Genomic DNA, 57,396 nt, shown 5'->3' on the forward strand with positions numbered 1-57,396 from the left:
GTCCACCAGGACGAGCGCCGCCCGCTGGTCGGCCGGCAGGGTTCCCAGGGCTTCGATGAGCTGCCGGTGGAGATCGTTGCGCTCGGCTGGCGCCGAAGCCGACTCGTGCGGCTCCAGCAGCTGCTCCAGGCGCTCGGTGTCGTCGACGGGAGAGGTCTTCCGGGAGGCGACCTTGCGGGCGCGGTCCAGGCAGGCGTTCACCGTGATCCTGTGCAGCCACGTCGTGACGGCCGACTGGCCCCGGAAGGTGTGGGCCGCCCGGTAGGCGGAGACGAGGGCGTCCTGCACCGCGTCAGCGGCCTCCTCGCGGTCTCCCAGCGTCCGCAGGGCGACGGCCCAGAGCCGATCGCGGTGCCGCCGCACGATCTCAGCGAAGGCGTCGGGGTCGCCCTCGACATGCCGGGCGAGGAGGTCCTGATCACTTGCACCGCTGTGCTCGGCGCGGTCCGCCATTGAACCCCCTTCCCCTCGGTCGGCTCTCAGCCCGTGAACTTCACTTCGGTGATGGCCTGCTTGTAGCCCGGGTTGCTGTAGTTGGCGGGGTCGTCACCGGAGTACGGCAGAGCCGTCAGCCAGACCAGGAGGTACCGGCTCTTCACCGGCTTGTCGACGGTCACCTTCGCGGAGGTGCTGCTCGTCGTGGCCGTGCCCAGCTTCTTCATGGCACTCAGCGGTGTGGACGAACCGAGGGTGTCGGTCGCGTACAGCTCCACCGTGGTGTGGTCGCCGCCGTACCGCAGTGAGAGCGTCGCGGCCGAGACTTCCTTCTCGGCCCCGAGGTCGTAGACGATGCCGACACCGGGCTTTATCACCATCTTCGGGCCGTCCAGGTAGCTGCTGGTGCGCCAGCCCGTGGATGGGTTGCCGTCGTAGGTCTCGGCGACGTCGGCGGGGTGCTGGGCGTCGCCCTTGGCGACGTACTCCTCGGCGTCCTTGATGGCGATCGGCTTCGGTGCCGGGCGGTTCTTGTTCTTGTCGCCGTCGTCGTTGTTCTGCGTCTGGCCCGGGTCGTCACTCTTGCCGCCCTGGTCCATGAGCGCGTCCGCCAGCTGCCAGCTGCCGAGGCCCAGCGCGGCGATCAGGAGCCCGGACACGGCCCACTTCAGGGCCTTGCCCGTGCGGCTCTGCAGCGGGGGCGGTGGGGTCGGGACCGGCTGGGTGGCACCGGGGCGTGGGGCCTGGCGGCCGTACGTGCCCTGCTGGTACGACGTGCGCTGGTACTCGGGCGGGGCGGTGAACGTCGGCTCCGGCGGACGGATACGGGGCATCTCGCCGATCGCCTTCACCAGCTCCTCCGGCGTGGTGCACGGCGACTCGTGCCGGGAGGCGGTGGCGCCGTCGTTGACGAGCGCGCGCATGGAGAGTTCGGAGAGGCCGCGGTGCACACCGGCACGCACCTGGTCGGGCGCGATCAGGCCGATGTCCTTCGGCAGGCCGGACAGCCCGTAGGCATCGCTCTCGTACGGCCAGCGCTGGGTGAGCGCCGCGTACAGCAGGGCGCCGATAGCCTCGGTGTCGGTGCGCTGCGGGGTGTCGGACGCGACGCCCCGCAGCGCGGCGTTCACCGCGAGCCCGCGGATGCGCCATTGGCCGGTCGAGGTACGCAGGACGGCGTTGGGGTTGAGCCGCAGATGGGCGAGACCCTCGCGATGGGCAGCGGCCATGGCGGAGGAGATCTGGCTGACCATCTGGTAGGCGTCGTACGGCTCCAGCGGCCCGGAGGCGAGGAGCGTGGTCAGTTCCGTCGCGTCCGGAAGCCACTCGTGGACGACGTAGACGAGGTCGTTCTCCTCCACCGCGTCCAGTACCTGGACGAAGCGTGGGTCGCCCAGCAGGGCGGAGGAGCGGGCGGCGGCCAGGACGGATCGAGCCCGTGAGTGGTCAGCGGGCAGGATGTGCACTCCGACGGCACGGCGGAGCTTCTCGTCCACGGCACGCCAACTGCTGAAACCGTCCAGACGGGTGACGCACTCCTCGAGGCGGTAGCGTCTGGCGAGTTTGTGACCACTGTGCAGTTCGGGCGGCGAGGTCTTCCCTGGACCGTCGGTCCGGGTGCTCTCCTGTACCTCGTCGCTGTCCGTGTCCCGCTCCCGGTTCTTGGCCACCCCGTCGGCCGTGGACTGGTCCGCCTGTGCGGTCAGCGACGTCTCGTCGCTGTTGTCTGCCACGTCGACGGCAGCCGTACTCCGTTCCGCCACCGTCGTTCCTGCCTCCCCATCCATTTGCGCGCCGCCCGGCATCCGTTGCGCGCCGTCCGACGCCGAAACCAATTGTGCCCACAGTCCGCCGCTATGCACGACACGCGGTGGCTGACGATGGTTGTGCGCCCACCCCCGACTCAGCGTCCCAGGCGTCCGCGGACCATGCCGACCAGCGAGTTGAGTTCCTCGATGCGCATGCGGCGGGCGGCGACGAAGAAGATCACGAGCAGCACGGCGCCACCGGCCAGCACCGCGGCGAGCGAGCCCACGGCGCCCTGGCCGAGCGTGCGGCCGATGCCGTAGCAGGCAGCGCCGCTGAGCAGGGCTGCCGGGATCGACGCGATGCACAGCCGGGCATACGTGCGCAGGACACGTGCGCCGTCGAGGTCCCCGCCCAGCCGCTTGCGCAGCCGGCGCCAGGCGACGCCGACACCGATCGCGTAGGCCAGGCCGTACGAGGCGGCCATGCCGACCACGGCCCAGCGCGACGGGATCACGAAGTAGCAGACCGCCGAGGCGCCAGCGTTGACCGCGGCCACGATGACCGTGTTGTAGAAGGGAGTTCGGGTGTCCTCGTAGGCGTAGAAGGCGCGCAGGACGACGTACTGCACGGAGTACGGAATCAGGCCGAGACCGAACGCCATCAGCATGAAGCCCATGTTGGTGGCCTCGCTGGTGCCGGAGGAGCCGAACATCAGCGTGCACATGGGGATGCCGAGCGAGAGGAAACCGAACGCGATCGGCACGATGGCGACCGCGGTGTTGCGCAGGCCCTGGGAGATGTCGTCGCGGACGGCACCGCCGTCGCCCTCGGCCGCCGAGCGCGACAGGCGCGGCAGCAGGGCGGCCATGAGGGAGACCGTGATGATGGCCTGCGGCAGGCCCCAGATCAGCTGTGCGTTGGCGTAGGCGGAGAAGCCGGTGCCGTCGACGGGCGAGGCCTTGCCCGCCGCGGTGGACAGCCAGACGACGATCATGGCGCCCGCCTGGTTGGCCAGGACGAACAGGACCGTCCATTTGGCGAGCGTGATGGCCTTGCCGAGGCCCTGGCCCTTCCAGTCGAAGCGCAGCCGCAGGCGGAAGCCCGTCTCGCGCAGGTAGGGGATCATCGCCAGGGCCTGGACCACGAGGCCGAGCAGGACGCCGATGCCGAGGAGGCGCTGGCCCTCCGGCGGGATGTTCGTGACCTTCATCCCGGAGTCGGCGGCGGTGCCGTAGACGTAGATGAACATGCCCAGCGTCACGATGATGACGATGTTGTTCAGGACCGGGGTCCACATCATCGCGCCGAACTTCCCCCGGGCGTTGAGGATCTGGCCCATCACCACGTGGACGCCCATGAAGAAGATCGATGGCAGGAAGTACTGGACGAAGGTGATGCCGACCTGATTCGCCGCGGGGTCGCTGGCGATCGAGGGGGACATCATGCGGATCAGGAGTGGCGCGGCGAAGATCGCGAGCGCGGTGAGTGCGCCGAGCGCCACCATGACGAGGGTCAGCAGGCGGTTGGCGTACGCCTCGCCGCCGTCCTCGTCGTCCTTCATGGCGCGGACGAGCTGCGGCACGAAGACGGAGTTGAGACCGCCGCCGACCGTGAGGATGTAGAGCATCGTCGGCAGCTGGTAGGCGACCTGGAAGGTGTCACCGAGGAAGCCGACGCCGATGGCCGAGACGATCAGTGCGGAGCGGATGAAGCCGGTGAGGCGGGAGACCATCGTGCCCGCCGCCATCACGGCGCTGGACTTCATCAGGCCCGCGGCGCGGCCGCCCTTCTTCGGAGCGGGCGAGGCGGCGGCCTCCGGGGCGGGTGTGTCGTCCGCCGCCGGCATCGCCGCGGTCTCGCCGGGGGCCGGGTACTGGCCCGCCGCGTACTGCCCCTGCGCCGCGTACTGCCCCTGCGCCATCTGGCCCGGGGCCGGGGACGGACCGGGGACCGACGGCGGCTCGTAGGACGGGTGGCCGCTGCCCTGCTGCTGGTCCCGGAAGAGATGCGCGAACGCGTCCGGCTCCTGGCGGGGCTCGCCCGCCTGGGAGACGAGGTCGTCCACGCCCACGAACTGGGTGGTCCGCGCGTCGTCGCCGTACGGCAGGTGCCTGGTCGGGCCCTCCGGCTCCGGGGCGGGCGTCTGGGCCCACACCCGCGGGTCGGGCGCGTACGGCGACTGCGGCGGCTGGGCGTACAGCTGCTGCTGCGGCTGATACGTGCCCGGAGGGGGCGGTGGGTGCGCGGCGCGGTCGTAGCGCGCCTCGGCGACCGGGTCCTGGGCGGAGAGGTCCTGCGCCCGGTAGGGATCCTGGGTGTAGGCGTCCTGGAGGTACATGTCCGCGGGCGGCTGCGGCGGCACCTGGCCGTGCTCGGGCGGCGAGCCCTCGGGCCCGCCCGACTCGGGGTAGCCCGAGCTGCCCACGCCACGGCCGTGGTCACCGTCGTACGGCGCGTTCATGGTTACCCCACCTCATCGTCCCGGGCCCACCGGCCACGACATCTCAACGGTCCACTCTCTCACCCGTGCCGGACGGGTCGGCGCTTTCCGCTGCGGTGTCCGGGGCCGGGTCACTCGGCTGCTGCGGGGCGTCTGCCCGGGAGCCGGCCTCGGACTCCTCCTTGAGACGGTCGCCGGGGGCTTCAGGGTTCTGTGGAGCGCCGGCCGGGTGGTCGACGTCGTCGTCGGCCTCCGCGGCGGCGTCCTCGGCGGCCTCGCGGGCGGCGGCGCGCTTGCGCTGGGTGTACATACGGAAGCCGGCGAGGACCAGGAGCAGGACGCCGCCGCCGATGACCAGCATCACGGTGGGCGTGACCTCGGTGACCCTTACGTCGAAAGTGACGGGCGCGCCGTACCTCTGGCCGTCCTCCGTGTACAGCTGGGCGACCACCTCCGCACGCCCGTTGGCGTTGGCGGACGTGGTGAACTTCACCGACTGGCTGTGCCCGCCGTTCACGGTGACCCGCTGCTCCTCGTAGGCGTCACCGCCGATCTTGAGTCGCGTCGGGTTCTTCGACGTGAGCCGCAGTTCCAGGTGCTCGACGCCCTGGACCAGGTTGTTCTGGACGGTGACCGGGATCGTAGCGCTGCGGCCGGAGAGCTTGGTCTCCGACTTCTCGATCAGCTTGACCCCGTCGATCAGCCCGTCGAGGTAGGACTCGACGTCGTCCCGGTACCCCACCGCGGCGACGCCCCGGCCCCGCCACGACGTGGACATCTCGCGGTTCATGGCCCGCCCGAAGGGGGTGACCACCCGGGACTCGTCGGTGAGGATCACCTTGAAGTTGTCGAGCTTGTCCTGCGTCCTCGCGATCTGCTCGAAGGCGGCCCGCGGCAGCTCCTGCTTGCGCAGCGAGGAGGGGTACGCGGAGGGGGGCGGCACCTTCCTGTTGGCCGACGGGTCCGGCTTGGCCTTGGCGGCGGCCGAGAGGTCCTGCGACTCGGACCAGTTCCCGCCCTGGAGGGCTCCCAGCGCCTCGGCCATCGCCTGCGCCTGGCTCACGGAGGGCGTGCGCTGCGGGGCGACGACGACGCTGCGCTGCTTGCCGGTCTGGAGGCCGAGCGTCAGGCTCTGGGCCAGGAAGCGCTGCACGGCGAGCGTGGACGCGGAGGCCTTCGTCAGGTTGCCCTGGAACGCCGTGGACATCCGGGCGTCCGCGACGACCGCCGTGGTGCCGCCGCCGATGGGCCGGGCAGCCGAGGGTGTGTACGACAGGTCGTCCTGGAGGCTGTCGCTGCGAGCGATCACCTTGTCGGCGCCCGCGGACGTCGCGACCTTCATGATCGACGGGTCGACGGCGCCGTCCACGGGCCACGCGAAGTCCTTGGACGGTTTCACGTGGAGGACCGTCTGCACCGTGTTGTCGACGGCGTCCGTGGCCTCCTTGAGGTGGCTCAGCGAGCCCGTGACGGCCGTGCCGTTGTGGGCGAGGGAGGCCAGGTCCGGATCGCCGAACGGCAGGGCGACGACCTCCTTGCCCGCCACCGCCTGCTGGAGCTCGGAGAGCCACTGCTTGGCGACCGCCTGGTTCCTGCCGGGGGTGGTGTCGCCGTCCTCGCCTCTGACCTGGTAGGTCCTCGTCATCGCGTCGACGGAAGCCAGCAGGTCCGGGTCGATCACCCAGGTGATGTCGAGGCCCTTGCCCAGCGACACCATCTGGTCGAGGCGGCCGCCCGGGGAGATCTCCTCGGCGAGGTCGTCGTTGCTGAAGACCGGCGTCTGCTGCTCGTTCGACCCCGTCTCGGCCGTCATGTGGACGTCGGAGACGAGCGGCCACAGGAACGTGGTCTTCGTCTTGGTGCCGGCCTCCTCCGGTTGCCACGGCAGGAACGTGCGCTGGACGCCGAGAACCTGGTCCCAGGGCTGCGCGGCGGTCTCCCCGGAGAGCGCGACGGCCAGCTGGTAGACGCCGTCCTGGCCGAGGTCCAGCTCGTCGGCCGGCACGGAGATGTTGAAGGGCTCCGCCACACCGGGGGTGAGCTTGGGGAACTTCTCGGTGTACCTGCCGCCGACGGCCTCGCCGGCGGGGCCCTGGACGGCGTCGCTCTTCTTGGCGAGGCTGTCGATGGCGGAACGGGTGTCGAGCGAGGGCCCCACCCGCAGATCGACGTGGGCGTCGGTGACCGGCTGCTTGCCGTTGTTGGTCACAGTGCCCGTCACGGTCACCGTGTCCCCCTCGGTGGGGGCGCTGGGGCTGAGTGAGTCGACAGCGACGGACACCGAGCCGTTCGTACCGGAGGCAGCCTGCGGGGACTCCTGCCCGGCCGCGTCCGCCGGCGTCGCGGCGGGCAACTGGAGGAGTCCGGCCAGCAGGGGCGCACCGGCGAGCAGTGCCCCGGTGCGCCGCAGCCACCGGCGGGCAGGTGAGGCACTGGTCCCCTGGAAGTCTGCCGCCTCGGCCACGCGCTCGCCCGTCCCTCGTCGTCAGTGGTCGTCGGAATGTGCGTCCACGCATGGTAACGATGCGCGCTGAGGGGAAGTGCCGCGGTCCGTTCCACAAGATCGCGGACCGGCGGTGAGCTGTCCGGTATGTGGCTGTATGCCGGAGCGCGGTTGTCTCCATCCCAAGAGCATCTCTTGTGGGCGTATTGACGGACGTGTCTGCATGCCTAATAAGGGGAGCTCGGGGGCGCCCGAGCCACGTACCCTCTTCTGTTGTGCCGAACGCCAACGAAGAAACGCCCAGTGCCCTGAGTCAGGTGCAGCACCGCGCGGTGACTGAACTGCTGCGGATCGCTCCTGTCGCCGACGACCTCGCCCGCCGCTTCCAGGAGGCCGGGTTCTCACTCGCCCTGGTCGGCGGATCGGTCCGGGACGCGCTGCTGGGCCGGCTCGGCAACGATCTGGACTTCACGACCGACGCCCGCCCCCAGGACGTACTCAAGATCGTGCGCCCGTGGGCGGACGCCGTCTGGGAGGTCGGAATCGCCTTCGGTACGGTCGGAGCGCAGAAGGATGCCCGCGTCGGGGACGCTGATCGACGCTTTCAGATCGAGGTGACCACCTATCGGTCGGAGGCGTACGACCGGACCTCGCGCAAGCCCGAGGTGTCGTACGGAGACTCCATCGACGAGGATCTGGTCCGCCGTGACTTCACGGTGAACGCGATGGCCGTCGCGCTACCGGAGAAGGAATTCATCGATCCGCACGGCGGGCTCGAGGACCTCGCGTCGCGTGTGCTGCGCACTCCTGGCACCCCGGAGGAGTCCTTCTCCGACGATCCGCTCCGGATGATGCGGGCCGCGCGCTTCGCGGCTCAGCTCGACTTCGAGGTCGCTCCCGAGGTCGTTGCGGCGATGAAGGAGATGGCTGGACGTATCGAGATCGTCTCCGCCGAGCGGGTGCGGGATGAGCTGAACAAGCTGATCCTTTCGCCGTACCCGCGCAAGGGCCTGTCGCTGCTCGTCGAGACGGGCCTCGCCGACCGGGTGCTGCCCGAGCTGCCGGCCCTGCGCCTGGAGCGTGACGAGCACCACCGGCACAAGGATGTCTACGACCACACGCTGATCGTCCTGGAACAGGCGATGGCGCTGGAGGACGACGGTCCCGACCTGACCCTCCGCCTGGCGGCCCTGCTGCACGACATCGGCAAGCCCCGTACCCGCCGCTTCGAGAAGGACGGACGGGTCTCGTTCCACCACCACGAGGTGGTCGGGGCGAAGATGACCAAGAAGCGCATGACGGCGCTGAAGTACTCCAACGAGCTGGTGAAGGACGTCTCACGTCTGGTCGAACTCCACCTGCGGTTCCACGGCTATGGCACCGGCGAGTGGACGGACTCGGCGGTCCGCCGCTACGTCCGTGACGCCGGTCCGCTCCTCGACCGTCTCCACAAGCTGACCCGCTCGGACTGCACCACGCGCAACAAGCGCAAGGCGGCAGCCCTGTCGCGCGCCTACGACGGTCTGGAGGAGCGGATCGCCAAGCTTCAGGAACAGGAGGAGCTGGACTCGATCCGTCCCGACCTCGACGGCAACCAGATCATGGAGATCCTCGGCGTCGGTCCCGGTCCGGTCATCGGCCGCGCGTACAAGCACATGCTGGAGCTGCGCCTGGAGAACGGGCCGATGGAGCACGACTCCGCGGTGGCCGCACTCAAGGAGTGGTGGGCCGAGCAGGAGGGCTGAGGCCGTGAAACGGGGTCATGTTTCACGTGAAACATGACCCCGGGAGACGAGCCGAGGGGCGGTGTTTCACGTGAAACACCGCCCCTCGCATGTCTGCCTTACTTCTTGTCCTTCAGGCAGAGCAGGAAGTCCTTGCCGTCGCCGCTCTCGGTGTACGTGTACTGGAAGTCCTTGGCCTCGGACTCGCACTTGCTCGACGCCAGGGTCTGCGTGAGGTACGCGCCCTCGATCTTGGCCAGCACCACGTACTGAGCCTTCGCATCGCTGCACTCGACGACTTCGAGGTCCGGGTTGTCGTCGTTGGTGCTGCCACGGTGCATGCAGTCGCCGACGGCCGCCGTCTTGGCGTCGTCCCGGCTGGTTATGTAGCCGCCGATGGCAATGCCGGCCACCGCGATGACGATGGCGATGTTCTTGATGGTCTTGAAGCTGAGCTTGCGGCCGGTCGGCTGCGGCGGAACCGGAGCGTAGGGACCCGCACCCTGGGACGGGAAGCCGGGCTGACCGGGCTGCTGGGGGTAGCCGCCCTGCGGCGGGTACGGGGCCTGGGGCTGACCCGCGGGCTGGCCCTGTGCGAACGGGTTGCCCTGGGGCGGCGGAGTAGTCACTTGGGGTCCCCCTAGAACATGGTTGAGTGACGCGAACATGTCGCGAGATAAGACCCACGTAAGTTATCGGTGTCCACTGACGCCGCAGTAGCCGAATGTGGCTCTGTGTCATTGATGTGACACTTACTGGCGTCCAAACCGGCCCATAGTCACAGCTACTGCCGCGTAGATAACGGCGATCGTGATCACCAGCGGCACGGATCGGCCGTCCGGCGGCAGCACCAGGGCGGCAACGGCGGCGGCGCCGACGAAAGCGACGTTGAAGAGGACGTCGTAGACCGAGAAGATCCGGCCACGGAAGCCGTCCTCGACGGAGGACTGGACGATCGTGTCGGTGGCGATCTTCGCGCCTTGGGTGGTCAGCCCCAGGACGAAGGCCGCGGCCAGCAGAGGGGCAGCGGCGAACGGCAGTCCGAGAGCAGGCTCCAGCAGCGCGGCGGCCCCCGCGCACACGACGATCCAGCGTCCCGGCCCGAGCCGTCCCGCGGCCCAGGGCGTCACCACGGCCGCGGCGAAGAAGCCGGCGCCGGAGACGCCCAACGCCAGGCCCAGCAGGGCGAGTCCGTCGTCCGTGGTCGTGGTGAGCGCGTACCGGCAGAGCATCAGCAGCATCACCAGCAGCGCGCCGTAGCAGAAGCGCATCAGTGCCATGGCCGCGAGCGCCCAGGTCGCTTGCCGGCGCTGCGGCGCGGCCAGGTGACGTACGCCCGCCGCCAGGTCGCGAGCGGTGCCCGTGAGAGCCGTCGCGATGTGCTCGCGCACCAATGTCCGGTCGGGGCCGAGGAGTTCCCGCGCCATGCTGAGCGATGCCACGGCGGCGCACAGATACAGCACGGCTCCCACGAGCACCACGGCGGCGTCGGAGTCCGCCACCACCAGGCGGACGACGAAGGCGAGCCCGCCGCCCGCGGTCGCCGCCAGTGTTCCGGCGGTCGGGGAGAGGGAGTTTGCGATGACGAGGCGCTCGGCGTCGACCACGCGGGGCAGAGCGGCGGACAGGCCGGCGAGGACGAAACGGTTGACGGCGGTGACGCACAGGGCGGAGACGTAGAAGAGCCAGTCCGGAGCGGGACTGAGTATCAGCAGGGCCGTGGCGGAAGCCAGCACCGCGCGCAGCAGGCTGCCGTACAGCAGGACCTGGCGGCGCTGCCAGCGGTCCAGCAGGACACCGGCGAAAGGGCCGACGAGGGAGTACGGGAGCAGCAGCACCGCCATGGCGGAGGCGACCCCGGCAGCCGAGGTCTGCTTCTCAGGCGAGAAGACCACATATGCGGCTAGCGCGACCTGGTAGACGCCGTCGGCGCCCTGGGAGAGCAGGCGCACGCCGAGCAGGCGCCTGAAGCCCTGGAAGCGCAACAGGACACGCAGGTCACGGACGACGGCCATGGGGCACAGCCTCACATACGGGAGAGGGTCCCCGGGTCGTACGACCCGGGGACCCTCACAGCCCTGGCAGGAGCGACTGGTTGCGGCGTCTCAGCGCTCGACGTCACCCTTGATGAACTTCTCGACGTTCTCGCGGGCCTCGTCGTCGTAGTACTGGACGGGCGGGGACTTCATGAAGTAGCTCGACGCGGAGAGCACGGGGCCGCCGATGCCGCGGTCCTTGGCGATCTTCGCGGCGCGCAGGGCGTCGATGATGACGCCGGCGGAGTTCGGGGAGTCCCAGACCTCCAGCTTGTACTCCAGGCTCAGCGGGACGTCACCGAAGGCGCGGCCTTCGAGGCGGACGTAGGCCCACTTGCGGTCGTCCAGCCAGGCGACGTAGTCGGACGGGCCGATGTGGACGTTGTCCGCACCCAGGTCGCGGTCGCGGATCTGCGAGGTGACGGCCTGCGTCTTGGAGATCTTCTTCGACTCGAGGCGGTCGCGCTCGAGCATGTTCTTGAAGTCCATGTTGCCGCCGACGTTCAGCTGCATCGTGCGGTCCAGGATGACGCCCCGGTCCTCGAACAGCTTTGCCATGACGCGGTGCGTGATGGTGGCGCCGACCTGGGACTTGATGTCGTCGCCGACGATCGGGACGCCCGCCTCGGTGAACTTGTCGGCCCACTCCTTGGTGCCGGCGATGAAGACCGGAAGGGCGTTGACGAAGGCGACCTTGGCGTCGATGGCGCACTGGGCGTAGAACTTCGCCGCGTCCTCGGAGCCGACGGGCAGGTAGCAGACGAGGACGTCGACCTGCTTGTCCTTGAGGACCTGGACGACGTCGACCGGCTCCTCGGCGGACTCCTCGATGGTCTCCCGGTAGTACTTGCCGAGGCCGTCGAGCGTGTGGCCGCGCTGGACCGTCACACCGGTGCTGGGTACGTCGCAGATCTTGATGGTGTTGTTCTCGGAGGCGCCGATGGCGTCCGCCAGGTCGAGGCCGACCTTCTTGGCGTCCACGTCGAACGCGGCGACGAACTCGACGTCGCGGACGTGGTAGTCGCCGAACTGGACGTGCATCAGGCCCGGCACCTTGGCCGCCGGGTCGGCGTCCTTGTAGTACTCGACTCCCTGCACCAGCGATGCGGCGCAGTTGCCCACACCGACGATGGCTACGCGAACCGAACCCATTCCGGTTGCTCCCTGTGTGTACGAGTGAGGCCCTTGGGCGGGCTCTCACGTGGCGGTGTCGCCGGGCGTATCCGGACGGGGGTCGTTCCCCGGCCGGGGCAGGCCGCCCGACGCTCCAGATGTGGTGTCACGCGAACCGGGCTCCCCCGGGGTGGAACCCTTCAGGTCCCGCCCCGCCCGCTCGCTCTCGATGAGCTCGTTCAGCCAGCGCACTTCGCGCTCCACGGACTCCATCCCGTGGCGCTGGAGCTCAAGCGTGTAGTCGTCGAGGCGCTCCCGGGTCCGGGCCAGGGAGAGGCGCATCTTCTCCAGGCGCTCCTCCAGCCGGCTGCGGCGGCCCTCCAGCACGCGCATGCGCACATCGCGTGAGGTTTGCCCGAAGAAGGCGAAACGGGCGGCGAATGTCTCGTCCTCGTACGCCTCGGGCCCGGTCTGGGAGAGCAGCTGCTCGAAGTGCTCCTTACCCTCCGCCGTCAACCGGTAGACGATCTTGGCGCGGCGGCCAGTGAGGGGAGCGGCCTCGGTGTCGTTCCCCGGCTCCTCGATCAGCCAGCCGTTGGCGACCAGCGTTTTGAGGCAGGGGTACAGCGTCCCGTAGCTGAACGCACGGAACACACCCAGTGAGGTATTGAGTCGTTTGCGCAGCTCATAGCCATGCATCGGAGATTCGCGGAGCAGGCCGAGTACGGCGAACTCGAGGATCCCGGAACGCCGGCTCATGGTCGCCTCCTCTCTGCCGCGGTACCTGATGTCTCGGGCCGATGTGTCGCGCTGATGTATCGACTCGATACATCATGACGATAGAACGGCCTTCCGGATGCGACAAGAGGGGGTGCGGTGAACGGGATCACATCACCGATTCATCGGACGCGAGTTGCCTGATTTGAGGTGAACTTCAGGCCTCGGCAGGTTTTGGCGGTGCGTAGTCTGTGCGCCATGCACATCACCGGGAACCAAGAGACGCCTGAGAGCGTCGTCGTCTTCGGTGTAGTACGGGTGCATGCGGGACCGATGAATGCGGAGCCGACCGCATCCGTACTTCGGGGGGACCGGAAACCAGCCGCCGTTTCCAGGCGCGCAGGGGTGCGCCTGCCCGAGGAGTAGTCGTTCGATGAGCGAGCACCGTCGCAAACCGCCGCAGCCGCAGGGAGGCGGACGTGCCGCGGCCCGACGCGGCCAGTCCGGTTCGTCCCCCGGTCGCCGCGCGGCCCCGCGAGGCGCCACCGGGTCTCCGTCCGACTCCTATGGGTCGGACTCCTACGGCTCGGGGGGTGAGGAGCGTCCGTACGGCGGCCGTGCCGAGGCCCGTCGTGCGGCGCAGAGAAGTACCGGAGGCGGCCGACGCAGAGCGGCCGAACCGGCCCGTGGCGGCCGGCGCGCCGCTCCCGGCGGGCCGGCCGGGCCCGGGCGAGGCAGAGGGCGCGCGGCTGCCTATTCCGACAAGAAGCGGCTGATCGACTATCCGCGGGCCGGCAAGTACGGCTGGCAGCGCTGGCTGCCGTCCTGGAAGCTCGTCTCCGGTCTGTGCATCGGCTTCTTCGGCAGCCTGGTGGCCGTGGCGGGCATCGGGTACGCCATGGTGGGCGTCCCCAACGAGGAGAACGCGGCAGCCCTGTCGCAGAACAACGTCTACTACTGGTCCAACGGCCAGCAGATGGTCGCGACGGGCAGCGGCCAGAACCGGCAGAACGTCACGATCGACCGGATCCCCAAGGCCATGCAGCAGGCGGTGATCTCGGCCGAGAACAAGAGCTTCTACCAGGACTCGGGTGTCGACCCGATGGGTATCGCCCGTGCGCTGGCGAACATGGCCCGGGGCGGTGACACGCAGGGTGGTTCGACGATCACCCAGCAGTTCGTCAAGAACACCTACCTGAGCCAGGACCAGACGCTCACCCGTAAGTTCAAGGAAATGTTCATCTCGATCAAGGTGGGCACCAAGCTCACCAAGGACGAGATCCTCCAGGGGTACCTGAACACCTCCTACTACGGCCGCGGCGCCTACGGCATCCAGGCCGCCGCCCAGACGTACTACGGCAAGGACGCGGTCAAGCTCGAGCCGAGCGAGTGCGCCTTCCTCGCCGCCCTGCTCAAGGGCCCCACGTACTACGACCCCGCGGGCAACGAGAGCCTCGACTCCTCGGCGAGTGCCCAGGCCAACGAGAAGCGGTCCAGGGAGCGCTGGGGCTGGATCCTCGAGCAGATGCACAACGACAACAAGCTCTCGGACGCCGAGTACCAGAAGGCGATCAAGAAGTACCCCATGCCCCAGGGCCGCAAGGCGACCAAGGGCATGAGCGGCCAGATCGGCTACCTGGCGGACACCGCCAAGAAGTACGTCCTGAACCACTCCAACATCACGGAGAAGCAGTTCGACCAGGGCGGCTACCAGATCAGGACGACCTTCGAGAAGTCCAAGGTCGAGGCGCTGGCCAAGGCCGTGAAGAAGGTCGAGAAGGAAAAACTGAACCCGGAGAAGCGTGAGCTGGACAAGCACGTCCAGTTCGGTGCGGCGTCGGTGAAGCCCAAGGACGGTGCGATCGTCGCGCTCTACGGTGGCGCGGGGTACGAGAACGGCCACTTCAACAACAACGCGGACACCTCGGGTGTCCCCGTCGGTTCGACGTGGAAGCCGTTCGTGCTCGCCGCCGCCATGGAGCACGGCACCTACCGGAGCGACGGTCCCCTCTCGCCGCTGAGCAAGTACAACGGCAACGACCACCTCAAGGTCAGGAACAACGACGGCTCCTACGTCCTGAAGAAGGACAACACACCGTTCTTCCAGGAGAACGAGAGCGACCACCCCTGGGGCTACATCACCTTGCGCAAGGCGATGGAGCAGTCCGTCAACACCCCGTTCGTCCAGCTCGGTATGGACGTGGGGATGAGGAACGTGCGGGACGTGGCCGAGAAGTCCGGCATTCTGGACGCCAGTTTCGCCACCCTCAACCCGTCGTTCGCGCTCGGTACGTCGACTCCCAGCGCGATCCGTATGGCCGACGCCTACGCGACGTTCGCCGCCGCCGGCAAGCAGGCCTCCCCGTACTCGGTGACCAGCGTCAAGTTCAACGGGCAGGAAGTCGAAGGCTTCGACAAGCCGCGCATCACGCAGGCGATGCCGGAGAACGTGGCCAACAACGTCACGGACGTCCTGGAGAACGTCATCCAGAACGGTACGGGTAAGAACGCCCTGGCCCTGGGCCGTACGGCGGCCGGTAAGACCGGTACCACGGACGAGAACAAGTCGGCCTGGTTCGTCGGCTACACCCAGCAGCTGTCGACCTCGGTCGCGATGTTCCGTGAGGATCCCAAGAGCGCCAAGCTGCTCTCCATGAACGGCACGGCGGGTGAGGAGTCCATCCATGGTGGTGACACCCCCACCCAGGTGTGGACCGAGTACATGAAGGCCGCGCTGAAGGGCAAGCCCGACCTCGGCTTCCCGGAGGCCGAGAAGATCGGCGATATCCAGCACGAGGTGGGCGCCCCGTCGCCGACCCCGACCCCGAGCGTGGAGCCCAGCGAGACGGTGACCGAGTCGCCGAGCGCCACGCCCAGCGAGACGCCGACGCTTCCGTCGCCCTCGCCGAGCGACACCTGTGGATTCTTCGGGTGTGAAGACGACGGAGGTACGGAGAACGGCGGCGGTACAGGCGGAGAGGTGTCGCCCTCTCCCTCGCCGAGCGATACGAGCGAGAACGGTGGCAACACCAGAGGCAACGGCAACGGCGGCATCTTCGGAGGCCCCGCCGGATAGCCGGCTGATCGCCCGGCATGGGTGTTTCACGTGAAACGCGAAGACGTTTCACGTGAAACACGGGCCGCCGCACCTACCCGGTGCGGCGGCCCTCGGCGTATTGATGGACGCGTACGGCAGGATGTGCGGCATGGCCAGTGCAGAATCGACGCAAGCGAGCGTCCACGAGCCGGACCCGGTGCGGCCGACCCAGGAGGACAAGGTCGCCGCGGCCGGCAGCGAGCTGATCGGCGGCCCGCTCGGGCGGCGTGCCCTGCTCGGGGCGTCATGGTGGACTCCCGTACGGGTGATCGCGCTGGTGGCGATCGGCATGTTCGCCCTCGGTCTGGTCCAGAAGGCACCCTGCTACAACGGCGCCTGGTTCTTCGGTGCCAGCTCCCAGTACACGCACGCGTGCTACTCGGACATCCCGCACCTCTACCAGGGGCGCGGCTTCGCCGACGGGCTCGTGCCGTACTTCGACAAGCTCCCCGGCGACATGCAGTACCTGGAGTACCCGGTGCTCACCGGTGTCTTCATGGAGGTCGCCTCCTGGCTCACGCCCGGCAGCGGCACCATCCAGGACCAGGAGCAGTGGTACTGGATGGTCAACGCCGGGATGCTGATGGTGTGCGCGTCGGTCATCGCCGTCTGCGTGACCCGCACCCACGCCCGGCGCCCCTGGGACGGCCTGCTGGTCGCCCTGGCACCTGCCTTCGCCCTGACGGCGACCATCAACTGGGACCTGCTGGCGGTCGCCCTGACGGCCGCGGCGATGCTGATGTGGTCGCGCGGCCGCTCCCTCGCCTTCGGCGTCCTCCTGGGACTCGCCACGGCCGCCAAGCTCTATCCCTTCCTGATCCTCGGGCCGCTGCTGGTGCTGTGCTGGCGCGCCGGCAAGTGGCGTGCGTTCGGGACGGCGCTGGGCGGTGCGATCGTCGCCTGGGTCGTCGTGAACGGGCCGGTGATGCTCTTCGCGTTCGAGGGCTGGTCGAAGTTCTACACGTTCAGCCAGGAGCGGGGCGTCGACTTCGGCTCCTTCTGGCTGATCATGGCCCAGAACTCGGACAGCCCGCTCAGCACCGACACCGTCAACACGCTCGCCACGCTGCTGATGCTGGTGTGCTGCGCGGGTGTCGCCGTGCTCGCGCTGACCGCACCGCGCCGCCCGCGGTTCGCCCAGCTCGCCTTCCTGATCGTCGCGGCGTTCATCCTCACCAACAAGGTCTACTCGCCGCAGTACGTCCTGTGGCTGGTGCCCCTGGCCGCCCTGGCCCGGCCGAAGTGGCGGGACTTCCTGATCTGGCAGGCCTGCGAGGTGGCGTACTTCCTGGGGATCTGGATGTACCTCGCGTACACGACCAGCGGAGACGCCCACAAGGGCCTGCCCACCGACGGCTACCACTGGGCCATCGGCCTGCACCTGCTGGGCACGCTGTACTTGTGCGTCATGATCGTGCGCGACATCTTCATGCCGGAGCGGGATCCCGTTCGCCGGTCCGGGGACGACGATCCCTCGGGCGGAGTGCTCGACGGCGCGAAGGACGTCTTCGTCCTCGGTCCCGCGGCCCGGCCCGCCCGGCACGCGGCTGCTCAGTTCGACGGGCCACAGGTCGAGTGGGGCAGGCAGGGCGCGGACGGTTCACTCTGAGCGAACGATGCGAAAGGCCGTACACGGGAAACCGTGTACGGCCTTCTTGCTGTGCTGGGCCGGTGAGTGTGTTCGCCGGTCAGCGGTCCACGATCCGGTCGAACTGCGTGGTCGTGTGCCGCAGATGGGCCACCAGTTCCTCGCCCACCTTCGGCTCCGGCGCGTCCGCGGGCACGAACAGGATCGAGACCTGCATGTGCGGCGGCTCGGCGAACCAGCGCTGCTTGCCGCCCCAGACGAACGGAGAAAGGTTCCGGTTGACCGTCGCGAGGCCGGCCCGGGCGACGCCCTTGGCCCGCGGCATGACGCCGTGCAGCGCCTTGGGGGCCTCCAGGCCCACCCCGTGCGACGTACCGCCCGCCACGACCACCAGGAAGCCGTCGGAGGCGGCCTTCTGCTGCCGGTAGCCGAAGCGCTCGCCCTTGGCCACGCGCGTGACGTCCAGGACCGCGCCGCGGTACTCGGTGGCCTCGTGGTCCCCAAGCCACAGCCGCGTGCCGATGCGGGCACGGAACCGGGTCTGCGGGAACTGCTGCTGGAGCCGGATGAGTTCCTCGGCCTTGAGGTGGCTGACGAACATGGTGTGCAGAGGCAGCCGGGCCGCGCGCAGCCGGTCCATCCAGCCGATGACTTCCTCGACCGCGTCCGAGCCGTCGGTGCGGTCCAGCGGCAGATGGATCGCGAAGCCTTCCAGGCGGATGTTCTCGATGGCGGCGTGCAGTTGGGGCAGGTCCTGCTCGCCGATGCCGTGCCGCTTCATCGAGGACATCACCTCGATCACCACACGGGCACCGACGAGGCCGTACACGCCGTCTATCGACGACACGGAGCGGATGACCCGGTCCGGCAGGGGCACGGGCTCCTCGCCGCGCCGGTACGGCGTCAGCACCAGCAGGTCACCGCCGAACCAGTCCTTGATCCGGGCGGCCTCGTACGTCGTGCCGACGGCGAGGACGTCCGAGCCCAGTCGCGTGGCCTCCTCCGCCAGCCGCTCGTGCCCGAAGCCGTAGCCGTTGCCCTTGCAGACCGGCACGAGGCCGGGGAACTGCTCCTGCACGTGCTTGTGGTGCGCCCGCCAGCGCGCGGTGTCGACGTAGAGCGTGAGCGCCATGGCCGGACCTGGAACCTTTCTCGTGGTTGCCGTGTGTCAGTGGTTGCCGTGTGTCAGAGGTATAGAAGCACTGAACGTGACATCAGCGGCGCGACATGTAGATGTCGAGCGCCTTGTGCAGCAGCTTGTTCAGCGGGAAGTCCCACTCGCCGAGGTACTCGGCGGCCTGGCCGCCCGTGCCCACCTTGAACTGGATCAGACCGAAGAGGTGGTCGGTTTCGTCCAGCGAGTCGGAGATACCGCGCAGGTCGTAGACGGTGGCGCCGAGCGCGTAGGCGTCGCGCAGCATCCGCCACTGCATCGCGTTCGAGGGCCGGACCTCGCGGCCGATGTTGTCGGAGGCGCCGTAGGAGTACCAGACGTGCCCGCCGACGATCAGCATGGTCGCCGCCGACAGGTTCACGCCGTTGTGCCGGGCGAAGTACAGCCGCATACGGTTGGGGTCCTCGGTGTTGAGGGCCGTCCACATGCGCTGGAAGTACGACAGCGGGCGCGGCCGGAAGTGGTCGCGCACGGCCGTGATCTCGTACAGCCGCTGCCATTCCTCGAGGTCCTGGTAGCCGCCCTGGACGACCTCGACGCCGGCCTTCTCGGCCTTCTTGATGTTGCGGCGCCACAGCTGGTTGAAGTTCTTGTGGACCTCTTCCAGGGAGCGGTTGGCCAGCGGCACCTGGAAGACGTAGCGGGGCTGGACGTCGCCGAAGCCGGCGCCGCCGTCCTCGCCCTGCTGCCACCCCATGCGGCGCAGTTTGTCGGCGACCTCGAAGGCACGCGGCTCGATGTGGTCGGCCTCGATGTCGCGCAGCCGCTTCACGTCGGGGTTCTGGATGCCCTGCTTGATCGAGGTGGCGTCCCAGCGCCGGATGACCACCGGCGGGCCCATCTTCACCGAGAAGGCGCCCTGCTGCTTCAGGTGCGCCAGCATCGGCTCGATCCAGTCCTGGAGATTCGGCGCGAACCAGTTGATGACCGGGCCCTCGGGCAGATAGGCGAGATAGCGCTTGATCTTGGGAAGCTGCCGGTAGAGGACCAGACCGGCACCGACCAGCTCGCCCGTCCTGTCGTCGAACCATCCGAGGTTCTCGGAGCGCCACTCCGCCTTGACGTCAGCCCAGGCCGGGACCTGCATGTGGCTCGCCGACGGCAGGCTCTGGATGTAGGCCAGATGCTGCTCTCGACTGATGGTCCTCAGGGTCAGGCTCATTTCGGGGCGCTCCTCGGGCTGGTGTGTCCCCATGGGGTCAGGGGCTCCGGCTCTCGCGCGAAGCCTACTGCGCCTTGGATGCGCGCCGGTTGGGCGTACGGGACCTTCCCCCCGGCCCGAGGCCGGCCGGGGCGTGAGTGGTGTTCAGGAGCAGGAGTGTCCTGGCGTCAGCCGATGAGACCGCCGTGCGCCATGCCCAGGAAGAACCCGACGCCCGATGCGCCCAGGCCCAGGATCAGGCCGAAGCGCTCCCGGGTCGTCTCCGAGATCCACTGGCCGTACGCACCCGTGAGGATGCCCACGAGGCCGGTCCAGGAGCTGAGGAGATGCAGGTCCTCGTCGACGAGTGCCGTGATGAACGACGTGATGCCCAGCACCAGGGTCACCGCGAGCAGGGCGTCCTGGAGGGGGTGGGGCTTGCCGTCCGTGGCGAAGAGGCCGCCGGCGGTGTTGGGTCGCAATGCCTGTGCCATAGGGCACCTCCTGCGAAAGTCGGCGCATCGTAGCGCCATACACACCCGATGTGTACAGATTGGCTGCCCTCGCGGCCGGATTTCAACCGCAAGCCACTGTGCGGGTAGTCTGTACCGTCCGCACCGGTGTCTGCCCATGTCACGACAGGGGCTTCTCGACGGAACCCCCGACTGTCAGTGGTGGCCGATACCGTTGCTACGCATCACAACCCTCCTGCCACGGAACGACCGTGGCCGCTGAGTCCAAAGGAGGTGGGTTCCACATGCGTCACTACGAGGTGATGGTCATCCTCGACCCCGACGTCGAGGAGCGCGCTGTCTCCCCGCTGATCGAGAACTTCCTCTCTGTCGTCCGTGACGGCGGCGGAAAGGTCGAGAAGGTCGACACCTGGGGCCGTCGTCGTCTCGCGTACGAGATCAAGAAGAAGCCCGAGGGCATCTACTCGGTCATCGACCTTCAGGCTGAGCCTGCGGTCGTCAAGGAGCTCGACCGCCAGATGAACCTGAACGAGTCGGTCCTCCGGACCAAGGTCCTCCGTCCCGAGACCCACTGAGCTCTCCCGCTCAGCTGATTCCGGGATTCGAGTAGCAAGCAGCCAGAGCAAACCCGCCGAGAGGTTCCCCCATGGCAGGCGAGACCGTCATCACGGTGGTCGGCAATCTTGTCGACGACCCCGAGCTGCGCTTCACCCCCTCCGGTGCGGCCGTCGCGAAGTTCCGTGTCGCGTCCACTCCCCGCACCTTCGACCGCCAGACGAACGAGTGGAAGGACGGCGAGAGCCTGTTCCTGACCTGCTCGGTCTGGCGTCAGGCGGCGGAGAACGTCGCGGAGTCGCTCCAGCGAGGCATGCGCGTCATCGTGCAGGGCCGGCTGAAGCAGCGGTCCTACGAGGACCGTGAGGGCGTCAAGCGCACGGTCTACGAGCTGGACGTCGAGGAAGTCGGCGCCAGCCTGCGCAACGCCACGGCCAAGGTCACCAAGACCACCGGCCGCGGTGGCCAGGGCGGCTACGGCGGCGGTGGCGGTGGCGGCCAGGGTGGCGGCGGCTGGGGCGGCGGCCCCGGTGGCGGCCAGCAGGGCGGCGGCGCTCCCGCCGACGACCCGTGGGCGACCGGCGCTCCCGCCGGTGGCAACCAGGGCGGTGGCGGCGGCTGGGGCGGTGGCTCCGGCGGCGGCCAGCAGGGCGGCGGCTACTCGGACGAGCCCCCCTTCTAGGGCGGGTTCGCACCCCAACTTCTTGATCACACAGGAGATACACCATGGCGAAGCCGCCTGTGCGCAAGCCGAAGAAGAAGGTCTGCGCATTCTGCAAGGACAAGGTCACGTACGTGGACTACAAGGACACGAACATGCTGCGGAAGTTCATTTCCGACCGCGGCAAGATCCGTGCCCGCCGCGTGACCGGCAACTGCACGCAGCACCAGCGTGACGTCGCCACGGCCGTGAAGAACAGCCGTGAGATGGCGCTGCTGCCCTACACCTCCACCGCGCGATAAGGGAAGGGTGACCGACACATGAAGATCATCCTCACCCACGAGGTCTCCGGCCTCGGTGCCGCGGGCGACGTCGTCGACGTCAAGGACGGTTACGCTCGCAACTACCTGATCCCGCGGAAGTTCGCTATCCGCTGGACCAAGGGTGGCGAGAAGGACGTCGAGCAGATCCGTCGTGCTCGCAAGATCCACGAGATCCAGACCATCGAGCAGGCCAACCAGGTGAAGGCCCAGCTCGAGGGCGTCAAGGTCCGCCTGGCTGTCCGCTCCGGCGACGCCGGTCGTCTCTTCGGTTCCGTCACCCCGGCCGACATCGCTTCCGCGATCAAGGCTTCCGGTGGCCCCGAGGTCGACAAGCGCCGCATCGAGCTGGGCTCGCCGATCAAGACGCTGGGCGCTCACGAGACGTCCGTGCGTCTGCACCCCGAGGTTGCCGCCAAGGTCAACATCGAGGTCGTCGCGGCCTGAGTTCCGCGCTCGCTGAAGCAGTGAGCGATGGGGCCGCACCCTTCGGGGTGCGGCCCCATCGTCGTTTCGGCGCCATCGTCGTTTCACGTGAAACACGATGTTTCACGTGAAACAGTCAGCAACGGCCGAGGCCGGCCGTCAGCGGGTCGCGCCCGTCACGATCCAGCGGCCCGAGCGGGTCCGGAGCCACAGCGTCAGCATCCGCACGGTCATCATCAGCGTCATGGTGGCCCAGAGGGCGGTGAGCCCACCGCCCAGTACCGGTACCAGCAGGGCGACCGGGGTGAAGACCGCCAGAGTGATCAGCATCGCCCAGGCCAGGTAGGGACCGTCGCCGGCGCCCATCAAGACTCCGTCCAGGACGAAGACGATGCCCGAGATCGGCTGTGAGAGGGCGACGATGAGCAGGGCGGGCAGCGCTGCGTCCTTGACCGCCGAGTCACTGGTGAACAGGGGCAGGAATGCCGGTCGGGTGATGACGACCAGAATGCCGAGGACGATTCCGACGGCGATCCCCCACTCGACCATGCGACGGCATGCCTCGCGGGCCCCCTGTGCGTCACCGGCTCCGAGATAGCGCCCGATGATGGCTTGTCCCGCGATGGCGATGGCGTCGAGGGCAAAGGCGAGCAGGCTCCACAGGGACAGGATGATCTGGTGTGCGGCGATGTCGGCGTCCCCGAGACGAGCGGCGACCGCCGTGGCGATCATCAGGATCGCCCGCAGGGAGAGGGTGCGAACCAGCAGGGGAACACCAGCCTGTGCGGAGGCCCTGATCCCGGCGGCGTCCGGGCGCAGCGAGGCACCGTGCTTGCGCGCCCCGCGCAGGACCACGGCGAGGTAGACCACGGCCATGCCCCACTGGGCGATGACGGTTCCCCAGGCGGAGCCGGCGATCCCCAGGTCGGCGCCGTAGACGAGCCCTGCGTTGAGGGCGCCGTTGGCGACGAAGCCGGCGATGGCCACATAGAGAGGCGTTTTGGTGTCCTGGAGGCCGCGCAGCACGCCGGTCGCGGCGAGGACGACGAGCATGGCTGGTATGCCGAGCGTGGAGATGCGCAGGTACGTGGTCGCATAGGGAGCTGCCGCGTCCGAAGCGCCGAAGAGGTCCACGATGCCGGACGCCGTCGGCAGGACGACGGCGACGACGGCAGCGCCGAGGAGCAGGGCCAGCCAGATGCCGTCCATGCCCTGGCGGATGGCGGCCTGGAGATCACCCGCGCCGACGCGGCGGGCGACCGCCGCTGTCGTGGCGTAGGCGAGGAAGACGAAGACACTGACGGCGGTCATCAACAGGGCCGAGGCGACGCCGAGGCCGGCGAGTTGAGCCGTACCCAGATGGCCCACGATGGCGGTGTCGGCCATGAGGAAGAGGGGCTCGGCGACGAGGGAGCCGAAGGCCGGCACGGCCAGAGCGACGATCTCTCGGTCGTGCTGTCTCCGGCCGGTTCTGCGGCGCGCGGGGGCCTGTGTCATGTGCACCAATCTAATCGTCCACAGGTAAGAGATGCAAAGGCTTTGCGTCCCTTACTTTCCGTCCAGGGGTGCGCACTTCTGTGCACCGTTCGAAGCGATCTTGCGCCGGTTGGGGAAGTTTTTCTTCTGCACAGCCGGTGGACGGCAAAATCGCAGGTCAGGGTCCTCTCTTCGTGACGGCTGGAAGCTTGTTCACAGGCCTGTCCACCGGGTCGTGCACAGGTTTTGAGGAGTTCTCCACAGCATCTGGGCCGTCGTCCACATGGCCTGTGGATAACCAGATTGGCTGACGGTGCCGAGAGGCCTAACGTGGTCCGGCGCCCGCTCCGTCTGCCGGTTTTTAAAACGTCACAAAACCGGCGTTGACCAACCGGAGTTGGGCGTCTCATTTGTCAGTGCCGTGCCGTAGAACAGAGGGGCACGGCGAGGTCTGCTGCGGCGGACGGGAGGAGGTGGCTCGGTGAGCATTTCCGAGCCCTTGGACGACCCGTGGGCCGACAGCGGTCCCAGTGATCGTCTGCCCGCCTCCCGCCGCCGTGGCGACGGAGCCCGGGGCCGCGACGAACAACACGAGCGCGGCAGGGACAACGGTGCGTGGGACGGTGGCGCCGCCCCGGCGTTCGAGCGGGTCCCGCCGCAGGACATCGAGGCCGAGCAGTCCGTCCTCGGCGGCATGCTGCTCTCCAAGGACGCCATCGCCGACGTCGTCGAGATCCTCAAGGGCCACGACTTCTACAAGCCGGCCCACGAGACGATCTACCAGGCCGTCCTCGACGTCTACGCCAAGGGCGAGCCGGCCGACCCCATCACGATCGCCGCCGAGCTCACCAAACGGGGCGAGATCAACAAGGTCGGCGGGGCCTCGTACCTGCACACCCTCGTCCAGACGGTGCCCACGGCCGCCAACGCCGCCTACTACGCGGAGATCGTCCACGAGCGGGCCGTACTGCGTCGCCTGGTCGAGGCGGGTACGCGCATCACGCAGATGGGATACGCGGCCGACGACGACGTCGACGAGATCGTCAACCGCGCCCAGGCGGAGGTCTATGCGGTCACCGAGCAGCGCACCAGCGAGGACTACCTGCCGCTCGGCGACATCATGGAGGGCGCGCTCGACGAGATCGAGGCGATCGGCTCGCGCAGCGGCGAGATGACCGGCGTGCCCACGGGGTTCACAGACTTCGACTCGCTCACCAACGGGCTTCACCCGGGCCAGATGATCGTCATCGCCGCGCGTCCCGCCATGGGTAAGTCGACGCTCGCGCTGGACTTCGCGCGGGCCGCCTCGATCAAGAACAACCTGCCGAGTGTGATCTTCTCGCTCGAAATGGGGCGCAACGAGATCGCGATGCGTCTGCTGTCCGCCGAGGCGCGGGTCGCCCTGCACCACATGCGGTCCGGCACGATGACGGACGAGGACTGGACGCGCCTGGCCCGGCGGATGCCGGACGTCTCGGCGGCCCCGCTCTACATCGACGACTCCCCGAACCTGTCGATGATGGAGATCCGGGCCAAGTGCCGCCGCCTCAAGCAGCGCAACGACCTCCGGCTGGTGGTCATCGACTACCTCCAGCTGATGCAGTCCGGAGGTTCCAAGCGGGCCGAGAGCCGTCAGCAGGAGGTCTCGGACATGTCCCGTAACCTCAAGCTGCTGGCCAAGGAGCTGGAGATCCCGGTCATCGCGCTCTCCCAGCTGAACCGTGGTCCCGAGCAGCGCACGGACAAGAAGCCGATGGTCTCCGACCTGCGTGAGTCCGGTTCCATCGAGCAGGACGCCGACATGGTCATCCTGCTGCACCGCGAGGACGCCTATGAGAAGGAGTCGCCGCGCGCGGGCGAGGCCGACCTGATCGTGGCCAAGCACCGAAATGGTCCGACGGCGACGATCACGGTGGCCTTCCAGGGTCACTACTCGCGGTTTGTGGACATGGCGCAGACCTGATCCGGTGCCGACGGCGAAATGAGGTCGACTCGCCGGCCCGGGCCAGGTGGACTTGGGCCATGACGACACCTCAGGAAGAGCTGCTCCCCACAACGAGTCGTGCGCTGCTGCACCGGATTGCCGTGGCACAGGCCGAGGGGCGGGCGCCGTCGCTGGTCGCGGCCGTCGTCCGGGACGGCCGGGCGGTGTGGCACGGTGCGCGGACATCGGTGGACGGGGAAGAGCCGGACGAAAACGTCCAGTACCGCATCGGCTCGGTCACCAAGACCTTCACCGCCGTTCTCGTGATGCGCCTGCGGGACGAGGGGCTGCTCGGGCTCGGGGATCCACTGGAGAAGTACGTGCCGGGTACCGGCGCGGGGGAGGCCACGATCGCCGAACTGCTCGCCCACACGGGCGGGCTGGCTGCCGAGTCGCCCGGCCCGTGGTGGGAGCGCACGTCCGGATCCCTGCGGCCGGAACTGTCCGACGTGCTCGGCGAGCAGCCTCTTCTGCACCCCGTCGGCCGGCGGCACCACTACTCGAACCCCGGCTACACGTTGCTGGGCGCACTCGTGGAGGAGCTGCGGGGGACCTCCTGGGAGGAGGCACTACGGCGTGAAGTGCTCGAACCGCTGGGGCTCGACCGGACGGGCGTGCGACCACAGGCCCCGCACGCGGGTGGCTGGGCCGTGCACCCTTGGGCCGATGTGCTGCTGCCCGAGCCCGCCGAGGACCTCGGTCGTATGGCACCCGCCGGACAACTCTGGTCGACCACGGCCGACCTGGCCCGGTTCGCGGCCTTCCTGGTGAAGGGCGACGAGAGGGTGCTGAGTGCAGAGTCCCTGCGGGAAATGCGGACTCCGGCGGCGCCGGCGGAAGCTGCGGACGTGATGTCCGGTGACGCCTACGGCCTCGGTATGCAGATTCAGCGTCGGCACGGCCGGCTGCTCGTGGGGCACAGCGGATCCCTGCCGGGTTTCCTGGCGAGTGTGAGCATCAGCGTGGAGGACGGCGTGGCGGCTGTCGTGCTGGCCAACTGCACCTCGGGCCCACTGGTGTCCGGCGTCTCCGCCGACCTCGTCCGTATCGTCGCCGAGGCGGAGCCGCGCATCCCCGCCCCGTGGAGGCCACTGCGTGACGTCGACCCGTCGATGCTGGAGCTGACGGGCCAGTGGTACTGGGGAACGTACGCCTTCGCCCTGCGGCTCACGGCCGACGGGCTCGCCTCGCTGGAGCCGCTGTCCGGCAACGGGCGACGCTCGCGGTTCCGCCCGAACGGCGACGGCACCTGGACCGGGCTGGAGGGTTACTACGCCGGAGAGCTGCTGAAGGCCGTACGGCGGCCGGACGGGTCCGTGAGCCATCTGGACCTCGGCTCGTTCGTGTTCACGCGACAGCCGTACGACGAGGCGGCCCCAGTGCCGGGCGGGGTCGATCCCGAGGGGTGGCGCGGCATCGGATAGGCGGTGACATGAGTGGGCGCCCTGTTTCACGTGAAACAGGGCGCCCACTCGCATCCGGTCACAGCGGGAGCTTGAAGCCCGTGTGGGAGGCCGTGAAGCCGAGTCGCTCGTAGAAGCGGTGGGCGTCAGTGCGGGTGTTGTCGGAGGTCAGCTGGACCAATTGGCAGCCCAGGTTCCGGGATTCGTCGATCGCCCACTCGATGAGCTGTGTCCCCAGGCCGCTGCCGCGCTCATCGGCATGGATGCGTACGCCTTCGATGATCGACCTGGTGGCACCGCGTCGGGACAGCCCGGGAATGATCGTGAGCTGGAGCGTCCCGACGACGCGGCCTTCCCGGACCGCCACGACCAGGCGCTGATTGGGGTCGGCGCTGAGCCGTTCCAGTGCGGTCAGGTACGGGGTGAGGTCGTCAGGCGACTCACGCTGGGCGCCCAGGGGGTCGTCCGCGAGCATGGCGACGATCGCCGGGACGTCGTCCGCGACGGCAGCACGTATCTCAAGATCTCCCATGACCGCACCCTACGCAGAGACGCCCTGTGCAGAGTCCCGCTCAGGCGGGCACCGGAGCCTTCAGCGTCTCCACGACCCGCACGAGCGGGGCCAGCTCGGGGTTCTTCGCAGCCTCGTCGAGGGCCTCACGCAGGGCCGCGTCGTTGGTCGGCCGGGCCTCTTCGAGCAGCTTGAGGCCCGCCTCGGTGACGTTCGTGTAGATGCCCCGGCGGTCGGTGGGGCAGAGGTAGCGCTCGAGGAGACCGCGGTCCTCGAGCCGGGTGACCAGTCGCGTGGTGGCGCTCTGGCTGAGGACGACCGCGTCGGCGACCTGCTTCATCTGGAGATGCCCTCCATCCCCGTCGTGCTGCCGGCTGAGCACGTCGAGCAGGGAGTACTCACGCGCGCTCAGGTCGTGCTTGGCCTGCAGGGCGCGCTCGATGTGCGCCTCGATTCTCCCGTGCAGCAGGGAGAGGGCGCACCAGCTCTGGGCGAGAGCGGTGAGCGCGGGGTCCGTCGCTGTCATTGGCGTTTCCTCCGTCCCGGAGCGGCTGACATCCAGGATAGAGCAGGTCCGCAATTGACAGCGATTGCCTATAGCCCGCGTGTGCAACTATTGTGGACGCACGCAAAGCGCTCCTGCAATCGTCTGGGAAGGTGTACTCCTCCATGCCTCTCGCGCTTCTGGCCCTCGCGATCGGGGCCTTCGGAATCGGAACGACCGAGTTCGTGATCATGGGCTTGCTTCCCGAGGTCGCGGGCGACTACGGGGTCTCCATTCCCACCGCCGGGTATCTGGTGACCGGTTATGCGCTCGGTGTCATGTTCGGCGCCCCGCTGATGACCGTGCTGGGCACCAAGATCTCCCGCAAGCGGATGCTGATGCTGCTGATGGGCCTGTTCATCGTCGGCAACCTGCTCTCGGCACTCGCTCCCGCCTTCGCCGTCATGCTGATCGGCCGGATCGTCGCCTCGCTGGCCCATGGCGCCTTCTTCGGTATCGGCTCGGTCGTCGCGGCCGATCTCGTCGCCCCGGACAAGAAGGCCGGAGCCATCGCGATGATGTTCACCGGCCTGACCGTCGCCAACGTCGTCGGTGTCCCGCTGGGCACGCTCGTCGGGCAGTCCGTCGGCTGGCGGGTGACCTTCGGGATCGTCGCCGCCCTCGGCTTCGTCGGCCTGGCCGGCATCGCCCGGCTGGTCCCCGACATGCCCAAGCCGGAGGGGGTGCGCCTGCGGCACGAGCTCGCCGCCTTCAAGAACGTGCAGGTGCTGCTCGCGATGGCGATGACCGTCCTCGGCTTCGGCGGCGTTTTCGCGGCCATCACCTACATCGCTCCGATGATGACCCACACGGCGGGCTTCGCCGACGGCTCCGTCACCTGGCTGCTGGTCCTCTTCGGCCTCGGCATGGTCGGCGGCAACCTCGTGGGCGGCAAGTTCGCCGACCGCGCCCTGATGCCCATGCTGTACGTGTCCCTGGGTGCCCTGGCCGTCGTCCTGGCGCTGTTCACCCTCACGGCGCACGACAAGCTGCTGTCGACCGTCACGATCGCTCTGATCGGCGCCCTGGGTTTCGCCACCATCCCGCCGCTCCAGAAGCGCGTCCTCGATCAGGCGCACGGCGCCCCCACGCTCGCCTCCGCTGTGAACATCGGTGCCTTCAACCTCGGCAACGCTCTGTCCGCCTGGCTCGGCGGCCTCGTCATCGCGGCGGGCTTCGGCTACACCGCCCCCAACTGGGTCGGTGCCGCCCTGGCCGCGGGGGCCCTGGTCCTGGCCTTCCTCTCAGCCGCCCTGGAACGCCGCGCCGGTGCTCCCAGCACCGTCGTCACGGGATCCGCGCCGACCGAGCAGCGGACCGCCGTCCACCACTGAGCCAGCGAGGCCGACCAGGCTCACCGCCTTCCCTCGACCCCGATCAGCACGATCCGCACATTTCCTGGGAGAACCCCTCATGAGCCCTATCACCGCAGTCGCCCCCCTGACCACCCAGGACGCCGACGTCCTCGTCACCGCCGCCCGGCGTGCCGCCGAGGCCGCAGGTGTCACCGTCAGCGTCACCGTCCTGGACGCGGGTGGTCATCTGCTCGCCTTCCGGCGTGACGACCGTGCCGTGCTGATCTCCGGCGAGACCAGCACCCGCAAGGCGTACACGGCTCTCCAGCTGAACACACCCACCGCCGACCTCGTCGACGCCGTGCAGCCCGGAGGCCTCTTCCACACCCTGCCCACCGCGCTCGACCGGCCGCTGCTGTTCATCGCCGGTGGCGTGCCGGTGCACCGCGACGGCCGGCTGATCGGCGCGATCGGTGTCGGCGGCGGTGCGCCGGAGCAGGACCACGCCTTCGCCACGGCCGCCGTGGAGGCCCTCGCCTGACCGGGCCCCTTCAACGAGACGCCGGTTCCCCGAACCTCAGAGGAACCGGCGTCTCGTTGAAGGGGCCCGTCAGCCCGCCGCGACCGTGACCGGGGCGAATCGACGGCTCCAGTCCCCGGGCAGTTCGGTGATCCCGTAGGTCATCACGGAGTTGAAGGCAACGGACGCCAGACCGTGCTCCTTCGCCCACGCGAGCAGCTCTGTGTGGCGTACGTCGATGTCGGTGCGCAGGGGACGGTCGGTGTGGGCGGCGAGTGAGGCGATGAGGGCCTGGGCCACCGACGTGTCACGCGCGATGAGCGGACCGACGACATGGGTATCCATGTTGGGCCAGGCAGCGGCGTATCCGATGATCCGCCCGTTCCCCTCCGCCACGCGCAACTGGTCGGCGAAGGCCGGCAGTCGGGTGACGATATGGGTGCGGTCGGTCCCGAAGGCCTGCTCGTCGAGCCGGAGGATCGCGGAGAGGTCCTCGGCGGTCGCGGCACGGGTGGCAACCGCCGGTCGCGGCCCGCCAGGAGTGAAACGACCGCACACCATCTCCGCCCGGCCGGTGACCTTGAAGCCGAGTTCCTCGTAGAGGGGTCGGCCGTTCGGCGTCGCATGCAGGGTGAGGGGCGTGGTGCCCATAGCGGAGACGACGTGACGCATCAGTCGACGTCCCACGCCCTGTCGGGTGTGCCGTTCGGCGACGAGGACCATGCCGATTGCCGCGAGGGCGGGGCGCTCATGAGGTCCGTACTCGGTCACGACACAGGCGCTCACGAGGCCGCCGTCGGGGTCGTCGATGCCGTAGCCCTTCCCGGCCGTGAGGAGGAAGCCCCACTTGTGCTCCTCCCGTGGCCACCCCCGGTCCTCGGACAAGTCGGCGCAGGCGGCGAGATCGCGGAGCGTCAGACGGCGGATGGGCAAAGAGGCAAGGGAAGGAGTCGGCACGCAGGTCAGGCTGTCCGACCGAAGCCCCTGACGTCCACCTCTTTCCCTGGACACGCACGAGCTTTTGGCCAGTTGTAGCCGACTGCACAGAGCGCGGACATACGCCGGACGTTTCACGTGAAACACAGGCGCGTCACCCGGCAGTTGATCGCACTGATGATTCGCGCAGTGCCCTCATTCGTGACGGGGCAAGGGGGGACTTGTGTGCACAGCGGCGGCCGGTAGGGTCGACTCCGGTTCACATCCGGGGCGGCTGACCCGTTCTGTGTGGGCCGCGTACAGGGCAATGCAGCCTAACGGGACGGAGAGATCGAAAACCCGCGTTTCCGGTTATGCGACTGAGCCGCCCAGGCGGGTGGGAAGCTCGGGTGGGAGTACTGCGGCCAATGTCACACTCTTGCCTTACTTGTCCGTACAGAGCTGGAACACGGGTTGAATGTGGCCGCATCGGCCACGACACCGGATGGGAACGCCGTCCGTCCACGGGGGAAAGCAGGCACCTTCCGACTGGGGAAGTGCGCAGACCGACCGAAAGATGCTCGAGGCGAGGCACACCATGGACGCTCCGACCACCACGTCGGCCGACAACGGCACTTCTGGCGGCGGGGGCGACTGGTTCACGCCCCGCAACAAGCCGACGGCGACGCCGGACAACGAGCCCGGTACGCCGGATAACGAGCCCGGTACGCCGGGTAACGAGCCCGGGACACCGGACAACGAGTCCAGGACACCGGACGGCCGTCGCCCGGCGGTGATACGCCCGGTGGGCCGGCAGGCGGCCGACCCCCACGCGCCGACAGACGGCACAGCGGCCCCGCCGGCCTCGGCGACAGACAGCGCGAGCACCGGTGTGCCGGACCAGGAGCGCGGATCCCCGGACGCGATACCCGGGCACGCCCCGACAACGGCACCGCCCTCCGCCCCCTCTCCCGAGGCCTCGTCACCACGACCCGCGCCCGCGACGGGCACACCGGCCCCGGCGCCCTTCGCCTCCGCCGCGGCTCCTCCCGCCGAGCCGCGTGTACCCGCCCAGCGGCCCGGACCGGTGTCGCCCCCGGAGCCGGCCGCCTCCGCCCCGGCCGGCCAAGCCTCCCCGGACGCCGTCCTCATTCGCCGCGCCATGGCAGAGGTCACGCCCGTGGCCGACAAGGTCACCTCGTACTTCTACGCCCTGCTCTTCGTCCGCCACCCCGACCTGCGCTCGCTCTTCCCGGCCGCGATGGACACCCAGCGGGACCGGCTGCTCAGGGCACTGCTCACGGCCGCCGAGCACATCGACAACACCGATGTCCTGGTCGACTACCTGCAGAACCTCGGCCGGGGCCACCGGAAGTACGGAACGCGGGCCGAGCACTACCCGGCCGTCGGCGAATGCCTGATCGGCGCGCTCAGCAAGTACGCCGCCGGGGTCTGGGACGCGGAGATGGAGGCGGCCTGGGTAAGGACGTACACGACGATCTCCCAGATCATGATCGACGCGGCGGCCGCCGACGAACTGCGTGCCCCGGCCTGGTGGTACGCCGAGATCGTCACGCACGACCTCAGGACCCCGGACGTCGCGGTCGTCACCGTCCGCCCCGACCAGCCCTATCCCTTCCTCGCCGGGCAGTACACGAGCCTGGAGACCCCCTGGTGGCCCCGGATATGGCGGCACTACTCCTTCGCCTCGGCGCCCCGCTCCGACGGCCTGCTGTCGTTCCACGTGAAGGCCGTCCCGGCGGGCTGGGTCTCCAACGCCCTGGTGCACCGCGCCCGCCCCGGTGACATCGTCCGGCTCGGCCCGCCCGCGGGTTCCATGACCGTGGACCACACAACCGACAGCGGGCTGCTCTGCCTGGGCGGCGGCACCGGTATAGCGCCCATCAAGGCACTGGTCGAGGACGTCGCCGAACACGGGGAACGCCGGCCGGTCGAGGTCTTCTACGGGGCCCGCACCGACCATGACCTGTACGACATCGACACCATGCTCCGCCTCCAGCAGAGTCACCCCTGGCTCTCGGTCCGCGCGATCATCGACCAGCTGGCACACCAGCAGCTTCCGGACGCGGTACGCGCCTATGGGCCGTGGAACGAGTTCGACGCCTACCTGTCGGGCCCGCCCGGGATGATCCGCAGCGGTGTGGACGCCCTGCGGGACATCGGCATCCCGTCGGAGCGCATACGGCACGACTCCGTGGAGGAACTGGTCGCGGCCGCGCCCTGATCCGCCGCGGGCGTCAGCCCAGGTCGGGGGCGTGCATGGCACGTACGCCCTCGATGTTGCCGTCCAGGTAGTGCCGCAGCGACAGCGGAACGAGATGGACCGAGGCGATGCCGACCCGGGTGAAGGGCACGCGCACGATCTCGTACTTGCCGACGGGCTCGTCCACCTCGGGGCCGTGGCGGAGGGAGGGATCCATGGACTCCAGGTGGCAGACGAAAAAGTGCTGCACCTTCACACCGGTCGCGCCGCCGTCCTCCCCGATGTGCTCCACGGTGTCCACGAAGCAGGGCACCACGTCGGTGATCTTCGCGCCGAGTTCCTCGTACACCTCGCGGTGCAGGGCGTCGACAACGGTCGAGTCGTCGGGCTCGACCCCGCCGCCGGGAGTGAGCCAGTAGGGATCCAGGCCCGGCTTGGTGCGCTTGATCAGGATCAGGTCGTCACCGTCCAGCAGAACGGCACGGGCGGTGCGCTTGACCACAGGTCGGACGGTCATGGGTGAAATGTGGCCCGGCTGGTTCCACGTGAAACATCGCGAAAAGTCACCGGCCGAGCTCCCAGAGTGAGACCCTGCCCTGGCAGCCGTCATACGCGCCCGCGCAACCCGCACCCGCCCTCGGGCGCCTCCTCAGCACCAGTCGGCCGCCGCCCGCTGCAACCACTCATGGGCTCGCGCGATATGGGGCATCGCGAGCGTCCCGGTCCGCACCACCAGGAAGTACGTGCGCAGCGGCGGCACTGCCGGATCGTGCAGAGCGACGACGTCACCCCGCTCCAACGCGGCCGCGCACAGATAGCGCGGCAGAACCGCCAGACCCGCGCCCGCGACCGCGCACGCCAGCACCGCACGCAGGTCGGGGACGACGACGGTGCCCGGGGCGGCCGGGCGCGAGTCGAAGACGGAGGCCCAGTAGCGGGAGACGAACGGCAGCGACTCGTGCACCTCCACCACGGGCACCTGCTCCAGCGCCGGTTCCGGCTTGCGGTCCGGCTGCCCGGCCCCGATCTGTTCGGCCCAGCGCGGGGCGGCGACGAGGACGTGCTCCTCGTCGCAGAGCGCAGTCGCCGTGAGCAGAGCACCGCGCGGACGGGCCGTGCTGATGGCCAGATCATGATGCCCGGCGGAAAGCCCTTCCAGTGTTTCCTCGGCGTTCCCGAAGGAAGCGCGCAGAGCGAAGCCCTGGCCGTCCTCTCCAGTCAGCTCCGTGAGGGCGGGCAGGGCTCGTTCGGCGGTGAACTCCGGGGGTCCGGCGAGGTGCAGCGTTCGTAAGGAGGAGTCGTCGTCGAGGCCGGTCTCGGCTATCTCCACCAAGGCGTCGAGATGCGGAGCGGCCTTGTGGGCGAGCTCGTCGCCGATGCTGGTCGGGGTCACGCCACGGGCCTGCCGCAGGAACAGGGGGCGGCCCAGCTGCCGTTCCAGCGTGCGGATCTGCGAGGTGACGGCCGGCTGGGAGAGGCCGAGCAGGGCGGCGGCGCGGGTGAAGGAGCCGGCCCGGTGCACGGTCACGAAGGTCCGCAGCAAGGCCAGATCCACCGCGCACTCTCCCCTCTTCGGCCCCGCTCCCGGCCTCCCGACCGCGCTCAACTATAAATAAGTCGATAGGTCTCTGTCGCTACTGTGATTGGACACTGACAGAGAGTCAACTAGCCTTGGTCGCGCGGTTCTTGCGCGCGGAACCGGGGGACGGTCCGAGCCACGAGGGGGGAGGCTCGGACCGTCCGTGGGGATGGTCAGGCTGCCGACGCCTCCAGCGCGCGCAGCACATCGGCCACGAGGTCCTCGGGGTCCTCGGCGCCGACCGAGAGGCGGATGAAACCTTCCGGCACCGCGTCGCCGCCCCAGCGTCCGCGCCGTTCGGCCGTGGACCGCACTCCGCCGAAGCTCGTCGCGTCGTCCACGAGCCGCAGGGCGTCGAGAAAACGGTCGGCACGCGCGCGCGTGGGCAGCGTGAACGACACCACGCAGCCGTAGCGCCGCATCTGCTGCGCGGCGATCTTGTGGGCGGGGTCGCCGGGAAGTCCGGGGTAGCGCAGCCCGGTCACCTCGGGCCGCTCGCGCAGCGCCTCGGCGACGGCCAGGGCCGTCGCGCTCTGCCGGTCGACCCGCATCTGGAGTGTCGCGATCGAACGGTGCGCGAGCCAGGCCTCCATCGGCCCGGGAATCGCACCGACGATCTTCCGCCAGCGGCGTACGGCGGCCATGGCCTCGGGGTTCCGGCCGACGACGTAGCCCAGGAGGATGTCGCCGTGACCGGTGAGCTGCTTGGTGCCGCTGGCCACCGCGAAGTCGGCGCCGAGCTCCAGGGGACGCTGGCCGAGCGGTGTCGCCAGGGTGTTGTCGACGGCCACCAGGGCGCCACGCGCGTGCGCCGCCTCCGCGAGCCGCCTGATGTCGCACACGTCGAGGCCGGGGTTCGACGGCGTCTCGATCCACAGCAGCTTCGCGCCGTCGAGGACGTCGAGCTGGGCGTCGTCACGGGTGGGCGCGGTGCGCACCTCGATGCCGTACGCCTCCAGCTGGGCGCGCACCAGGGGCAGCGCCTGGTAGCCGTCGTCGGGCAGGACGCACACGTCCCCGGCGCGCAGCTGGGAGAAGAGCACCGCCGAGGTCGCGGCCATGCCGGAGGCGAACACGAGCGTCTCGACGGCGTCCTGGCCGGGCGCCTCCAGCTCGCCGACGGCGCGCTCCAGCAGCGTCCAGGTCGGGTTCTCGTCGCGGCCGTAGGTGTAGGGGCCGGTGGGCTCGCCCGGCAGGTGGTAGTGGGCGGCGAAGACCGGTCCCGGCAGGGTCGGTTCGTACTTGGCCGGCTCGGGCAGCCCGGCCCGCACCGCGCGCGTGCCGTCACCGGCGCCCGCGGCCGCCTGGCCGACGTCGCGCGCCACCCGGCCCGCGGCATCCGCCCGGCCGGCGTCGCCTGTCACCCGATGCGCGTCACCCGTCGCGGATTCGCTCATGCAGCCTGTCCTTCCACGTCCTCACGCACTGCGGCGAGCAGACCGGCGCTCGCCGCCTCCACCATCTCAAGGCACTCCTCGAAGCCCTCGGCGCCCCCGTAGTAGGGGTCCGGTACGTCGAGGTCGTCACCGGCGGCGGGGTCGTACGAACGCAGCAGACGCACCTTCTGCGCGTCCTGTTCCGTGGGCGCGAGGCGGCGCAGCGCCCTGAGGTGGCCGGAGTCGAGGGCGACGACCAGATCGAGGCGGGAGAACCACGACGGCTGGAACTGCCGGGCCGTGTGGCCGGTGGCGTAGCCGTTCTCCTCCAGGACCGCCGCCGTACGCGGGTCGGCGCCGTCGCCCTCGTGCCAGCCGCCCGTGCCGGCGCTGTCGACCTCGACCAGGCCGTCGAGCCCGGCCTCCGCCACGCGGGCGCGGAAGACGCTCTCGGCCATCGGGGAACGGCAGATGTTGCCCGTGCAGACGAAGCAGACGCGGTACGTCATACGCGCTCAGTCCTTGTCGGGCAGGACGACGTGCAGCGCCCAGGAGACGACCGAGATGATCAGACCGCCCAGGACGGCCGTCCAGAAGCCCTCGACGTGGAAGCTGAGGTCGACCTGGTCGGCCAGCCACGAGGTGAGCAGCAGCATCAGCGCGTTGACGACCAGGGTGAACAGGCCGAGCGTCAGGATCAGCAGCGGAAGGCTGAGGAGCTTGACGACCGGCTTGACCAGGAAGTTCACCAGGCCGAAGATCAGCGCTACGACTATCAGGGTGCCGGCCTTCTTGCCCGTGCTGTCACCGGTCAGGGTGATCTTGTCGAGCAGCCATACGGCGACCGCCAGGGCACCCGCGTTGGCGATCGTCTTGACTACAAAATTCATCATGTGTCTGATCGTGGCAGACCTGATCGGACATGGGGACACGAGGCAGGGGCGGACAAGACGATGAAGGTATTCCGGCTGGACGAACTGGAGGCGGAGCGCGCCGCCAACGAGGGCGCCTACCTGCAGTTTCTGCGGGAGCAGAACATGTCGGTCGGCCTGTACGCCCTCGATGCGGGCGACCAGGATCCACAGAAGCCGCACAATCAGGACGAGGTCTACTTCGTTGTGAGCGGTCGTGCCGCGGTCACCGTCGGACTGGAGACGACGCAGGTGGCGCGCGGAAGCGTGATCTATGTGCCGGCCGGTGTCGCGCACAAGTTCCACCACATCACCGAGGACCTGAGGGTGCTGGTGGTCTTCTCTCCGCCCGAGAGCTGACGGGCCGCCTCAGGGTTCCCTAGGGGATCGGTCAGGGGACGACAAGGGATGCGAGGCCCCCGCCGGGCCCCCTCCCGGACCTAGCATCGAGTGCAGGACATCAGGATCCGGAAAGACCGACAGGACCCGGCACTCGAACGGGTGGAGAGGTAAGGACGAGGGCGATGCGAGAGATCTTCACGGGACTGCCGTGGTGGGTGAAGTGGATCGCGGTGCCGGTCATCGCCCTGGTCGTGTTCGGCGGGCTGATCGCCAGTGTGGTCGGCTTCGTCATCGGACTGCTCTTCAAGGTGCTGGTCTTCGTGGCGCTGGTCGGCGGACTTATCTACGTCGTACGGAAGTTCACGTCGAGCTCCTCGTCGCGCAGCGACTGGTGAGACCGGTGGGAAACCGGTGGGGGTAGCGGGAAACACCCGGAGTCACCGGTTCCCTCGGCCGGGGGAAGTTTCCGTTCCAGGCCGTCTGCGTGCGGTGGCAGACGAATAGAGTCCGGAACTCGACGCGGGGACATCCCCCGCGAGCGGCATACACCCCCACCCGTGTCCCATCGGCACGGTCTGCCCCCTCGCGCTTCGGGAGTGACCCTTGGCTCCGGCTGACACCGCACCTGTCCACCACCTGCACACCGTCCCCGCGCAACCCCGCTCGGCGCCCCGCTCCGAGCAACCGCCTCCCGCCACGCCACCCCCTCCGGCGACCCTCATCGGGTCCGTGCAGCGCGCGATGCGCCTGCTGGAGACCGTCGCCGCACACGAGTACGGCGCCCCCGCCAAGCAGCTGGCCCGGGAGACCGGGCTGGCCCTGCCCACGACGTACCACCTGCTGCGCACCCTCGTGCACGAGGGTTATCTGCGCCGGGACAAGGGCCTGTTCTTCCTCGGTGACGCCGCCGAGCGGCTGAGCAGCAGCGGGGCACGGCAGAAACGTCGCAGCACGGTCGTCGACGCGCTCGCGCACTGGCGGGACGTGCTCGGCGTCCCCGTGTACTACGCGGTGTACCGCGAGGGCGAGATCGAGGTCATGTGCGTCTCCGACACCCCGGGCATTCCCGCGGTCGAGGAGTGGGCCGACTTCCGGGAGACCGGGCACGCGCACGCCATCGGGCAGTGCCTGCTGTCCCAGCTGGACGAGGAGGCCCGCCGGGACCACCTCGACCGCTATCCGGTGCAGGCCCTCACGCCCTACACCGTGCGGGACAACCACAGCCTGCTGCGCCGTCTCGAACGGGTGCGGCGAATGGAACCGGTGACCGAGCGTCAGGAGTACGCCCTGGGCGCCGTCTGCGCGGCGATTCCGCTCACCCTCGGCACGACGGCCGCGACGATGGCCATCTCCCTGCCCGCCCACCAGGAGCACCGGCTGCTCCCGGCGGCCCGGCAGTTGCAGAGCGAGATCGGGAGTCTGCTCGGGTCGCTCGCGCTCTCTATCAGTATGTGAAAACTCACTCCTTGTGATCTGCTGTGTACGTTCAGCAAGATTCCATCAAGTGTCAGAGGTTCGGTCCCGGCCAGTCCACGGCGAATGACGGGGTTAGCGATGCGCGAGTCCGTACAGGCAGAGGTCATGATGAGCTTTCTCGTGTCCGAGGAACTCTCCTTCCGCATTCCGGTGGAGCTGCGCTATGAGACCAGTGATCCCTATGCCGTCCGGCTGACCTTCCACTTGCCGGGTGATGCCCCGGTGACGTGGGCCTTCGGCCGGGAGTTGCTGATCGACGGTGTCGGCCGGCCGTGCGGGGAGGGCGATGTGCGGGTCACGCCCGTCGAACCGGACTCGCTGGGCGAGGTGTTGATCCGGCTTCAGGTGGGCAGTGACCAGGCGCTGTTCCGGTCGTCGACGGCCCCGCTGGTCGCCTTCCTCGACCGCACCGACAAGCTGGTGCCACTGGGCCAGGAAGGCTCGCTCGCCGACTTCGACGCCCATCTCGACGAGGCCCTGGACCGCATCCTCGCGGAACAGGGCGCCGGCTGAGGCACCCGTCGGGCGGCACGGTGGAGTAACGCTTCACCGGATCCCGCCGAGCCGTGCAGGAACGCTTCCCTGCGGCAGGGCAGATGGCTCCGGAGCTCGAGAGGCGTCAGCGCTTACGGCGCCGGCCCCTCCCCCCGCGTGCCGGGACAGCGGCGGCCTCCGCGGCCGGCTGCGCTCCCGGGCGGTCGGCCGAGACCACCAGTGCCGCAAGGGCCGTGGTGACCGGCACCGAGGCGACCAGGCCGATCGAACCGACCAGCGTGCGCACGATCTCCTCCGCGACCAGCTCGCTGTTGGCGACCGTCCCGACACCGCTCTGCGCGATGGAGAACAGCAGGAGCAGCGGCAGCGCGGCACCCGCGTAGGCGAGGACCAGGGTGTTGACGACCGAGGCGATGTGGTCGCGGCCGATCCGGATCCCCGCGCGGTAGAGGCCACGCCAGCCCATGGACGGATTGGCCTCGTGCAGCTCCCAGACCGCCGACGTCTGCGTGACCGTCACGTCGTCGAGCACACCGAGCGATCCGATGATGACGCCGGCGAGCAGCAGACCGCTCATGTCGATCGTCGGGTAGAGGCCGTGGATCAGACCGGTGTTGTCGTCGGTGTTGCCGGTGAGCGCGGCCCAGTCGATGAACAGCGAGCCGAGAACGCCGATCAGCAGCAGCGAGATCAGGGTGCCGAGCACCGCTACGGAGGTCCGCGCGGACAGGCCATGACACAGATACAGGGCGATGAGCATGATGGCGCTCGCGCCCACCACCGCCACGAGCAGCGGGTTCGAGCCCTGAAGGATCGCGGGCAGGATGAAGAAGTTCAGCACCATGAAGCTGATGGCCAGCGAGACCAGGGCCATGACACCCCGCAGTCGCCCGACGACCACGACGGCGAGGGCGAAGATACCGGCGAGCAGCGCCAAGGGCAGGCGGCGGTTGATGTCGGTGACCGAGTACTGGAGGTCCTTCGGCGCGGAGGGCTCGTAGGCGACCACGACCTTCTGGCCCTCGTGCAACTGGCGGGACTGGTCCGGCTGGACGATCTCGGTGAAGGTACGGCCCTTGTCCTTGCCGCTGTCGACCCGGATCGTCGCCCGCTTGCAGGTGCCGTTCTCCTGCTGCACCGCGGAGGAGCCCTCGGCGGTGGAGGTGTCGCCGGTCGGCGGGACGCCCGAGGCGCCGGCCTCCTTGCAGCTCACCGACACGACCTTGGTGACCGAGGCCTCCTGTGTCTGCCGGTCGAAGCCGACGCCGGTGCGCTCGTGCGGCGGGGCGCCGCCCGGCCACAGCACGGCGAGACCGACCAGCACGGCGGCGGCGAAGGGGATCAGGACCGCCGCGATGACCTTGCGCAAGTGCATGGAGACGGGCGTGGCAGGACCATGGTTGTGGCTGTGCGAGTGCCCGTGCCCGCCGCCCGGGGCGGAGCCGGGTCCGTTTCCGTGACCGTGCCCGTCGTCGCCACCGCCGTGCCCGTCGCCTCCACCGTGCCCGTGGCCTCCGCCCGGACCGGGTCCTTCGCCGTACCCGTCGTCTCCGCCGCGCCCGTGGCCTCCGCCGGGCCTGTCGCCTTCTCCGTGCCCGTACCCGTCGCCTCCGCCGGGCCTGTCGCCCTCTCCGGGGCCAGGGCCGTGCCAGCCTCCGGAACCGGCACCGTACGTACCGGCCGGACCGGCACTGTGGCCGCTGCCGGGACCGGGCCTGTGCCCCTGTGTCTGTCCCCGGGCAGGCCCGTGCCCGCCCCCGGCGGCGAAATCGTGCTCGTGTCCACGGCCGTTGCCGTTGCCGGCGCCGGATCCGCGGGGCGGTTCGGGCGGTGGGTAAGGAGGACGCTGCGTCGTGGTCACCGACCGATCATCGCAAGAACGAGGGGGGCCCTCTGTTCACCGCGCCAGAATTGCCGCTAGCGTGGAGGCACCTTTTGTACACGCGGGAGCTCGGAGCACCGGGCTGAGAGGGCGCTGACCTCCGTCCCAGCGATGTTTCACATGAAACATCACCGAAGTCGAGTGATGTTTCACACGGAACGTCGGCAGACGGAAGCCGCTGCGTCGACCGCCGAACCTGTTACCGGGTAATGCCGGCGTAGGGAGTAGGTCTCATGACCAACAAGGACGCACGCACGCCTGCCTCCGTTCAGGACGCACAGTCCGAGGAGGCCGGGAAGTCCATCGGCTGGCACAAGGCGTACATCGAGGGCACCCGCCCCGACCTGCGCGTGCCGGTCCGTCAGGTGCATCTCACCAACGGGCAGTCGGTCACGCTGTACGACACATCCGGCCCGTACACCGATCCGCTCGTCGAGACCGACGTCCGCAGGGGCCTGCCGCCGCTGCGCGAGAACTGGATCATCGCCCGTGGCGACACCGAGGAGTATGCGGGCCGCCCCGTCCGTCCCGAGGACGACGGCATCAAGCACACCTCACCCCGCGGCGGCCTGCGCAACCTCGACGCCGTCTTCCCCGGACGGCCGCGCCAGCCGCGCCGCAGCCGGGACGGCAAGGCCGTCACACAGCTCGCGTACGCCCGCCGCGGCGAGATCACGCCCGAGATGGAATACGTCGCCATCCGGGAGAACGTGTCGCCCGAGGTGGTGCGTGACGAGATCGCGGCGGGCCGGGCGGTGCTCCCGGCCAACGTCAACCACCCGGAGATCGAGCCGATGATCATCGGCAAGCGGTTCCTGGTGAAGGTCAACGCCAACATCGGCAACTCGGCGGTGACGTCCTCCATCGAGGAGGAGGTCGAGAAGATGACCTGGGCGACCCGTTGGGGCGCCGACACGGTCATGGACCTGTCCACCGGCCGCAACATCCACACCACACGCGAGTGGGTGCTGCGCAACTCCCCCGTGCCCATCGGCACCGTGCCGCTCTACCAGGCCCTGGAAAAGGTCGACGGCAAGGCCGAGGAGCTGACCTGGGACATCTACAAGGACACGGTCATCGAACAGGCCGAGCAGGGCGTGGACTACATGACGGTCCACGCGGGCGTGCGCCTGCCGTACGTGCCGCTGACGGCCAACCGCAAGACCGGCATCGTCTCGCGCGGCGGCTCGATCATGGCCGCCTGGTGCCTCGCGCACCACAAGGAGTCGTTCCTGTACGAGAACTTCGAGGAGCTCTGCGAGATCCTCGCCGCGTACGACGTCACGTACTCCCTCGGCGACGGCCTGCGGCCGGGCTCGATCGCGGACGCCAACGACGAGGCGCAGTTCGCCGAACTCCGGACTCTCGGGGAACTCAACCGGATCGCGAAGCGTTTCAACGTACAGACCATGATCGAAGGCCCGGGCCACGTCCCGATGCACAAGATCAAGGAGAACATCGACCTTCAGCAGGAGATCTGCGATGAAGCTCCGTTCTATACGCTCGGCCCGCTGACCACGGACGTCGCACCGGCGTACGACCACATCACCTCCGGCATCGGCGCCGCGATGATCGCCTGGTGGGGCACGGCCATGCTGTGTTACGTCACGCCCAAGGAGCACCTGGGCCTGCCGAACCGTGACGACGTCAAGACCGGCGTCATCACCTACAAGATCGCCGCCCACGCCGCGGACCTCGCCAAGGGACACCCGGGTGCCCAGGAGTGGGACGACGCGCTGTCCGACGCCCGTTTCGAGTTCCGGTGGGAGGACCAGTTCAACCTGGCCCTCGACCCGGACACGGCACGGGAGTTCCACGACGAGACCCTGCCGGCGGAGCCCGCCAAGACGGCTCACTTCTGCTCGATGTGCGGTCCCAAGTTCTGCAGCATGAAGATCTCGCAGGACATCCGCCGTGAACACGGCGGCTCCAAGGCCGAGATCGAGGACGGCATGGCCCAGAAGTCGAAGGAGTTCGCGGCGAGCGGGAACCGCGTGTACCTGCCGATCGCGGACTGACGCGGCCCGCGGCATTGATCGCGTAACGGAAAACAGCACGGCGTCGCCTGTCCGGTCCAAGATCCCTACTGTCGTGGCATGGATGGGATCGATGTGGTCAACGGTGTCGTGGGCGCCGCACTCGGCATGGTGTTCGCCGTGCTGTTCCAGCAGCCGTTGCAGGACGCGTGGTACCGCCTGCGCAGACGCTCCACCAGCGCGGTCCGGAGCCTGGGGCGGCGTGACGAGTCGGCGCCCGCCTGGCGGGCGTTCTCCCTCGGGCCGCTCCAGACGTCCGCCCTCATCGTCGAGGGCGACGGAGAGCTGCCCATATCGCCCGAAACCGTCCACGTACACGTACTCGACGAGGAGGTGACGCTGCCCGCGGACATGGCCGGCTGGCGGGACGAGATCTACGAGGAGAGCGAGCGCCTGCAAGCCGAGGGACGCGCTCCGCTGTGGAACGGCCCGCGGTACGCGGTCGAATCCCTCGACATCTCGCGCACGGCACTCGAGGAACGCACCGAGGTCCACCTGCGGCTGCGCCCGACCGACTACTACACCTTCCTCGCCGCCCAGCAACTCGACCGCCGGCTCCCGGACGGCACCACGCCCAGGTCGCGTTACCTCGACCCGGACGATCCGCTAAAGGCCCCGGCCTTCCTCCAGTGCAGCCTGGGGGTCAACATCGCGGTGGTCACCGCTGACGACATGCTCGTCGTGACCCAGCGCAGCGACCGGGTCCGTACGGCGCCGGGCGTGTGGAACTCCTCGGTCAACGAGGGACTGTCACGCCACATCGACTCCTCGGGGAGGAACGCACCCGACCTGCACGCGGTGGCCCGCCGCGGCATGCGGGAGGAACTGTCCCTGGAGGCCGACGAGTACACGCTCGAGCTGCTGGCCTTCGTGCTGGACGTGGAGAGGAGGGGCTGGAGTGCGCACTTCTACGCCAGGCTGCGGGAGCTCAAGAGCACGGATCTGCAAGCACGGATGAGCAGGGGTGTCGCCGACCGCTGGGAGCACCAGACCGTCGACTTCGTTCCCTTCCGGCCGACGGCGGTGGTCAGGTACCTGCTGCGGGACGACCGCGTCCACCGTTGGGCGGCGACGGCACCGGCGCTGTACCACCTGGCACTGGTCCGTGCTTTCAGCCGCCGCACGGTCGAACGGGTCGAGGCGCAGATCCTCCGCCGCCTGTGAGGAAGCCGACTGCGCGGACCGGCGCCGCGCGGCGGCTGGGCCGCTACTCCGGTTGGTGTTCCGGTCCTCCGAAGTCCGGGCTGCTGTAGTCAGGACTGCTGTAGCTGGGCCGCGAGCCGTGCCGGCCCTCCTCCGGGCTGGTGAACCCCGGGCGGTCGTATCCGAGATGCGGTATCCGGCTGACCGGTGTGGACGAGGACGTGTGGCGCAGCGCCGCGCTCGCGTCCGGATCGACGAGGGCTTCCCGGAGGAACGGCACGATGCCGCGCTCCAGCAGTGCCTCACGCCAGGCCTCCCTGGCCCGGTCCACCTCCCCCTGCAGTTCGCCGTGCGGGCCGCCTTGGGCCGTCGGCTCGTTGCGCAGGGCGGTGATCAACAGTCCCACGGCGGCGACGAGGATCGCGACCGCGGTCACGGCGCCGAACACCCAGCCCGTGGTGAGCATGGTCCGGGCGAACGTCTGCTCGGGGTTGAGCATCTGAAGGATGTAGCCGACGAGCAGGAAGATCGCCGCGGCGGTTCCGGCCAGGACGGGAGCGAGGACGGCGACGACGGCGACGGCGCCCGCGCCGGCGGTCTCGGCGACCTCGCCCATGGTGGCGGCGAGGCCCGACGCGCCCGTGCCCGGCTCGGAGGAGCCGGACGCGCGCCCGCCCGCTTGGCTGGACGGCGCCGGCTGGCGCATTTCCTCGCGGACCTTGACGTAGTGCTGGTATTCGGTCGACGCGGCTGCCGTGATGAGCGCGGTGGCGTTCAGCGCCATTGTGCGCAGTTGTTCGGGGTTGAGCCGCTGTCCGACAGCGGTCAGTTCCGGACGGTGTGGTGCGGAGCGCAGCGCCTCATCGAGGATCCGCTCGTATTCCTGGCGGTCCTCGCTCAGCAGGTGCTGCGGAACGCTGTTCATGTGCATCCCCCGATGCTCCGTAGGGCTTGGGGCTCGGCATGCTGACGAGCCGTCGGGCAGAAACGGAGGGGAGCCTGCTACGGATAAGCCGATGGTAGAGCCGTGAAGGTGGGCGGTGACAGGGGGTTTACCGAAATTGGCCCCTCACCGGTCCGGTCCGATGACGGGAAACGCCTGCCCGGTGAGCGTTCATGTACCCAGCGGCAGTTGCTGGACCAGCAGCTTTCCGGCCATGGTCACGCCGCCGTCCATGGCGATGGCGAGTCCGTCGGCGTAGACGTGCGGACCCTCGACCACGGGGTCGGTGCTGTCGTCGTCCTCCTCGGAGCCGACTTCGCCCAGCAGATACGGAATCGGGCTGTGACCGTGAACGATGCGGGTGCCCCCGTACGTATCGAGCAGGGAGCGCACGGCGTCCGCGCCGCCCTCGTCACGGAAGGAGAACCGCTTGGTGAACTTGCGGAACAGGTCCCAGACTTCGTCCGCGTCGTTGCGCGTGAGCGTCTCGCGGACGGTGTCGTTGACCTCTTCGATGGAGCGGCCGTAGTCGAGGTAGGCGGTGGTGTCGGAGTGGACGAGCAGGTGGCCGTCGACCTCCTCGACGGCGTCCAGACGGGCCATCCACTGCAGGTGGTGGTCCTGGAGGCGGTCCATGTCGGTCTTCTGGCCGCCGTTGAGCAGCCAGGCCGCCTGGAAAGTGGCGGTGCCCGCGCCCGAGTTGACGGGGGTGTCGCCGAACCGTTTGGCACCGAGCAGCAGCAGCTCGTGGTTGCCCATGAGCGCCTTGCAGTAGCCGCCGGCCGCGGCGGCCTCGGCGGACAGCCGCATCACCAGGTCGATGACGCCGATGCCGTCGGGGCCGCGGTCGGTGAAGTCGCCGAGGAACCACAGCCGGGCGGTGCCCGCGCACCAGTGGCCGTCGGCGTCGAGGAGGCCCTTCTCCTGGAGGGCCGCCACCAGCTGGTCGAGGTAGCCGTGCACATCACCCACGACGTACAGCGGGCCCTGCCCGGTGTCGGACTGCGGGGCCGCGACGGTCTCGGGGTCGACGGCCACCTGGACAGTGTCGCCCCGGTTGATCACGGGCAGATCGCGCTCGGTCGGCGTGTACCCCTCGGGGTAGGTCTCCTCGGCCGGCGGGGCGACCTCGCCGGGCTGGGCGCTGTGGACGTACGGACCGGCCTCGTGGACGTACGCGGGCACCCGGAAGTCGCGCAGCGTCGCCGTCCGCTCCACCTCGGGTCCCTGACCGGCCCCCTGAGTCATCGACCCCTCCACCATCGCGCCGCATCTGCACCGCATCGGACTGCCTGGTCGTAGCGGCCCGTGGGTGTCGTGGGCCCATCATAGGAATGCGGATCGCGCCATGTGATGACCCAGGGGTGGTGAATCAGAGCAAGAGTCCAGTTCACCGCGGCTTTCGCCCCGATTGAGCCGGGCTTTGACCACCGTGTGACCGTCCTCGCTTTCCTTCTCTTCGCGAGAACGATCCCTTCTCTCCGGGGGACCGGCCCCGTTTCTCCCCAGGAGTGCGAACGTCCCTTTACCCGGTGTACCGGCCTACGTCTTCTCGGGTGACCGCGGCGGGCTGACCGTCGTGCGCGGCGGGCGCCGCTGGGACGAGGTGCGCACGATCAGCTCCGTCGGTATCACCTGCTCCACCGGACGGTCCGAGTCCGCTCCCTCGATGGCGTCGATGAGGAGTTGCACGACCGCCGTGCCGATCCGGCGCGGCTTCAGGGAGAGCGTCGTGATGGGCGGCTCGGTGTGGGCGTACACGGTGGACTCGCTGCAACAGACCAGCAGCAGGTCGTCCGGTACGCGCAGGCCGTAGCGGCGGGCGGCGGCGAGCAGGTCGGTGCCGTTCGGGTCGAACAGCCCGTAGACCGCGTCCGGCCGGTCGGGTCGGGCGAGCAGCCGGTCGGCGGCGACGGCGCCCGCGCACGGATCGTGCGCCGGGTAGGCCTCGTAGACCGGATCCTGGCCGACGCGCTCGCACCAGCGCAGGTACGCGGTGGTGGAGAGATGGGTGTACGTGTCGGTCGTCGTGCCGGTCAGCAGGCCGATGCGGCGCGCGCCGGCGTCGGCCAGGTGGTCGAGGATGCCGAGGACGGCGGCCTCATGGTCGTTGTCGACCCAGGCCGTGACCGGCAGCGAGCCGGCCGGGCGGCCGTCGGAGACGACGGGCAGGCCCTGCCGGACGAGTTCGCTGACGACGGGGTCCTGGTCGGAGGGGTCGATGACGACCGTGCCGTCCAGGGCGACGTTCGACCACACGTCGTGGCGGGAGGTCGCGGGCAGGATGACGAGGGCGTACCCGCGGGCGAGCGCCGCGGAGGTGGCGGCCCGCGCCATCTCGGCGAAGTACGCGAACTCGGTGAAGGTGAAAGGTTCATCCCCGTACGTGGTCACGGTCAGGCCGATGAGTCCCGACTTGCCGGTACGGAGGGTCCGGGCGGCGGCCGAGGGCCGGTAGCCCAGCCGGTCGGCGACCTCACGGACATGGCGCCGGGTGGCGTCCGGGAGCCGGCCCTTGCCGTTGAGGGCGTCGGAGACGGTCGTGATGGACACTCCGGCGGCGGCGGCCACGTCTCTGATACCCGCCCGACCCGGCCGACTGCCTCGACGTGAGGTTTCCGCGCGGCTCACCTGGTGCTTCCCTGCTGCTGTCATGGCGAGCCGATAGTAGGGCTCATGCGGTGGGGTAGTGCGGACGCATATGCACGCGTTGACAGACACGTTTCTGCATGATCATTCATGCCCAATTGCCTGGGAAACCAAGGGCGTTGAGCGCTCACATGCCACTACGTGTCTTGTCGGCCCGCACGGGCCTGCCAAGTGGCCGATGTTGCGAAGAGGTCTCAACTCACCTGCACGGGGGATGCGCGCCACGGCGTGCACCACCGGCGCGTAGATATATGTGCGGCGCGCCCCTGAATTCGTACGCCTTCGTGCGGTGATGCCCCTGATGCCGGTGGGGCGGACGTGGTCGGCGTTCGTCACGCCGTCGTGGCTATACGCAGCGGCGCCGAATCCTCATAAGGTGAGGAGTATTGGATGTCGGCGGCGGTCATGGGCCGCCGGTCTTCGTGAGGAGGACTGCGGTGAGCGAGACGAGCCCCAAGCTGCGCGCCGAGCTGGAGGGGATCCCCACCTACAAGCCGGGCAAGCCGGCCGCGGCGGGTGGGCCGGTGGCCTACAAGCTGTCCTCCAACGAGAACCCCTACCCGCCGCTGCCGGGCGTGATGGAGACGGTGACGGCGGCGGCCTGCACCTTCAATCGCTACCCGGACATGGCCTGTACGGCGCTGATGAACGAGCTGTCCGACCGGTTCGGCGTGCCCCTCTCTCACCTGGCCACCGGCACCGGGTCGGTCGGTGTCGCCCAGCAGCTGATCCAGGCCACCTCCGGCCCCGGCGACGAGGTCATCTACGCCTGGCGGTCCTTCGAGGCGTACCCGATCATCACGCAGATCAGCGGCGCGACATCGGTACAGGTACCGCTGACCTCCGGTGATGTGCACGACCTCGACGCGATGGCCGACGCGATCACCGACCGGACCCGGCTGATCTTCGTCTGCAACCCCAACAACCCGACGGGCACGGTCGTGCGGCGGGCGGAGCTGGAGCGCTTCCTCGACCGTGTGCCCGGTGATGTGCTGGTGGTGCTCGACGAGGCCTACCGCGAGTTCATCCGTGACCCCGAGGTGCCGGACGGTGTCGAGCTCTACCGCGACCGGCCCAACGTCTGCGTGCTGCGGACCTTCTCCAAGGCCTACGGTCTCGCCGGCCTGCGCGTCGGGTTCGCCATCGCCCATGAGCCGGTGGCCGCGGCGCTGCGCAAGACGGCGGTCCCGTTCGGGGTGAGCCAGCTTGCGCAGGAGGCGGCGATCGCCTCGCTGCGCGCCGAGGACGAACTGCTCGGCCGGGTCGGCTCGCTGGTGTGTGAGCGCACGCGCGTGGTCGACGGGCTGCGTGCCCAGGGCTGGACGGTGCCCGAGACCCAGGCCAACTTCGTGTGGCTGCGGCTGGGGGAGCGCACGGTCCCGTTCGCGGAGGCGTGTGATCAGGCGGGCGTGGTGATCCGGCCGTTCCCGGGTGAGGGTGTGCGGGTGACGGTCGGGGAGACCGAGGCGAACGACATCTTCCTGAAGGTGGCGGAAGGGTTTCGCAAGGAGCTGTAGGGCTCCGTGAGCCAGGTCAGGCGTCGAGGAGCTCCACGCGCACGGGGTCGCCGTCCCGCACGGTTGCGAGCAGACCGGGGTCGCCGTCGAGGCGGCCCAGGACATTGCACGGGCCTGCGAGGCGGCACTCGTCGCCCCGGGAGATCGGTGTGGCTCCATAGGGGAGGGCGAGTGCGGCGCCGTCGGTCCAGAAGGCGACGGTGCCGGGCTCGACGACCTCCTTGGCGCCTGTTTCACGTGAAACCGACACTCCTGTGTCGAAGTACACCTCTTTGCCCCAGGTGCGTGCGGTCGAGACGAAGGGCAGCGCCTTGGCGAGTGCCTGGGTGGTCGGGGTGTCGTCGAGCGACGCGGTGAGATGGCCCGAGGGCCAGGAGATCCGGATCTGTAGCGATGTCGGTGTCTGCATGCCGTCGATTCAACAATATGTTGAAGTTCCGGCCAAGGGGTTGACTGTGACGGGGGAGACAGGGGACCCCCTCCAGGGCTCGAAACTACGTGCTGCATAATGGCTTGTGAATGTGAACGCTTTCACAAGCGGTTGTAAGGAGCGGCGACGTGGACCTGGCTTTGGCGCCGGAGACCCTGGCGCGATGGCAGTTCGGCATCACCACCGTCTACCACTTTCTGTTCGTCCCCCTGACGATCTCGCTGGCCGCTCTGACGGCCGGACTGCAGACCGCCTGGGTGCGGACGGAGAAGGAAAAGTACCTCCAGGCGACGAAGTTCTGGGGCAAGCTCTTCCTGATCAACATCGCGATGGGTGTGGTCACCGGCATCGTGCAGGAGTTCCAGTTCGGCATGAACTGGTCCGACTACTCGCGCTTCGTCGGTGACGTCTTCGGCGCGCCGCTCGCCTTCGAGGCCCTGATCGCCTTCTTCTTCGAGTCCACCTTCATCGGCCTGTGGATCTTCGGGTGGGACAAGCTGCCCAAGAAGATCCACCTGGCCTGCATATGGATGGTCTCGATCGGCACGATCCTGTCGGCCTACTTCATCCTCGCGGCCAACTCCTGGATGCAGCACCCGGTCGGCTACCGGATCAATGAGGCGAAGGGGCGGGCCGAGCTCACCGACTTCTGGCTGGTGCTGACCCAGAACACCGCGCTCGCCCAGGTCTTCCACACCCTCACCGCGGCCTTCCTGACCGGCGGCGCCTTCATGGTCGGCATCGCCGCCTTCCATCTGGTCCGCAAGAAGCACGTCCCCGTGATGAAGACCTCGCTGCGGCTGGGCCTCGTCACCGTCGTCGTCGGCGGTCTGCTCACCGCGGTCAGCGGCGACGTCCTCGGCAAGATCATGTACCAGCAGCAGCCGATGAAGATGGCCGCGGCCGAGGCGCTGTGGGACGGCGAGAAGCCGGCGCCCTTCTCGGTCTTCGCCATCGGCGACGTCGACAAGGGACACAACGAGGTCGCCATCGAGATCCCCGGCCTGCTGTCCTTCCTCGCCAAGGACGACTTCACCTCGTACGTGCCCGGCATCAACGACGTCAACAAGGCCGAGCAGGAGAAGTACGGGCCCGGCGACTACCGGCCCAACATCCCTGTGGCGTACTGGGGCTTCCGCTGGATGATCGGCTTCGGCATGACGTCCTTCGCCATCGGCCTGGCCGGACTGTGGCTGACCCGCAAGAAGTTCCTGCTGCCGCAGCATCTGCGGGTGGGTGAGGACGAGGTGCCGCATCTCGTGCTCCTGCCGAAGAAGGCCCTCGGTCCGACCCTCACCAAGTGGTACTGGCGCATCGCGATCCTCACCCTGGGCTTCCCGCTGATCGCCAGCTCCTGGGGCTGGATCTTCACCGAGATGGGCCGCCAGCCGTGGGTCGTCTACGGCGTGCTGCAGACGCGTCACGCGGTCTCCCCCGGTGTCTCCCAGGCCGAGGTCATCACCTCGATGGTCGTCTTCACCACGCTGTACGCGATCCTCGCCGTCGTCGAGGTCAAGCTGCTCGTCAAGTACGTCAAGGCGGGCCCGCCCGAGCTCACCGAGGCCGACCTCAACCCGCCCACGAAGATCGGCGGCGACACCCGTGACGCCGACAAGCCGATGGCCTTCTCGTACTAGGCCGAGGGAGCTGCACAGTCATGGAACTGCACGACGTCTGGTTCGTCCTGATCGCCGTCCTGTGGACGGGCTACTTCTTCCTGGAGGGCTTCGACTTCGGGGTCGGTGTGCTCACGAAGCTGCTCGCCCGCAACCGGCCCGAGAAGCGGGTGCTGATCAACACCATCGGACCCGTCTGGGACGGCAACGAGGTGTGGCTGCTGTCGGCGGGCGGTGCCACCTTCGCGGCCTTCCCCGAGTGGTACGCCACGCTCTTCTCCGGCTTCTACCTGCCGCTGCTGCTCATCCTGGTCTGCCTCATCGTCCGGGGTGTGGCCTTCGAGTACCGCGCCAAGCGGCCCGAGGAGAACTGGCAGCGCAACTGGGAGACGGCGATCTTCTGGACCTCGCTGATCCCCGCGTTCCTGTGGGGTGTGGCCTTCGGCAACATCGTGCGGGGGGTGAAGATCGACCAGGACTTCAACTACGCCGGCGGCGTCCTGGACCTGCTCAACCCGTACGCCCTGCTCGGCGGTCTGGTCACGCTCGCGCTGTTCACCTTCCACGGGACGGTGTTCGTCGGGCTCAAGACGGTCGGGGAGATCCGGGAGCGGGCGCGGAAGCTGGCGCTTCGGGTCGGGTCGGTGACCGCGCTGCTGGCTCTCACCTTCCTCGCGTGGACGCAGTCCGACCGGGGTGACGGGGCAACACTCGTCGCGGTGGCCGTGGCGGTGGTGTCGCTCGTCGTGGCCATGGTCGCGGCGCGGGCGGGGCGTGAGGGATGGGCGTTCGCCCTGTCGGGGCTCACCATCGTGGCCACGGTGGCGATGCTCTTCCTGACGCTGTTCCCGAACGTCATGCCGTCGACGCTCAACCCGGACTGGAGCCTGACGGTCACCAACGCCTCCTCCAGCCCGTACACACTGAAGATCATGACCTGGTGCGCAGCGGTCGCCACTCCGATCGTGATGCTCTACCAGGGCTGGACGTACTGGGTGTTCCGCAAGCGGATCGGTACTCAGCACATCGCCGAGACCGTGCACTGAGGTGTGTTTCACGTGAAACCAATCGATCCGCGTCTGCTCCGGTACGCCCGTGCCACCCGGGTCTTCCTGGTGGCGGTCGTCGCCCTGGGTGCCGTAGGGGCCGGGCTGGTCATCGCGCAGGCGATGCTCATCGCCGAGGTGGTGGTCGGCGCGTTCCAGCACCGCATGGCGGTGTCCGAGCTCGGCACTCCCCTGCTGCTGTTGGCCGCTGTCGCGGTAGGCCGGGCGCTGGTCGGCTGGCTCACCGAGCTCGCCGCGCACCGGGCGAGCGCGGCGGTGAAGTCCGAACTGCGGGGGCGGTTGCTGGAGCGTTCTGCTCAGCTGGGGCCGGGCTGGCTGAGCGGACAGCGGACCGGTTCGCTGGTCGCCCTGGCCACCCGGGGTGTCGACGCCCTCGACGACTACTTCTCGCGGTATCTGCCGCAGTTGGGTCTCGCGGTGGTCGTGCCGGTGGCGGTGCTGGCGCGGATCGTCACCGAGGACTGGGTCTCCGCGGCCATCATTGTGGGCACCCTGCCGCTCATTCCGGTCTTCATGGTGCTGATCGGCTGGGCCACCCAGTCCCGGATGGACCGTCAGTGGCGGCTGCTGTCGCGGCTGTCCGGGCACTTCCTGGACGTCGTCGCGGGGCTGCCGACGCTGAAGGTCTTCGGGCGGGCCAAGGCGCAGGCCGAGTCGATCCGGCGGATCACGGGTGAGTACCGGCAGGCGACCATGCGGACGCTGCGGATCGCCTTCATCTCCTCCTTCGCGCTGGAGCTGCTCGCGACGATCTCGGTGGCGCTGGTCGCCGTGACGATCGGCATGCGGCTGGTGCACGGTGAGATGGACCTGTACATCGGCCTGGTCATCCTGATCCTGGCGCCGGAGGCGTATCTGCCGTTGCGGCAGGTCGGGGCGCAGTACCACGCTGCGGCGGAGGGGCTCGCCGCGGCCGAGGAGATCTTCGAGGTTCTTCAGACGCCCGTTCCGGCCTCCGGTTCGGGGGCCGTGCCGACGGGTGGGCTGGCCTTCGAGGGAGTGACCGTCCGCTACCCGGGGCGGTCGGCGGACGCCGTGTCCGGCGTGTCCTTCACCGTCGAGCCCGGGGAGACGGTCGCGCTGGTCGGGCCGAGCGGTGCGGGCAAGTCGACGCTGCTGAACGTCCTGCTCGGGTTCGTGCCACCGGCCGAGGGAAGGGTGCGGGTCGGGGGAGCCGACCTCGCCGACGTGGACCTGGAGCAGTGGCGGTCCCGGATCGCGTGGGTGCCGCAGCGGCCGCATCTGTACGCCGGGACGATCGCCGACAACGTACGGCTGGCGCGGCCCGAGGCCGACGGCGACGCCGTACGGCGGGCGCTGCGGGACGCCGGGGCGCTGGAGTTCGTGGACGCGCTGCCCGAGGGCGCGGACACCGTGCTCGGCGAGGACGGGGCCGGGCTGTCCGCAGGGCAGCGGCAGCGGCTCGCGCTGGCCCGGGCGTTCCTCGCGGACCGGCCCGTGCTGCTGCTCGACGAGCCGACGGCCGCGCTGGACGGAGCCACCGAGGCCGAGGTGGTGGCCGCTGTGCGGCGGCTCGCGGCCGGGCGAACGGTGCTGCTCGTGGTGCACCGGCCGGCGTTGCTGGGTGTGGCGGACCGGGTGGTGCGGCTGGCGGAGCCCGAGACTGCCCCGGTGCCCGCCGCGTCCACCGCTGTGCCTGTTGCATCCGCCGTGGTCCGGAACCCCGGAACGGTCTCCGTCGAGGCCGAGCCGCCCGCCGCGGCCTCTCCGGTGGAGTCCGGCGGCCGGCCCGCTTCGGGCGGCGGCGTCCTCGCGCGCGTCCGCGCCATGTCCGGTGCCCGGCGCGGACGGCTGGGACTCGCCCTGCTGCTCGGTAGCCTCGCGCTCGGGAGTGCCGTAGGGCTCATGGCCACCTCCGGGTGGCTGATCTCGCGGGCGTCGCAGCAGCCGCCCGTGCTGTACCTGATGGTGGCCGTGACGGCGACGCGGGCCTTCGGGATCGGGCGGGCCGTGTTCCGGTACGCCGAGCGGCTGGTCTCGCACGACGCCGTGCTGCGGATGCTGGCGGACACCAGGGTCGCGGTGTTCCGCAGGCTGGAGCGGCTGGCGCCCGCCGGGTTGCGCCGGACCCGCCGGGGGGATCTGCTGTCCCGGCTGGTCGCGGATGTGGACGCGTTGCAGGACTACTGGCTGCGGTGGCTGCTGCCGGCCGGGGCGGCCGTCGTCGTGTCGGCCGCGTCCGTCGGTTTCACGGCGTGGCTGCTGCCCGAGGCCGGGGCCGTGCTCGCGGCCGGGCTGCTGGCGGCGGGGGCGGGCGTGCCCCTCGTCACGGGTGCCGTGGCCCGACGGGCCGAGCACAGGCTGGCGCCCGCCCGCGGAGTGCTCGCGACGCGGGTGGCCGATCTGCTGACCGGAACCGCGGAGCTGACCGTCGCCGGTGCCCTGCCCGCCCGGACCGCCCAGACTCGCGAGGCAGACGGCGTACTCACCAGGATCGCGTCGCGCGCCGCCACCGCCACGGCACTCGGCGACGGGCTCACCGCGCTGATCTCCGGCCTGACCGTCACGGCCGCCGCCGTGGTCGGCGCACAGGCGGTCGCGGCAGGGCGGCTGGACGGCGTGACCATGGCCGTCGTCGTCCTCACCCCGCTGGCCGCCTTCGAGGCCGTGCTCGGGCTGCCGCTCGCCGTGCAGTACCGGCAGCGGGTGCGCCGGAGCGCCGAGCGGGTGTACGAGGTGCTGGACGCCCCGGAGCCCGTGGGGGAGCCCGAGCAGCCCCGGCAGGCGCCCGCGTCGCCGTTCCCGGTCGCCGTGAGGGGACTGGCGGCGCGGCATGCGGGGCAGGACCGGGACGCGCTCGCCGGGCTGGACCTGACCCTCGAAGAGGGCCGCCGGGTCGCCGTGGTGGGACCCTCCGGCTCCGGCAAGACGACCCTGGCGCAGGTGCTGCTGCGCTTCCTCGACGCGGACGCGGGTTCGTACACGCTGGCGGGCGTGGACGCGTACGCGCTACGCGGGGACGACGTGCGCAGGCTCGTGGGGCTGTGCGCGCAGGACGCGCACCTCTTCGACAGCTCGCTGCGCGAGAACCTGCTGCTCGCCAAGAAGGATGCCACCGAGGACGACCTGCGTACCGCGCTCGGGCGGGCCCGGCTGCTGGACTGGGCCGACGGCCTGCCCGACGGGTTCGACACGCTCGTCGGCGAACACGGGGCGCGACTGTCGGGAGGCCAGCGGCAGCGGCTGGCGCTGGCCCGGGCACTCCTCGCCGACTTCCCCGTCCTGGTGCTCGACGAGCCCGCCGAACACCTGGACCTGCCCACCGCCGACGCGCTCACCGCCGACCTGCTGGCGGCCACCGAGGGCCGTACGACCCTGCTCATCACGCACCGGCTGGCCGGTCTGGAGGCGGTGGACGAGGTCATCGTGCTGGACCAGGGACGTGTCGTGCAGCGCGGGGCGTACGAGGAGCTGGTGGCCGTGGACGGACCGCTGCGGGAGATGGCGGAGCGGGAGGCGGCGTCGGAGTCGCTGGTGACTGCGCCCTAGGGGTGCCCGGCCGGCGCCGCGCCTTGGCGAGGCCCGGGCGGCGCCGCACTGAGCCGTTCGGGGCAGCCGGTCCCCCGGCCGTACGAGGCGAACAGGGCCAGGGCGGCCCGGCTGGGTGACGATCACTGACATGCGCTCATATCGCCGCCATCGGCTGCTCGTCCTGGTACTGCTGTGCGCGCTGGCGGTGCTCGCGGCCGGGCCGACGGCGGCGCACAAGGAACCCGGGAGCGGCACCGGCGGGGACTCGGGGCTCAGTGCCGAGGTGGCGCGGTTGTACGAAGAGGCCGCGGTGGCGACGCAGCAGTACGAGGCCGGTCGTCGAGAGGCCGAGGAGCAACGGGCCAGAGCTCAGCGGGCCGAGGAACTCCTGGACGGTCAGCGGCGGCACATCGCGGCCCTGCACGAGGACCTGGGCAGGATCGCCCGTGCCCAGTACCGCTCCAGCGGTGGCCTGCCGGTGGCCGCCCAGCTGCTCCTCGCCGACGGCCCCGACGATCTGATGCGAGGCCAGCACGCCTTCTCGCAGACGAATCTCGCCGTGAACAACGCGATCTCCAAGAGCCGGCGGGCCGAGGCACGGCTCGCCGCGGACGAGGCCAGGGCCGCGGCCCACTGGCAGGCGCTGGAAAAGCGGAACACGCAACTCGCCGGTCTCAAGGCGGACATCGAGCAGAAGCTGGAAACGGCACGCTCGCGGCTCCAGGGTCAGGCGGACGCCGCGGTCGCCGCCGGGGCGTGCCGTGGGGCCGTGCGGCTCGACCAGCCGGAGACCGGCTTCACGAGCGCGTGGGTCGCGCCCGTGGAGACGTACGAGCTGTCCGCGTCCTACGGCAGCGGCGGTGCGCGGTGGTCGAGCCGGCACACCGGGCAGGACTTCGCGGTGCCGATCGGCACGCCGGTGCGGGCCGTGGGTGCGGGGCGGGTGGTGAAGGTGTCCTGCGGAGGTGCCTTCGGCATCGAGATCGTGCTCAGTCACGCGGGCGGCTACTACACGCAGTACGCCCATCTCGCGTCCGTCGCGGTCGACCAGGGGGAGCACGTCGAACCCGGCCAGTGGATCGGCCAGTCGGGCACCACGGGCAACTCCACCGGACCGCACCTGCACTTCGAGGCCAGGGTCACGCCGGAGATGGGCTCGTCCGTTAATCCGGTGTCATGGCTGGCGGCTCGCGGGGTGTCGCTCTGACTCCGGCCAGGGCCACGGCAGCACCGCGGTCATTGCCTACAGCCGCGACAGCTACCGCAGTTCCGTGAGCAGCCGCTCGATCACGACCGCCACGCCGTCCTCGTTGTTCGCGACCGTCCGTCCCGAGGCCGCGGCGATCACGTCCGGGTGGGCGTTGCCCATCGCGTAGGAGCGGCCCGCCCAGGTCAGCATCTCGACGTCGTTCGGCATGTCGCCGAAGGCGACGACCTGCTCGTGCGAGATGCCGCGCTCGGCGCAGCACAGGGCGAGC

49 protein-coding genes and 1 riboswitch (2 of these 50 only partly in view) are annotated in these 57,396 nt (G+C 69.4%); of the genes, 23 read left to right on the forward strand and 26 right to left on the reverse strand.

Features of this window, described 5'->3' with window-relative positions:
• The 4 genes from sigM to MQE23_RS22540 all read right to left on the reverse strand — a co-directional run.
• Positions 1–453: the 5' portion of an RNA polymerase sigma factor SigM gene (gene sigM, locus MQE23_RS22525; protein ID WP_020273080.1), read on the reverse strand. The gene continues 273 nt to the left of window position 1, outside the view; the window shows 453 of its 726 coding nt (coding positions 1–453); it begins with the start codon at positions 451–453; the stop codon falls past the left edge of the window.
• 26 nt (positions 454–479) lie between these two features.
• Positions 480–2,198, reverse strand: coding sequence for a protein kinase family protein (locus MQE23_RS22530; protein ID WP_020273079.1), 1,719 nt, complete (start codon positions 2,196–2,198; stop codon positions 480–482).
• A gap of 140 nt (positions 2,199–2,338) precedes the next feature.
• On the reverse strand, positions 2,339–4,645 hold the full coding sequence (gene murJ, locus MQE23_RS22535) for a murein biosynthesis integral membrane protein MurJ (RefSeq protein WP_020273078.1): 2,307 nt from the start codon (positions 4,643–4,645) through the stop codon (positions 2,339–2,341).
• A 43-nt stretch (positions 4,646–4,688) separates the two neighbouring features.
• Positions 4,689–7,088, reverse strand: a complete 2,400-nt coding sequence (locus tag MQE23_RS22540; RefSeq protein ID WP_243380064.1) for a DUF6049 family protein — start codon at positions 7,086–7,088, stop codon at positions 4,689–4,691.
• Between the two features lie 254 nt (positions 7,089–7,342).
• On the opposite strand from MQE23_RS22540, the gene MQE23_RS22545 reads away from it, so the two are divergent.
• Positions 7,343–8,812: a CCA tRNA nucleotidyltransferase gene (locus tag MQE23_RS22545; protein ID WP_037669605.1), complete on the forward strand. Its 1,470-nt coding sequence runs from the start codon at positions 7,343–7,345 to the stop codon at positions 8,810–8,812.
• Between the two features lie 98 nt (positions 8,813–8,910).
• Here MQE23_RS22545 and MQE23_RS22550 read toward each other — a convergent pair whose 3' ends face one another.
• The 4 genes from MQE23_RS22550 to MQE23_RS22565 form a co-directional block, all read right to left on the reverse strand.
• The gene (locus tag MQE23_RS22550) at positions 8,911–9,420 is read right to left on the reverse strand and encodes a hypothetical protein (protein ID WP_243380065.1); all 510 of its coding nucleotides are present in this window, start codon (positions 9,418–9,420) and stop codon (positions 8,911–8,913) included.
• Between the two features lie 123 nt (positions 9,421–9,543).
• Complete coding sequence (locus MQE23_RS22555) at positions 9,544–10,806, reverse strand: MFS transporter (RefSeq protein ID WP_020273073.1); 1,263 nt, start codon at positions 10,804–10,806, stop codon at positions 9,544–9,546.
• Positions 10,807–10,896: 90 nt separating this feature from the next.
• The gene (locus MQE23_RS22560; protein ID WP_020273072.1) at positions 10,897–11,979 is read right to left on the reverse strand and encodes an inositol-3-phosphate synthase; all 1,083 of its coding nucleotides are present in this window, start codon (positions 11,977–11,979) and stop codon (positions 10,897–10,899) included.
• Between the two features lie 45 nt (positions 11,980–12,024).
• Complete coding sequence (locus MQE23_RS22565; protein WP_243380066.1) at positions 12,025–12,699, reverse strand: PadR family transcriptional regulator; 675 nt, start codon at positions 12,697–12,699, stop codon at positions 12,025–12,027.
• A gap of 391 nt (positions 12,700–13,090) precedes the next feature.
• Between MQE23_RS22565 and MQE23_RS22570 the strand changes: the two genes are divergently transcribed.
• The gene (locus tag MQE23_RS22570; RefSeq protein WP_243380067.1) at positions 13,091–15,733 is read left to right on the forward strand and encodes a transglycosylase domain-containing protein; all 2,643 of its coding nucleotides are present in this window, start codon (positions 13,091–13,093) and stop codon (positions 15,731–15,733) included.
• 121 nt (positions 15,734–15,854) lie between these two features.
• Positions 15,855–17,363, forward strand: a complete 1,509-nt coding sequence (locus tag MQE23_RS22575) for a glycosyltransferase 87 family protein (protein WP_037675482.1) — start codon at positions 15,855–15,857, stop codon at positions 17,361–17,363.
• Between the two features lie 79 nt (positions 17,364–17,442).
• Here the strand turns inward: MQE23_RS22575 and MQE23_RS22580 are convergent, their stop codons facing one another.
• The 3 genes from MQE23_RS22580 to MQE23_RS22590 form a co-directional block, all read right to left on the reverse strand.
• Positions 17,443–18,474, reverse strand: coding sequence for an alanine racemase (locus MQE23_RS22580; protein WP_020277983.1), 1,032 nt, complete (start codon positions 18,472–18,474; stop codon positions 17,443–17,445).
• 82 nt (positions 18,475–18,556) lie between these two features.
• Complete coding sequence (femX, locus tag MQE23_RS22585; RefSeq protein ID WP_020277982.1) at positions 18,557–19,678, reverse strand: peptidoglycan bridge formation glycyltransferase FemX; 1,122 nt, start codon at positions 19,676–19,678, stop codon at positions 18,557–18,559.
• 167 nt (positions 19,679–19,845) lie between these two features.
• On the reverse strand, positions 19,846–20,151 hold the full coding sequence (locus MQE23_RS22590; protein ID WP_037675476.1) for a hypothetical protein: 306 nt from the start codon (positions 20,149–20,151) through the stop codon (positions 19,846–19,848).
• A 263-nt stretch (positions 20,152–20,414) separates the two neighbouring features.
• Here MQE23_RS22590 and rpsF point away from each other — a divergent pair, with 263 nt between their 5' ends.
• The 4 genes from rpsF (at position 20,415) to rplI (ending at position 22,113) form a co-directional block, all read left to right on the forward strand.
• Entirely contained in the window at positions 20,415–20,705 is a 291-nt protein-coding gene (gene rpsF / locus MQE23_RS22595; protein WP_003991486.1) for a 30S ribosomal protein S6, read from the forward strand.
• 71 nt (positions 20,706–20,776) lie between these two features.
• Positions 20,777–21,367 carry a single-stranded DNA-binding protein gene (locus MQE23_RS22600; protein ID WP_010032761.1) on the forward strand — a complete coding sequence of 197 codons (591 nt, stop codon included), beginning with the start codon at positions 20,777–20,779 and terminating at the stop codon, positions 21,365–21,367.
• Positions 21,368–21,411: 44 nt separating this feature from the next.
• Positions 21,412–21,648 (forward strand): 30S ribosomal protein S18, encoded by a 237-nt coding sequence (rpsR, locus tag MQE23_RS22605; protein ID WP_003949403.1) that lies wholly within the window; start codon positions 21,412–21,414, stop codon positions 21,646–21,648.
• Between the two features lie 18 nt (positions 21,649–21,666).
• Positions 21,667–22,113: a 50S ribosomal protein L9 gene (gene rplI / locus MQE23_RS22610; protein WP_010032778.1), complete on the forward strand. Its 447-nt coding sequence runs from the start codon at positions 21,667–21,669 to the stop codon at positions 22,111–22,113.
• A gap of 138 nt (positions 22,114–22,251) precedes the next feature.
• Here the strand turns inward: rplI and MQE23_RS22615 are convergent, their stop codons facing one another.
• Complete coding sequence (locus MQE23_RS22615) at positions 22,252–23,598, reverse strand: MATE family efflux transporter (RefSeq protein ID WP_243380068.1); 1,347 nt, start codon at positions 23,596–23,598, stop codon at positions 22,252–22,254.
• Positions 23,599–24,049: 451 nt separating this feature from the next.
• Here MQE23_RS22615 and dnaB point away from each other — a divergent pair, with 451 nt between their 5' ends.
• Together dnaB and MQE23_RS22625 are read left to right on the forward strand one after the other, a co-directional pair.
• Entirely contained in the window at positions 24,050–25,531 is a 1,482-nt protein-coding gene (gene dnaB, locus MQE23_RS22620) for a replicative DNA helicase (protein ID WP_243380069.1), read from the forward strand.
• Between the two features lie 59 nt (positions 25,532–25,590).
• Positions 25,591–26,976 carry a serine hydrolase domain-containing protein gene (locus MQE23_RS22625; RefSeq protein WP_020271187.1) on the forward strand — a complete coding sequence of 462 codons (1,386 nt, stop codon included), beginning with the start codon at positions 25,591–25,593 and terminating at the stop codon, positions 26,974–26,976.
• A gap of 58 nt (positions 26,977–27,034) precedes the next feature.
• Here MQE23_RS22625 and MQE23_RS22630 read toward each other — a convergent pair whose 3' ends face one another.
• Together MQE23_RS22630 and MQE23_RS22635 are read right to left on the reverse strand one after the other, a co-directional pair.
• Positions 27,035–27,487 carry a GNAT family N-acetyltransferase gene (locus MQE23_RS22630; RefSeq protein WP_020271186.1) on the reverse strand — a complete coding sequence of 151 codons (453 nt, stop codon included), beginning with the start codon at positions 27,485–27,487 and terminating at the stop codon, positions 27,035–27,037.
• A gap of 40 nt (positions 27,488–27,527) precedes the next feature.
• Positions 27,528–27,992, reverse strand: coding sequence for a MarR family transcriptional regulator (locus MQE23_RS22635; protein WP_020271185.1), 465 nt, complete (start codon positions 27,990–27,992; stop codon positions 27,528–27,530).
• A gap of 143 nt (positions 27,993–28,135) precedes the next feature.
• On the opposite strand from MQE23_RS22635, the gene MQE23_RS22640 reads away from it, so the two are divergent.
• Positions 28,136–29,344: an MFS transporter gene (locus MQE23_RS22640; RefSeq protein WP_243380070.1), complete on the forward strand. Its 1,209-nt coding sequence runs from the start codon at positions 28,136–28,138 to the stop codon at positions 29,342–29,344.
• 79 nt (positions 29,345–29,423) lie between these two features.
• Positions 29,424–29,846, forward strand: a complete 423-nt coding sequence (locus tag MQE23_RS22645) for a heme-binding protein (protein ID WP_243380071.1) — start codon at positions 29,424–29,426, stop codon at positions 29,844–29,846.
• A gap of 69 nt (positions 29,847–29,915) precedes the next feature.
• Here MQE23_RS22645 and MQE23_RS22650 read toward each other — a convergent pair whose 3' ends face one another.
• The gene (locus tag MQE23_RS22650; protein ID WP_037667934.1) at positions 29,916–30,782 is read right to left on the reverse strand and encodes a GNAT family N-acetyltransferase; all 867 of its coding nucleotides are present in this window, start codon (positions 30,780–30,782) and stop codon (positions 29,916–29,918) included.
• Between the two features lie 556 nt (positions 30,783–31,338).
• Between MQE23_RS22650 and MQE23_RS22655 the strand changes: the two genes are divergently transcribed.
• Entirely contained in the window at positions 31,339–32,985 is a 1,647-nt protein-coding gene (locus tag MQE23_RS22655) for a globin domain-containing protein (RefSeq protein WP_243380072.1), read from the forward strand.
• A 13-nt stretch (positions 32,986–32,998) separates the two neighbouring features.
• On the opposite strand, the gene MQE23_RS22660 is transcribed toward MQE23_RS22655, so the two are convergent.
• From MQE23_RS22660 to MQE23_RS22680, 5 genes are all read right to left on the reverse strand, one after another.
• On the reverse strand, positions 32,999–33,481 hold the full coding sequence (locus tag MQE23_RS22660; RefSeq protein WP_243380073.1) for an NUDIX hydrolase: 483 nt from the start codon (positions 33,479–33,481) through the stop codon (positions 32,999–33,001).
• Positions 33,482–33,613: 132 nt separating this feature from the next.
• Positions 33,614–34,519 (reverse strand): LysR family transcriptional regulator, encoded by a 906-nt coding sequence (locus MQE23_RS22665; RefSeq protein WP_020271179.1) that lies wholly within the window; start codon positions 34,517–34,519, stop codon positions 33,614–33,616.
• 197 nt (positions 34,520–34,716) lie between these two features.
• On the reverse strand, positions 34,717–35,940 hold the full coding sequence (locus MQE23_RS22670; RefSeq protein ID WP_020271178.1) for a cystathionine gamma-lyase: 1,224 nt from the start codon (positions 35,938–35,940) through the stop codon (positions 34,717–34,719).
• A complete protein-coding gene (locus MQE23_RS22675; RefSeq protein WP_020271177.1) occupies positions 35,937–36,428 on the reverse strand; it encodes a low molecular weight protein-tyrosine-phosphatase in 492 nt (163 codons plus the stop codon). The genes MQE23_RS22670 and MQE23_RS22675 overlap by 4 nt, the downstream gene beginning before the upstream one ends.
• Positions 36,429–36,434: 6 nt before the next feature.
• A complete protein-coding gene (locus MQE23_RS22680) occupies positions 36,435–36,812 on the reverse strand; it encodes a phage holin family protein (RefSeq protein ID WP_020271176.1) in 378 nt (125 codons plus the stop codon).
• 60 nt (positions 36,813–36,872) lie between these two features.
• On the opposite strand from MQE23_RS22680, the gene MQE23_RS22685 reads away from it, so the two are divergent.
• The 4 genes from MQE23_RS22685 (at position 36,873) to MQE23_RS22700 (ending at position 39,161) form a co-directional block, all read left to right on the forward strand.
• Complete coding sequence (locus MQE23_RS22685; protein ID WP_020271175.1) at positions 36,873–37,190, forward strand: cupin domain-containing protein; 318 nt, start codon at positions 36,873–36,875, stop codon at positions 37,188–37,190.
• Positions 37,191–37,354: 164 nt separating this feature from the next.
• Positions 37,355–37,567, forward strand: a complete 213-nt coding sequence (locus MQE23_RS22690; protein ID WP_020271174.1) for a DUF5326 family protein — start codon at positions 37,355–37,357, stop codon at positions 37,565–37,567.
• 334 nt (positions 37,568–37,901) lie between these two features.
• Positions 37,902–38,627, forward strand: coding sequence for an IclR family transcriptional regulator C-terminal domain-containing protein (locus MQE23_RS22695; protein ID WP_020271173.1), 726 nt, complete (start codon positions 37,902–37,904; stop codon positions 38,625–38,627).
• 99 nt (positions 38,628–38,726) lie between these two features.
• Entirely contained in the window at positions 38,727–39,161 is a 435-nt protein-coding gene (locus MQE23_RS22700) for an SsgA family sporulation/cell division regulator (RefSeq protein WP_020271172.1), read from the forward strand.
• Positions 39,162–39,267: 106 nt separating this feature from the next.
• On the opposite strand, the gene MQE23_RS22705 is transcribed toward MQE23_RS22700, so the two are convergent.
• Positions 39,268–41,004, reverse strand: a complete 1,737-nt coding sequence (locus MQE23_RS22705) for a YibE/F family protein (RefSeq protein WP_243380075.1) — start codon at positions 41,002–41,004, stop codon at positions 39,268–39,270.
• A gap of 72 nt (positions 41,005–41,076) precedes the next feature.
• Positions 41,077–41,266, forward strand: a riboswitch (TPP riboswitch).
• Between MQE23_RS22705 and thiC the strand changes: the two genes are divergently transcribed.
• Together thiC and MQE23_RS22715 are read left to right on the forward strand one after the other, a co-directional pair.
• Positions 41,259–43,043 carry a phosphomethylpyrimidine synthase ThiC gene (gene thiC, locus MQE23_RS22710; protein WP_243380077.1) on the forward strand — a complete coding sequence of 595 codons (1,785 nt, stop codon included), beginning with the start codon at positions 41,259–41,261 and terminating at the stop codon, positions 43,041–43,043. (Overlaps the previous riboswitch by 8 nt.)
• Positions 43,044–43,121: 78 nt before the next feature.
• Positions 43,122–44,225 carry a hypothetical protein gene (locus MQE23_RS22715; RefSeq protein ID WP_243380078.1) on the forward strand — a complete coding sequence of 368 codons (1,104 nt, stop codon included), beginning with the start codon at positions 43,122–43,124 and terminating at the stop codon, positions 44,223–44,225.
• A gap of 43 nt (positions 44,226–44,268) precedes the next feature.
• Here MQE23_RS22715 and MQE23_RS22720 read toward each other — a convergent pair whose 3' ends face one another.
• The 3 genes from MQE23_RS22720 to MQE23_RS22730 all read right to left on the reverse strand — a co-directional run bounded on the left by MQE23_RS22720 (position 44,269) and on the right by MQE23_RS22730 (position 47,802).
• A complete protein-coding gene (locus MQE23_RS22720) occupies positions 44,269–45,135 on the reverse strand; it encodes a hypothetical protein (RefSeq protein WP_243380080.1) in 867 nt (288 codons plus the stop codon).
• A 183-nt stretch (positions 45,136–45,318) separates the two neighbouring features.
• Positions 45,319–46,410, reverse strand: a complete 1,092-nt coding sequence (locus MQE23_RS22725; protein WP_020271166.1) for a metallophosphoesterase — start codon at positions 46,408–46,410, stop codon at positions 45,319–45,321.
• A 279-nt stretch (positions 46,411–46,689) separates the two neighbouring features.
• On the reverse strand, positions 46,690–47,802 hold the full coding sequence (locus MQE23_RS22730; RefSeq protein WP_082319792.1) for a LacI family DNA-binding transcriptional regulator: 1,113 nt from the start codon (positions 47,800–47,802) through the stop codon (positions 46,690–46,692).
• A 431-nt stretch (positions 47,803–48,233) separates the two neighbouring features.
• On the opposite strand from MQE23_RS22730, the gene hisC reads away from it, so the two are divergent.
• The gene (gene hisC, locus MQE23_RS22735; RefSeq protein WP_020271164.1) at positions 48,234–49,313 is read left to right on the forward strand and encodes a histidinol-phosphate transaminase; all 1,080 of its coding nucleotides are present in this window, start codon (positions 48,234–48,236) and stop codon (positions 49,311–49,313) included.
• A gap of 16 nt (positions 49,314–49,329) precedes the next feature.
• Here hisC and MQE23_RS22740 read toward each other — a convergent pair whose 3' ends face one another.
• Entirely contained in the window at positions 49,330–49,722 is a 393-nt protein-coding gene (locus MQE23_RS22740; protein WP_243380082.1) for a cyclophilin-like fold protein, read from the reverse strand.
• A gap of 149 nt (positions 49,723–49,871) precedes the next feature.
• On the opposite strand from MQE23_RS22740, the gene MQE23_RS22745 reads away from it, so the two are divergent.
• The 4 genes from MQE23_RS22745 (at position 49,872) to MQE23_RS22760 (ending at position 57,125) form a co-directional block, all read left to right on the forward strand.
• The gene (locus MQE23_RS22745) at positions 49,872–51,380 is read left to right on the forward strand and encodes a cytochrome ubiquinol oxidase subunit I (RefSeq protein WP_020271162.1); all 1,509 of its coding nucleotides are present in this window, start codon (positions 49,872–49,874) and stop codon (positions 51,378–51,380) included.
• A 20-nt stretch (positions 51,381–51,400) separates the two neighbouring features.
• Positions 51,401–52,405, forward strand: a complete 1,005-nt coding sequence (cydB, locus tag MQE23_RS22750; protein WP_020271161.1) for a cytochrome d ubiquinol oxidase subunit II — start codon at positions 51,401–51,403, stop codon at positions 52,403–52,405.
• A gap of 12 nt (positions 52,406–52,417) precedes the next feature.
• Positions 52,418–55,936 (forward strand): thiol reductant ABC exporter subunit CydD, encoded by a 3,519-nt coding sequence (gene cydD / locus MQE23_RS22755; protein WP_243380083.1) that lies wholly within the window; start codon positions 52,418–52,420, stop codon positions 55,934–55,936.
• A 130-nt stretch (positions 55,937–56,066) separates the two neighbouring features.
• Positions 56,067–57,125: a M23 family metallopeptidase gene (locus MQE23_RS22760; RefSeq protein ID WP_243380085.1), complete on the forward strand. Its 1,059-nt coding sequence runs from the start codon at positions 56,067–56,069 to the stop codon at positions 57,123–57,125.
• Between the two features lie 51 nt (positions 57,126–57,176).
• Here MQE23_RS22760 and MQE23_RS22765 read toward each other — a convergent pair whose 3' ends face one another.
• Positions 57,177–57,396 carry the end of a Cof-type HAD-IIB family hydrolase gene (locus MQE23_RS22765; RefSeq protein ID WP_243380086.1) on the reverse strand. It continues 668 nt past the right edge of the window, so the window shows 220 of its 888 coding nt (coding positions 669–888); its start codon lies beyond the right edge, outside the window; the stop codon is at positions 57,177–57,179.

This window comes from Streptomyces sp. HP-A2021, assembly GCF_022807935.1.
Lineage (GTDB): Bacteria > Actinomycetota > Actinomycetes > Streptomycetales > Streptomycetaceae > Streptomyces > Streptomyces afghaniensis.

What these genes read in the sequence shown, in the direction of transcription:
- thiC (WP_243380077.1), top strand. Translation starts at nt 41,259, where the DNA reads ATGACCAACAAGGACGCACGCACGCCTGCCTCCGTTCAGGACGCACAG.
- MQE23_RS22670 (WP_020271178.1), bottom strand. Translation starts at nt 35,940, where the DNA reads ATGAGCGAATCCGCGACGGGTGACGCGCATCGGGTGACAGGCGACGCC.
- MQE23_RS22715 (WP_243380078.1), top strand. Translation starts at nt 43,122, where the DNA reads ATGGATGGGATCGATGTGGTCAACGGTGTCGTGGGCGCCGCACTCGGC.
- MQE23_RS22565 (WP_243380066.1), bottom strand. Translation starts at nt 12,699, where the DNA reads ATGAGCCGGCGTTCCGGGATCCTCGAGTTCGCCGTACTCGGCCTGCTC.
- MQE23_RS22680 (WP_020271176.1), bottom strand. Translation starts at nt 36,812, where the DNA reads ATGATGAATTTTGTAGTCAAGACGATCGCCAACGCGGGTGCCCTGGCG.
- MQE23_RS22760 (WP_243380085.1), top strand. Translation starts at nt 56,067, where the DNA reads ATGCGCTCATATCGCCGCCATCGGCTGCTCGTCCTGGTACTGCTGTGC.
- MQE23_RS22675 (WP_020271177.1), bottom strand. Translation starts at nt 36,428, where the DNA reads ATGACGTACCGCGTCTGCTTCGTCTGCACGGGCAACATCTGCCGTTCC.
- MQE23_RS22655 (WP_243380072.1), top strand. Translation starts at nt 31,339, where the DNA reads ATGGACGCTCCGACCACCACGTCGGCCGACAACGGCACTTCTGGCGGC.
- MQE23_RS22580 (WP_020277983.1), bottom strand. Translation starts at nt 18,474, where the DNA reads ATGGCGCTCACGCTCTACGTCGACACCGCGCGCTGGCGGGCGCACCAC.
- MQE23_RS22685 (WP_020271175.1), top strand. Translation starts at nt 36,873, where the DNA reads ATGAAGGTATTCCGGCTGGACGAACTGGAGGCGGAGCGCGCCGCCAAC.
- MQE23_RS22555 (WP_020273073.1), bottom strand. Translation starts at nt 10,806, where the DNA reads ATGGCCGTCGTCCGTGACCTGCGTGTCCTGTTGCGCTTCCAGGGCTTC.
- MQE23_RS22625 (WP_020271187.1), top strand. Translation starts at nt 25,591, where the DNA reads ATGACGACACCTCAGGAAGAGCTGCTCCCCACAACGAGTCGTGCGCTG.
- MQE23_RS22635 (WP_020271185.1), bottom strand. Translation starts at nt 27,992, where the DNA reads ATGACAGCGACGGACCCCGCGCTCACCGCTCTCGCCCAGAGCTGGTGC.
- MQE23_RS22640 (WP_243380070.1), top strand. Translation starts at nt 28,136, where the DNA reads ATGCCTCTCGCGCTTCTGGCCCTCGCGATCGGGGCCTTCGGAATCGGA.
- cydB (WP_020271161.1), top strand. Translation starts at nt 51,401, where the DNA reads ATGGAACTGCACGACGTCTGGTTCGTCCTGATCGCCGTCCTGTGGACG.
- MQE23_RS22570 (WP_243380067.1), top strand. Translation starts at nt 13,091, where the DNA reads ATGAGCGAGCACCGTCGCAAACCGCCGCAGCCGCAGGGAGGCGGACGT.
- MQE23_RS22725 (WP_020271166.1), bottom strand. Translation starts at nt 46,410, where the DNA reads ATGGTGGAGGGGTCGATGACTCAGGGGGCCGGTCAGGGACCCGAGGTG.
- murJ (WP_020273078.1), bottom strand. Translation starts at nt 4,645, where the DNA reads ATGAACGCGCCGTACGACGGTGACCACGGCCGTGGCGTGGGCAGCTCG.
- MQE23_RS22660 (WP_243380073.1), bottom strand. Translation starts at nt 33,481, where the DNA reads ATGACCGTCCGACCTGTGGTCAAGCGCACCGCCCGTGCCGTTCTGCTG.
- MQE23_RS22600 (WP_010032761.1), top strand. Translation starts at nt 20,777, where the DNA reads ATGGCAGGCGAGACCGTCATCACGGTGGTCGGCAATCTTGTCGACGAC.
- MQE23_RS22690 (WP_020271174.1), top strand. Translation starts at nt 37,355, where the DNA reads ATGCGAGAGATCTTCACGGGACTGCCGTGGTGGGTGAAGTGGATCGCG.
- rpsF (WP_003991486.1), top strand. Translation starts at nt 20,415, where the DNA reads ATGCGTCACTACGAGGTGATGGTCATCCTCGACCCCGACGTCGAGGAG.
- MQE23_RS22720 (WP_243380080.1), bottom strand. Translation starts at nt 45,135, where the DNA reads ATGCACATGAACAGCGTTCCGCAGCACCTGCTGAGCGAGGACCGCCAG.
- MQE23_RS22575 (WP_037675482.1), top strand. Translation starts at nt 15,855, where the DNA reads ATGTGCGGCATGGCCAGTGCAGAATCGACGCAAGCGAGCGTCCACGAG.
- MQE23_RS22700 (WP_020271172.1), top strand. Translation starts at nt 38,727, where the DNA reads ATGCGCGAGTCCGTACAGGCAGAGGTCATGATGAGCTTTCTCGTGTCC.
- MQE23_RS22560 (WP_020273072.1), bottom strand. Translation starts at nt 11,979, where the DNA reads ATGGGTTCGGTTCGCGTAGCCATCGTCGGTGTGGGCAACTGCGCCGCA.
- femX (WP_020277982.1), bottom strand. Translation starts at nt 19,678, where the DNA reads ATGAGCCTGACCCTGAGGACCATCAGTCGAGAGCAGCATCTGGCCTAC.
- MQE23_RS22630 (WP_020271186.1), bottom strand. Translation starts at nt 27,487, where the DNA reads ATGGGAGATCTTGAGATACGTGCTGCCGTCGCGGACGACGTCCCGGCG.
- MQE23_RS22645 (WP_243380071.1), top strand. Translation starts at nt 29,424, where the DNA reads ATGAGCCCTATCACCGCAGTCGCCCCCCTGACCACCCAGGACGCCGAC.
- MQE23_RS22730 (WP_082319792.1), bottom strand. Translation starts at nt 47,802, where the DNA reads ATGACAGCAGCAGGGAAGCACCAGGTGAGCCGCGCGGAAACCTCACGT.
- rpsR (WP_003949403.1), top strand. Translation starts at nt 21,412, where the DNA reads ATGGCGAAGCCGCCTGTGCGCAAGCCGAAGAAGAAGGTCTGCGCATTC.
- rplI (WP_010032778.1), top strand. Translation starts at nt 21,667, where the DNA reads ATGAAGATCATCCTCACCCACGAGGTCTCCGGCCTCGGTGCCGCGGGC.
- MQE23_RS22740 (WP_243380082.1), bottom strand. Translation starts at nt 49,722, where the DNA reads ATGCAGACACCGACATCGCTACAGATCCGGATCTCCTGGCCCTCGGGC.
- MQE23_RS22590 (WP_037675476.1), bottom strand. Translation starts at nt 20,151, where the DNA reads ATGGCACAGGCATTGCGACCCAACACCGCCGGCGGCCTCTTCGCCACG.